The organism is Arthrobacter sp. JB02-1C (assembly GCF_057748045.1).
Genome location: NZ_CM173235.1, coordinates 225,398 through 281,786 on the forward strand (window position 1 = coordinate 225,398; position 56,389 = coordinate 281,786).

The following is a 56,389-nucleotide window of genomic DNA, read 5'->3' on the forward strand; positions in this document are numbered from 1 at the left end:
CCGCGTGGTGGAAGTCGTCGCTCCACTGCCCGGCAAGGCCGTAACCGTTCGCGTCGCGCGGGTAGAGCAGGCGCGGGTTGTTCAGGTCGGACTCCGCGATCAGGGTCGCGGGCCGGCCGGTCTCCGCCGCCACGGCATCGGCCAGGGCGCCGAAGTCCTCGAGCAGATGGACCGCACGCTCGTCCTTGAAGGCGTGCACCGCATCGAGCCGGAGCCCGTCCACGTGATAGTCGCGCAGCCACATCGCCGCGTTGTCCAGGATGTAGCGGCGGACGACGTCGGAGCCGGGCCCGTCCAGATTGACCGAGTCACCCCAGGTGTTGCCTTCGCCGGCCTTCAGGTAGGGCCCGTAGCGGGGCAGGTAGTTGCCGCTCGGACCGAGGTGGTTGTAGACGACGTCCTGGATGACGCCCAGGCCGGCGGCGTGGGCGGCGTCCACGAAGCGCTGATAGGCAGCGGGACCGCCATAGCCCTCGTGCACGGTGTACCAGAGGACGCCGTCGTAACCCCAGTTGTGGGTGCCGTTAAACCCGTTGACCGGCAGCAGTTCCACGAAGTCGACGCCGAGCCGGGCCAGGTAGTCGAGCTTCCCGATCGCCGCATCAAGGGTTCCCTCGGGCGTGAAGGTGCCCAGGTGCAGCTCATAGATCACGCCGCCCGCCAGCCCGCGCCCGGCCCAGCCGGCGTCCGCCCACTCATGGGCGCCGGGGTCAAAGGTGCGCGAGAGCGTGTGCACGCCCTCGGGCTGCCGGCGGGACCGCGGATCCGGCAGCGGCGTGCTGTCCCCGTCCAGGAGATAGCCGTAGTCGGTGTCCCCGGCAGCCGGGGCCTGCGGAGCGGTCCACCAGCCCGGTGCGCCGTCCCGCGCGGTGCGCGTCATCGGGTACGGCTGGCCGCCGGCGAGCAGGGTCACTTCCTGCGCGTCCGGCGCCCAGACGTCGAACCGTTCGGATCCGTGTGCGGCGAGTGTCATTGCCGTTCCCCCTGGGTCGGTTTTGGTCAGTACGGGTGTGTCAGGCGACGGGTGCCAGCAGGGCCACCGGGTAGTCCCGGAGGATCTCCGCCACGGCCGCGCTGCCCGGGCCGAAGGTAGCGCCGGTCAGCTCGTCCGTCATGGCGACGGGCAGGTCCACGGCGGTGTCCTGCCAGCCGCCGCTCCGCTCGAGGCCGCGCGGCAGCCGGGTCGCCAGGGTGATCGCCCCGGGTGATGCCGGAGCCCCCGCCCGGCGGTCAGCACCGCGGTCAAAGGCGAGCAGGTGCCCGGCCGCGGGGCCGGTCGCTGCCACCGGGGCGTAGCCGCCGAAGAGGTCGGGCCTGTCCCTGCGAAGCCGCAGCGCCCGGGAGGTCACCAGCAGTTTCGCCTCGTCCGCCCGGTACGACGCCGGCCGCTCACCGGCGTCGAGCCCGTCCAGGGCGGCGCGCCGCGCCGCGAAGTCGAACGGCCGCCGGTTGTCCGGGTCGGTCAGCGAACGGTCCCAGAACTCGGTGCCCTGGTAGACGTCCGGGACCCCGGGCATGGTGAGCTGGACGAGCTTGGCGCCCAGGGCGTTGACGGCGCCGTAGGGATCGAGCAGGGCCACCAGCGCGTCAAGCTCGGCGCGGACCGCCGGGTTGTCGAAGGCCGCGTCGACGGCGGCGGCCAGCTTTGCTTCGAAGTCCGGGTCCGGGTCGAGCCAGTCGGTCGAGTTACCGGCCTCTCGGGCGGCCTTCCGGGCGTACGACTGGAGGCGTTCCCGGCTGGCCGGCCACGCTCCGGCCACCGCTTGCCAGAGCAGGTTTGCCAGCGGCCCGTCCGGCAGCGGCGCGTGCCCCTGCAGCCGCCCGAGCGCCGCCGTCCACTCCGGAGCCGCTTCGGCGAGCACCGAGATCCGCGCCCTGGTGTCCTCGCTGCGCTTGGTGTCGTGGGTGCTGAGGGTCGTCATGGACAGCGGCAGCCGGGCCTGGCGGCGGCCCATCCGGGCGTGGAACTCCTCGACGGGCAGAGCGAATTCGGTCGGGTCGGCGCCGACTTCGGTCAGGGTTCCCAGCCGGGTGTACCGGAAAAATGCGGTGTCCTCGACGCCCTTGGCCATCACCATGCCGGAGGTCTGCTGGAAGCGGCGGCCCAGTTCCGCGTCGGCGCCGGGACCGGCGTGCAGCAGCAGCGGCAGCAGCACCGCCACGGCCGGTTCCAGCTCGGGGCGGCGGCGGCCCGCGAGCCCGCACGCTTCGCGCAGCACGGCCTCGCCCTCGGGCAGGTAGCTGCGGTAGACCGGGAACGCCGCGATGATCTCGGACAGGGCGTCGACGGCGGTCTGCTGGCTGAGCCCCGCGGTGTCCGGCACCAGCCGGCCGAGCCGGCGCATTTCCGAATGCAGGATCCCGTCGGTGATGCGGCGCTTGGTGTTCCGGATCATGTCCTCGTAGTCGGCGGGCTTGCCGCCGCGAAGTGAAGCGTCCAGCGCGTCCAGGCCGGACTGCCCGGCGGGGTCGATGAACACCCGGTCCACGTCTGCGAGCGCGTCGTAGCCGGTGGTGCCCTCGCAGGCGAAGGCCGCCGGGAGCTCTTCACCGGGCTCGAGGATCTTTTCGATCAGCAGGTAGGCCCCGCCGGTCACCTCGCGCAGCCGCGTCAGGTAGCCTGCCGGGTCGGCGAGGCCGTCCGGATGGTCGATCCGGAGCCCGTCGACTAGGCCTTCCCGGAACCAGCGGACAACTTCCTGGTGCGCTGCGTCGAAGACTTCCGGGACCTCGACCCGGATCCCGGCCAGGGTGTTGACGGCGAAGAACCGGCGGTAGTTCAGGTCGTTGTCGGCCCGCCGCCAGCCGATCAGCTCGTAGTGTTGCCGGTCGTGGACCTCGCGCGGGCTCTCCCCCGTCGGGTCACCGGCGGAGTAGCTGCCCTCGGCCAGCGGGAAACGGTGCTCGTAGTAGCGCAGTTCGCCGTCGCGGATCTCGAGGGCATCCAGGTCCGAGTCCTCTCCCAGCACCGGGATGCGGATCCGGCCCCCGCCGAAGTCCCAGTCGACGTCGAACGCCGGGGCGTAAGGGGACTGCCGGCCCTCCTTGAGCAGCGACCACCACCACGGGTTCTGGGCCGGTGTAGCCACACCGACATGGTTGGGCACGATGTCGACCAGGACGCCCATGCCGGCAGCCCGGGCCGCCGCGGACAGCGCCGCGAGCCCGGCAGGTCCGCCACGGTCCGGGTCGATCTCGGCGGGGTTGGTGACGTCGTAGCCGTGGTCCGAGCCCTGCTCTGCGGTGAGGATGGGCGAGAGGTAGACCCAGTCCACGCCAAGGTCCTTGAGGTAAGGGACCTTTTCGGCGGCGTCGAACAGGGTGAAGCCCGGCCGGATCTGCAAACGGTAGGTGGAGACCGGGGTCCTCATCCCTTCGTTGCCCTTTCCTCGCTTGCTTCCGCGGCCTTGGTCTGGGCTTCCACCATCTCCTCCTGGGCTTCCTCGTGCTCGGCCATGGAGGCCAGCGACGCTGCGGCGGAGTGGTCTACTTCTACTTCGGGGCCCGAATGTGCCCGCAGAACCACCATGGACTTGGCCGCCAGTGCCAGGACGGACCCGGCCTTGAGCGGTTCGTCTTTGTCAGCCTGGTCTGCGGTGTCCACCAGCAGATCCCAGAACGGCGAATACTCATCGTTGGGCAGGGCGAAGTCTACGTTATCGTCGTGGGCGTTGAACGCCAGCAGGAAGCTGTCGTCGGTGATCCGGCGCCCGCGGGAGTCCTGCTCCTGGATGCCCTCGCCGTTGTAGAACACGCCAATCGTCCGGCCGAAGCCGCTGTCCCAGTCCTCCGGCAACATTTCGCTGCCGTCGGTCTTGAGCCAGACGAGGTCGGGCAGCTTCTCGCCCTCGCCGCGGACGACTGGCCGGCCTTCGAAGAACCGGCTCCGGCGGAACGTGGGATGGTCGTGGCGGATCTTGTTGACGAAGGCCGTGAACTCGATGAGCGGCTGGTCCATGGCGTCCCAGTGCACCCAGCTCAGCTCGGAGTCCTGGCAGTAGGTGTTGTTGTTGCCCTGCTGGGTGCGCCCGAGCTCGTCACCGTGGAGCAGCATCGGCACGCCTTGGGAGAGGAGCAGCGTGGCAATGAAGTTCCGCTGCTGGCGGGCACGGAGGGTGAGGACCTTGTCGTCGTCGGTGTCGCCCTCCACGCCGCAGTTCCAGGAGCGGTTGTGGGATTCGCCGTCGTTGTTGCCTTCGCCGTTGGCCTCGTTGTGCTTCTCGTTGTACGAAACCAGGTCGCGCATGGTGAAGCCGTCGTGGGCCGTGACGAAGTTGATCGAGGCCACCGGCCGTCGGGCAGAGCTCTCGTACAGGTCCGCCGATCCGGTCAGGCGGGAAGCGAATTCGCCCAGCGTGGACGGTTCGCCGCGCCAGAAGTCGCGGACCGTGTCCCGGTACTTGCCGTTCCACTCGGTCCACTGCGGCGGGAAGTTGCCCACTTGGTAGCCGCCGGGACCGACGTCCCACGGCTCGGCGATCAGCTTCACCTGGGACACGATCGGGTCCTGCTGGATCAGTTCGAAGAAGGTGGAGAGCTTGTCGACGTCGTAGAACTCACGGGCCAGGGTGGAGGCAAGGTCGAAGCGGAAGCCGTCCACATGCATCTCGGTGACCCAGTACCGCAGGGAGTCCATCAGCAGCTGCAGGGAGTGCGGGTGCCGCACGTTGAGCGAATTGCCGGTGCCGGTGTAGTCCATGTAGTGCTTCAGGTCGCCGTCGACGAGGCGGTAGTAGGCCTGGTTGTCGATGCCTTTGAAGGACAGCGTGGGGCCCAGGTGGTTGCCTTCGGCGGTGTGGTTGTAGACGACGTCGAGGATGACTTCGATACCGGCCTTGTGCAGCTCCCGGACCATGGCCTTGAATTCCTGGACCTGGTGTCCTACGTCGCCGGAGGAGCTGTAGGTGTTCTGCGGCGCGAAGAAGCCGATCGTGTTGTAGCCCCAGTAGTTATTGAGGCCCTTCTCCACCAGGGTGCCGTCGTTGACGAACTGGTGCACCGGCATGAGCTCGATGGCGGTGACGCCCAGCTTCTTCAGGTGCTCGATGACCGCCGGGTGGGCCACGCCGGCGTAGGTGCCGCGCTGCTCTTCGGGGATCTCCGGGTGGAGCTCGGTCAGGCCCTTGACGTGCGCTTCGTAAATGACCGTGTGGTGGTAAGGGATCCGCAGCTGGCGGTCTCCGTCCCACTCGAAGAACGGGTTGATGACCACGCCGTGCATGGTGTGGGGCGCGGAGTCGGCGTCGTTGCGGGAGTCGGGGTCGCCGAAGTCGTAGGTGAAGAGTGCCGGGTCCCAGTCGATCTGGCCTTGGACAGCCTTGGCATACGGGTCCAGCAGGAGCTTGTTCGCGTTGAAGCGGTTGCCGCTCGCCGGATCGTACGGGCCGTGCACCCGGTAGCCGTACTTCTGGCCCGGCTGAATCTGCGGCAGGTAGCAGTGCCAGACGTAGCCGTCGACCTCGGTCAACTCAATCCGGGTCTCGCTCAGGTCGTCGGCCAGGAGGCAGAGCTCGACCCGCTCTGCCTGTTCGCTGAACAGGGCGAAATTGGTGCCGGTGCCGTCAAAGGTGGCTCCCAGCGGGTAAGCCGTACCGGGCCAGACTTCCATGTGTACTCCTCATGCGTGGCGAACTATCTCTAGATAGACTACTTGTAAGCAGGGTTAGTATTTGACCGGCCGCGGCACTCGGGGCCTTTGTTACCGCAGCGCCATGACCCCGGGCAGCTGTTCCGCTATGGCGGACGCCCGGAGCGGGCCGCCGCCGGAAGCGAGCGCTCCGGCCCGGCCATGCAGGCTTGCCGCCATCGCCGCGACGGCGGCCCAGCGGTCCGGACCGGCGATGCCGCGGCGGCTGAACGGCGCGGTCACGTCCGCCAGCTGGGCCAGCAAGGCGCCCAGGATCCCGGCCAGGACGTCCCCGCTCCCGGCGGTGGCCATCCAGGGGCTGGCCTCGGCCTGGCTGAACAGGGCCCCCGAGGGTGCGGCCACCAGGGTGGTGGCTCCCTTCAGCAGGACGGTGGCGCCGGTCAGGGCGGTCGCCTGCCGGACGGCAGCCAGCGTGGAGTCCTCCACACCGGAGCGCGGCGGCGCCTCGCCGTAGCGGCCCAGCAGCGTGGCCAGTTCACCGGCGTGCGGCGTCAGGATGGTGCTGGGCGCCAGCTGCCGGGGCAGGGCCGGGAGGGCGCCGGCGTCGGCCACGGTCGGCAGCCCGGCGTCCGCTGCCTCCCGGACCCGGTCCAGTTGTTCGTTCGCGCCCTCGTCAAGCCCGGAGCCGAGCAGCCAGGCCTGGACGTGGGCGTCCGCGACGCTGGTTCCGCAGACCACCTCCGGGCACGATTGCCGGACCAGGTCGGCCACGGCCGGGGGCCCAATGTAACGGACCATGCCGGCGCCCGCGGCGAGGGCACCGCGGCAGGCAAGCACAGCTGCGCCCGGGTAGCGCGTTGATCCGGCCACCACACCGAGGACGCCGCGTGAGTACTTTTGGGAGCGCCGGTCCGGGCGCGGCAGCAGCGCGGAAAGGTCGCCGGCCTCGAGCCGCCGCAGCTCCGGGTCACCCAGCGCGTCCTCGATCCCGATGGGGATGATCCGCAGCCGGCCGGTGAAGTCTGCACCGGGGTCGGCGAGGAGGCCGGTCTTGGCAGCGCCGAACGTCACCGTCACGTCCGCGGGCAGGATGGGTTCGTGCGCCTCGCCGGTGTCCGCATCGACGCCGCTGGGAAGGTCGCAGGCCACCACGAGTCCGGGACGGGCCTGTCGCAGCTCGTCGACCAGGAGTGCGGCGGCCCCGCGCAGCCCGCCGCTGGCGCCGGTTCCGAGCACAGCATCGATAACGACGTCGGCCCGGGCGGCGTCCGCGGCCAGTGCCTTGGCGTTGGCATCGGTCAGGTCCGCAGCCCGGCCGCCGGCGGCACGGAACGCCTGCAGCGCCCCGGGGTGCGCGGCCGCCGCGGTGAGGATCGCCGTCGTCCGGAGCCCGCGGCGGGCCAGCAGCGCCGCGGCGAAAAGCCCGTCGCCGCCGTTGTTGCCCTTACCGGCGAGTACCGTCACGCTGGAGCCGTAGGGCCGCAGCCCTCTCCCCTGCAGCTCGCGGATCACCGCGTGGGCGAGTCCATAGGCGGCCCGCTGCATGAGAACAGCGCCCAGACCGGCGTCCGCGGTTGATTCGAGGAGTTGTTGTTCGACTTCTCGGACGCGGGTCCCGGTGTAGGCGCTGATCATCAGGTCTAGCCTTCGGCGATCACCGTGGCGGTGGCGATGCCGCCGTCGTGACTGATCGACAGGTGCCAGCGCTTGACGCCCTTGGCGTGGGCCACGGCCAGCACCGTCCCCTTCACCTGCACGGTGGGGCCGTTTTGGTCCAGGCCGATCCAGCAGTCCTGCCAGTTCATCCCGGCGGGCGCGCCGAGCACCTTGGCCACCGCTTCCTTGGCGGCGAAGCGCGCCGCGAGCGAACGGGTGTTGAGTTCCCGCTCGGCCGGGACGAACAACCGGTCACGCAGCCCGGGGGTGCGCTCCAGCTGCCGGCCAAAACGTTCAATGTCCACGACGTCCACGCCGATGCCAACAATCATGGGGCTACTCTACGGTCACGCTCTTGGCCAGGTTCCGCGGCTGGTCCACGTCGTAGCCCTTGGCGCTGGCCAGAGCGAGCGCGAAGATCTGCAGCGGCACGGTGGACAGCAGCGGCGCCAGGAGCGTCGGCGTCGGCGGGATGTAGAAGACGTGCTCGGCGTAAGCCTTCACGGCTTCATCGCCTTCCTCGGCGATCACGATGGTCTTGGCACCGCGGGCGCGCACTTCCTGGATGTTGGAGACAACCTTGGCGTGCAGGGAGTCCCGGCCGCGCGGCGAGGGGACGATCACGAAGACCGGCTGGCCTTCTTCGATCAGCGCGATGGGGCCGTGCTTGAGCTCGCCGGCGGCAAAGCCCTCGGCGTGGATGTAGGCCAGTTCCTTGAGCTTGAGCGCGCCTTCCATGGCGACCGGGAAACCGACGTGGCGGCCCAGGAAAAGCACCGATTTGGCGTTCACCATCTGGGTCCCGAGGTCCTTGATCTCGCCCTCGTGGTCCAGGATCGTCTGGATCTTGGCCGGGACTTTTCCGAGGTCCGCGAGGACGTCCTTGATCTCGCCCTGGAACATGTTGCCCCGCAGCTGCGCCAGGTACAGGCCCAGCAGGTAGGCGGCGGTGATCTGGGCCAGGAAGGCCTTGGTGGAGGCCACGGCGATCTCGGGGCCGGCGTGCGTGTAGAGCACCGCGTCGGACTCGCGGGGAATGGTGGAGCCGTTGGTATTGCAGATGGACACCGTCTTGGCGCCCTGTTCCTTGGCGTAACGGACAGCCATCAGCGTGTCCATCGTCTCGCCGGACTGGGAGATGGACACCACCAGTGTGTTCTCGTCCACGATCGGGTCGCGGTAGCGGAACTCGTGCGAGAGCTCCACTTCGGTGGCAATCCGGCACCAGCGCTCGATCGCGTACTTGGCTACCTGCCCGGCGTAGGCCGAGGTGCCGCAGGCCAGCACGATGATCTTGTTGATGTGCTTGAGCAGTTCCGGGTCGATCCGCATCTCGTCAAGGGTCAGCTTGCCCTCAAGATCGGAGCGTCCCAGCAGGGTCTGGGCCACGGCGTCGGGCTGGTCGTGAATTTCCTTTTCCATAAAGGACGGGAAGCCGCCCTTTTCCGCGGAGGCCGGGTCCCAGTCGACGTGGTACTCCTTGCCCTGGGCGGGGGCACCGAAGAAGTCGGTGATCTCGACGGAGTCCGCGGTGATGCTCACGATCTGGTCCTGGCCCAGTTCCACGGCGCGGCGGGTGTAGTCGATGAAGCCGGAGACGTCGGAGCCGAGGAAGTTTTCGCCTTCGCCAAGGCCCACCACCAGCGGGGAGTTCCGGCGGGCGGCCACGACGACGTCGGGCTGGTCCGCGTGCACGGCCAGCAGGGTAAAGGCGCCTTCCAGCCGCTGGCAGGCGAGCTGCATGGCCCGGGTCAGGCCGCCGTTGGCGTTGTCGCCGCCGAGCTGGTTGCGGTAGATCTCGCCGAGCAGGGCAGCTGCCACCTCGGTGTCGGTTTCCGAGCTGAAGGTCACACCCGCGTTGAGGAGTTCCAGCTTGAGCTCGGCGAAGTTTTCAATGATGCCGTTGTGGATGAGGGCCAGTTTGCCGCCGTCGGCCAGGTGCGGGTGGGCGTTCTGGTCCGTCGGGCCGCCGTGCGTTGCCCAGCGGGTATGGCCGATCCCGGTCGTGGCGTCGGCCAGCGGGTTGGCCTCCAGTTCGGCGATCAGGTTGCCCAGTTTCCCCGACTTCTTGCGGGAGTCGATCGCGCCGTCTGCGACGACGGCGATGCCGGCGGAGTCATAGCCGCGGTACTCGAGGCGCCGCAGCCCTTCCAGGACGACGTCCAGGGCTTTGTGCTCAGCATTTACCCGACCATTCGAATGGCCTACATATCCAACGATTCCACACATGGAGATTAGCCTAGCGGGTTTACCGGCCCTCCGGCGTATGGAGATCCCGCCGCACCCCGCCGTTTAGGCTCCGCCCGGCTGTCCATTTCGCTCTCGGCTGGTCAAAGGGCAGAATCTCTAGCGTGACTGTGCAACGCAACGACGCGAACGGCGAGGGCGTCTCCCCGTTCGTGGAGCTGGACCGGCAGACCTGGTCCCGGCTCGCTGCCCAGATGGAGCAGCCCCTCAATGAAGAGGATGTGCTCCGCCTCCGCGGCCTGGGCGACCCCCTGGACATGAAGGAGGTCCGTGACGTCTACCTGCCATTGTCCCGGCTGTTGCACCTTTATGTCGAAGCCGCGTACCAGCTGCACGCAGCCACCACCACGTTCCTGGGCGAGAAGACGCGCCGGACCCCTTTCGTGATCGGCGTCGCGGGTTCGGTCGCGGTCGGCAAGTCGACCATCGCGCGTGTGCTTCGGGAGATGCTGCGCCGCTGGCCCGGTACCCCGAACGTGGAGCTCATCACCACGGACGGCTTCCTCTATCCCCTCGCTGAGCTCCAGCGCCGCCAGCTCGTGGACCGGAAGGGCTTCCCGGAGTCCTACGACCGGCGCGCCCTGCTCCGCTTCGTCAGCGAGGTCAAGGGCGGCGCCGAGGAAGTCACCGCGCCCTGGTATTCGCACGTCACCTATGACATCGTGCCCGGCCGGGAGATCGTGGTCCGCCGCCCGGACGTGCTGATCGTCGAAGGGCTCAACGTCCTGGCGCCGGCGCGGCCGCGCAGCGATGGGCGGCAGGGCTTGGCGGTGAGCGACTTCTTCGACTTTTCCATCTACGTGGATGCCAAGACCTCCTATATCGAGGAGTGGTACGTGGACCGCTTCCGCAAGCTCCGCAGCACTGCCTTCGCGCAGCCCGAGTCGTACTTCCACCGCTACGCGACGCTCTCCGACGATGAGGCAGAGCGGACCGCCCGCGACATCTGGAAGCGCATCAACGAACCGAACCTGGAAGACAATGTCCTCCCCACCCGGGGCCGCGCCCAGCTGGTGCTGACCAAGGACGCGGACCACTCCATCCGCCGCATGCTGCTGCGCAAGGTCTAGCACAGGTGTGCCAGGACGCTGGGCACCGGCCGGTGAGCCTCAGCCGGCGCAGCTTCGGACGGGCCGTCGCGGCCGGGGCGGGTCTCGCCGGGCTGGCTGCCGTGGCGGGCTGCAGTCCGCAGGGCCCGCCCGCCTCCGGCACCGGCACGGCCGCGCCAACGGGCGCCCCGGGTTCCAGCGCCGCATCCGCCGCCGCATCGGGCCAGCCCGGGACGACGCCGGCGCCCAGCACCCAGGCTGACCCGCCGGTTCCGCCGGCGGGCAGCTCCCCTGCGGCGGCGGCCCCGGGCCCGCAGTATTCCCTGACGGATCCGGCGAGCCGGTGGGTGGTGGTCAACAAGCACCGGCCGCTCAACCCCGCGGACTACGCGCCGGCGGACCTGGTGCAGCCCGCGGTGCAGCTGGCGGTCAGTGGGGAGGCGGCCCTGCTGAACCGCACGACGGCGGCAGCAGCGGAACAGATGTTTGCCGACGCGGCGGCGGCCGGCGTCGTCCTGGCGCTGGCGAGCGGTTACCGTTCCTACGCAACCCAGGCGGTGACGTACAACAGCTATGTGGACTCCCGGGGACGCGCGGAGGCGGACACCGCCTCGGCCCGGCCCGGGTACTCGGAGCACCAGACGGGCTGGTCCTTCGATATTGCCGACGGCGGGGGCGCCTGCAGCTTCCTGCCGTGTTTCGCGGAGCAACCGGCCGCGGTGTGGGCCCAGGCCAACGCCTACCGTTTCGGCTTCGTGGTCCGTTACCCCTGGATGCTCCACCCCATCACGGGCTACTACTTTGAGCCGTGGCACCTGCGGTTCGTCGGCCCCGAAGCCGCCGGCGACATGCACCGCCGCGGCATCGCCACCCTCGAAGAGTATTTCGGCCTCGAACCGGCCCCGGCGTACCCCTGACCGGCCGAAGCGTCAGTCGTTGACGAGGTCCAGGGCCAGTTCGGTCCGCACCACGCCCGCCAGGCTTTCGGCGACGTCCTGGGCGGTCTGCAGGTCGGCGGCTTCCACCATGACGCGTACCACGGGTTCGGTGCCGGATGGCCGCAGCAGCACGCGGCCGGTTTCACCCAGGAGTGTCTGCGCCTTGGCTACCGCGTCGGCGACCACGGCGTCGCCCTTGACCCGGCTGCGGTCGACGTCCTTGACGTTGATCAGCACCTGCGGGAGCTTGGTCATGACGTCGGCGAGTTCCTTGAGCGGACGTCCGGTGAGTGCCACCTGGGCGGCCAACTGCAGGCCGGTCAGCACGCCGTCCCCGGTGGTGGCGTACTCGGAGAAGATGACGTGGCCGGATTGTTCGCCGCCGAGGCTGAAGCCGCCTTCGCGCATGGCCTCCAGGACGTAGCGGTCGCCAACGCCGGTTTCCCGCAGCGTGATGCCCGCGTCCTGCAGGGCCAGCTTCAGCCCGAGGTTGCTCATCACCGTCGCCACCAGGACGTCGTCCTTGAGCTTGCCGGCATCCTTCAGCGCGAGCGCGAGGACTGCCATGATCTGATCGCCGTCGATCTCATTGCCTTCGTGGTCCACGGCAAGGCACCGGTCCGCGTCGCCGTCGTGGGCTATGCCCAGATCCGCGCCCTGGGCCACCACTGCGGCTTTGAGCGGTGACAGGTGGGTCGAGCCGACACCGTCGTTGATGTTGAGCCCGTCGGGTTCGGCCCCGATGATGATCACCTCGGCACCGGCGGTCTTGAACACCTGGGGTGAGCAACCGCTCGCCGCGCCGTGGGCGCAGTCGACCACGACCTTGAGGCCTTCGAGGCGGTGCGGGAGGGTGCCGAGCAGGTGCACGATATAGCGGTCTTCCGCGTCGGCGAAACGCTGGATGCGGCCAACGTCGCCGCCCACGGGACGGAAGGGCTCCATGCCAAGGCGCGCCTCGATGGCGTCTTCCACCTCGTCGGGCAGCTTTTGACCACCGCGGGCGAAGAACTTGATGCCGTTGTCGGGGGCGGGGTTGTGGGAGGCGGAGATCATGACACCGAAGTCGGCGTTGAGGTCCGCTACCAGATAGGCGGCGGCCGGCGTCGGCAGTACCCCGGCGTCGTAGACGTCGATCCCGGAACTGGAGAGCCCCGCTTCCACGGCGGCGGCCAGGAACTCGCCGCTGGCGCGCGGGTCACGGGCCACGACGGCGCGCGGCCGGCTGCTGCCCGGGTTGCGGTCGTGCCCCAGCACGACGGCGGCGGCCTGCGCCAACTGCAGCGCCAGCTCGGCGGTCAGCAGACCGTTAGCCAGGCCTCGGACACCATCTGTTCCAAATAATCTAGACATCGCGTCCCAGTTTAGCCGATGGCGTCCGCGGCCCCCGGCGGGCCGGCCCCTCGGCGGGCCATGAGCTGGCGCCTATCGGGCCCGCATCGGGCTTTACCGTAGCGCTTAAATGACGGAAACCCGCCCCGCAGAAGCGGGACGGGTTTCCGGGAAGCGCGGGTTAGCGCTTGGAGTACTGCTGAGCCTTGCGTGCCTTCTTGAGACCGGCCTTCTTACGCTCGATGATGCGAGCGTCGCGGCGCAGGTAGCCGGCCTTCTTCAGGGTGGCGCGGTTGTTCTCGACGTCGATCTCGTTCAGCGAGCGGGCGACGCCGAGGCGCAGTGCACCGGCCTGGCCGGAGATGCCGCCGCCGTGGATGCGGGCAATGACGTCGTAGGCGCCTTCGAGATCGAGGATCTTGAAGGGCTCGTTGACGTCCTGCTGGTGCAGCTTGTTCGGGAAGTAGTTCGCCAGGTCGCGGCCGTTGATGGTCCACTTGCCGGAGCCCGGCACAACGCGGACGCGTGCAATGGCTTCCTTGCGGCGGCCAACAGCTGCGCCGGCGACGGTCAGTGCCGGCCGTTCCTTCTTCGGCGCCGCTGCGTCCGCAGCACCGCTTTCCGAGGTGTAGCTGGTCAGGGTTTCCTCGGCCTCAACGGCTTCGGTGGTCTCTTCGTTCTGAGCCACGGTTCTCCTTGTATTAACTAAGTTGTTTGGTGGCCAGGACTACTGGGCGACCTGGGTGATTTCGAAAGTCTTGGGCTGCTGGGCGGCGTGCGGGTGCTCGGCACCGCGGTACACCTTCAGCTTGCCCAGCTGCTGGGCAGCGAGGGAGTTCTTCGGGAGCATGCCTTTGATGGCCTTCTCCACGGCGCGGACCGGGTTGGATTCCAGCAGCTCCGCGTAGTTGACGGAGGTCAGGCCGCCCGGGTAGCCGGAGTGGCGGTATGCGCGCTTCTGCTCCAGCTTGGCGCCGGTGAGGGCAACCTTTTCAGCGTTGATGATGATGACGAAGTCGCCCATGTCCATGTGGGACGCAAAGGTGGCCTTGTGCTTGCCGCGCAGCAGGATTGCGGTCTGGCTGGCGAGACGACCAAGGACAACGTCGGTGGCGTCAATGACGTGCCACTGGCGGTTGATATCGCCGGGCTTCGGGGTGTACGTACGCACGGTGTTTGCCTCGTTCTTGTTCTGGCGTTCTTGTTTTAGGCGTCACTCGGGGGTGCACCTACTATCTATGCGCTACCGGAACAGAGGTGAGGACTCCATGTAACCAGTCATCCAGTGGTCTCGAATGTGCCCGTTGAGTAGTTATCCTGCAACCGGATTCTCAGGCGGGCACGCATCATCGAGATAGGACACGCACAACGACTACCAAGAATAGCGGAAGCCGGGGCCGTGGGTCAAAATGGGGTGTCCGGGCGCCCGCGTCCCCGGGTGCCGGGCAATGCACCGACACGGTCTGGGTCAGTGCCATGGACGTCCCCAGCATCCGGGGCCTGCGGTCCGGACTGGAGATCCTGCGGCGCCTGGACCTCCTGCCGGAGAGCCGCCACGTGGTGCTGAACATGGCCGACGCCAAGTCCGGCCTCAGTGTCCAGGACGTCGAAGCGACCATCGGCGCCTCGGTGGACGTCAGCATTCCCCAGTCCAAGGCGGTCGCCTACTCCACGAACCGCGGCATCCCCGTGCTGCAGGACAGCCGCAAGGACCCCGCCGTCAAGGGCCTGCGGCAACTCGTCACGCGCTTCGACCCGGCCTGGCGTGCTACCGCGCAAAAGAAGCTGCACCGGCGGGTGGTGGTTTAGGTGAAGCTCTCCGAACGCCTTTCCGCCGCCGAAGCCGGGCAACAGGCCGCCGCCGCTCCGCCGTCGGCACCGGCCGCTCCACTCGGGACGCGGGCACAGCTGCACGAGACGGTGCCCGTTCCCGGCCGGCGCGAACCCACCCGCCTCGCGGCTGCCGCCGCACAGGCCCTTGCCGAGCCTCCCGAAACTGCCCGGGCGAAGGGACACCCGGTCGACGCCTTCGCCGCGCTCAAGGAACGCGCCGCTACCGCCCTGTTTGAACGGACGGGAGCGCGGTTCAGCGACTCTGCTATGAAGGAGGATGAGCTGCGCACCACGGCGCGCGATGAGCTGATCCGCATCATCGACGCCGAACAGGTGCCGTTGTCCAGTGAGGAGCGTACCCGGCTGGTCCGGGACGTCGCGGACGACGTTCTGGGTTACGGTCAGCTGCAGCGCCTGCTGGATGACCCGGCCGTCACCGAGATCATGGTGAACCGGATGGACCAGATCTACGTCGAGCGGAGGGGCAGCTGACCCTGACCGATTCGCGGGACGCCGTCGCCCGCCGGGAAGCTCTGGTGCTGATGGCCGGCACGGACCTTCCGCTGCGGGCCATCCGTGAACAGATCGCCTCCGCTGTAAACCTGATCGTACAGATTTCCCGGATGCGGGACGGCACCCGCCGCATCACCCACGTCACCGAGGTGCAGGGGATGGAAGGCGACATCGTCACCCTCCAGGACGCGTTCGTGTTCGACTACTCCGCCGGTGTGGACGCGACCGTCCGGTTCCTCGGCCGGCCGGTTGCTACCGGCATCCGGCCACGCTTCATCGACCGCTTCGAGGACCTGGGCATTTTCGTCTCGCCCAGCGTCTTCGCGACCCCGCTGGCCCCCGCCGGCACGGGGTGAGCACGCCATGACCCTGACACTCGGCGCAGCATTCCTGGCCGCCGCGCTCCTGCTGCTCGCTGTGGCTGTTTTGTCGCCGGGGCCGGCCCGTATTCCGCTGGATCGACGGCGGCCGGTCCAGGCATCCTCGGACTCCTCGCTCAGCCGGTTCGCCGGAACTGCGGTCACGCTGGCCGAAGGCTTCTTTGCCCGCCGGAAAGTCGGGTTGTCTAGCCGGGACGCGCTGGAACAAGCCTGCCTCCGGCTGGGCCAGGGCGACTTCTATGGGCTGCTGCTGTTCCTGCTGAGCCCGCTGGCGGGTCACCTTGTGCTCACGGTCCTGGCCGGCAAGTGCCGCGCCCGGTTCGACGAGCAGCTGGGCGACACCCTGCAGTTGCTGTCCGGCGGCCTCCGGGCCGGACACAGCATCCTGCGCGCCATCGATGCGGCGGGCAACGAATCGCAGAGTCCCACCGCGGAGGAGATGCGCAGGGTCATCACCGAGACCAGCCTAGGCCGGGACCTGCTGGCTTCGCTCAATGACACGGCCGAACGGATGCGCAACGAGGACTTTGTCTGGATCGCCCAGGCCATCCAGATAAACCGCGAGGTGGGCGGCAACCTTGCCGAGGTCCTGGACCAGGTGAACGAAACCATCCGCGAGCGCAGCGAAATCAAAGGCCACATCAAGTCCCTCGCCGCCGAGGGCAAGTTCTCGGCCTACATCCTGATGGCGATGCCGGTCGGGATCGTCCTGATGCTGATGCTCGCGATCCTGGGCCCGGCCGTCATCAACGCCATCACGACCTTCAGCGGCCAGTAAGCCCGCCCGATGACCACCCTGCAGCCCGTCCGGCAGCATCCCAAGCGGACCCACAAGGATAGCCGCAGGGTTTACGCAGAATGGCCCCGGAGCGTCCGGCAGGGGTCCGGGCAGCTAGTACCGTAGAGCCATGTCACTCTTAGCTGCCGGCCCCGAAGACGGAAATGCGGCCCCTTTGGTCGCAGCCGAAGCCCCTGGGGCAGGAGCCGGCCTGACAGAGCCGGCCCCGGTCGCCGCTACCGTCCCGGCCCCGTCCGGTGCCCTGGACGCTACCCCCGCCGAGGCCCCGTTGGTGGACCCGGCCGCACTTCAGGACCTGGGCGAGCAGCTGGACAGCGCGGCCGTCGCCCACGGCTTCGCCCGCGATTACGCCCGGATGTGGGACCGGCGCTATGCCGCGCTGGCCACAGCCCTGGACCGCGGGGACCAGTCCGCGGCGCTCGACGCCGTGCTAAGTCTCAAGACGTCATCGTCGATGGTCGGCGGTCTGCTGCTGGCCGAGCTCGCCGGCGAGCTCGAGGAACTCATCCGAGCCGGCCAGCTGCCGCAGGCCGCGTCCCGGCTGGGTGACGTCGCCGCCCGCGGCAACGCCACCGTGGATGAGCTGCAGTTCGCCGGCCTCGTCCTGGACGATTAGCTCCGGGCTGGAGCCAGACGGTAACCAACACCGCGGACCGTCTGAAGCCAGCGCGGCCGCAGCGGGTCCTCCCGCAGTTTCCGGCGCAGGTTGCCCATGTGGACTTCGACGGCGCGCTCATCAGATTCACTGATGTAGGCATCGGGCCGGTAGTACTCCCCGCGCACCACCCGCACCAGCTCGGCCTTGGACCTGACCGCCCCGGCACCCCGAAGGAGGGCGTGCAGCAGTTCAAACTCACTGCGCGTGAGGGCGAGCGGTTCGTCGTCCACCGCCACGGAACGCGTGTCCGGGTTCAGTGCCAGCCCGTTGTGGCGCATCACGTTGTCCGGAACCGCAGCCGCCGCGGCCGGGCCGCCGGCCTGCCCCGCGGCTCCCGGCGTATCGCGCCGCGGCCGGCGCATCATGGCTGCGACCCGGGCGCGCAGCTCGCGGGGGCGGAAAGGTTTGGTCAGGAAGTCGTCGGCGCCGGCGTGCAGGGCCGTCAACGTGTCGAGTTCGTCGGTCCGTGCGGTGAGCATCACTATGTACGCGTCACTGAATTGGCGGATCCGGCGCAGCACTTCAAAGCCGTCAATGTCGGGCAGGCCCACGTCCAGGGTGACCACGTTGGCGTCCCGCTGCCGGACAATGTCGACGCCTTCCCGGCCGTCGGCCGCCGAATGCACCTCGAAACCGGATTGCCGGAGCACCGCCTCCACCAGGTTCCGCACGTCGGCATCGTCCTCAACCACGACTGCCACCCCAAGGTCTGTCATGCCACCCCTCACATCCGTTTGATGCCTTGCCGACACCGGCCGAAGCGGCCGAGTGTTGGCATCTCCTGTCACCATACCTATCCGCGGCGCTGTTGACGGGCTTCGGCGCAGTAACACAGGCGACATTCATGCTGTTCGTGTCAAGTTAGTGTGACAGCCATGTAAACTCCAGATGCGAGGAAGGGGGCGCCTGTCTTGAGTGAACAGCGGCTGATGCCTGACGCGGGAGTGGACCGCGGCTTTGGTGCGCACCCTCTGCCTGCCCACGCCCTTGCCCCTTCCCGTGTGCGCGTGCTGGCCAGCCAGTTGCCCCTGACGCTGCTCCTGGCTGCCGGGGTATCGGCGGCACCGGCGGCCTGGGGCCTGCACCTTTCCAGCGGCTGGGGCCAGATTGCACTGGTGCTTCACGCCCTCATTTTCCTCGCCTCCGGACTGGTGCCCTGGCACCGGCTCGGGCGGTCGGCCTCGCTGCTGATCCCGGTGCTGGACCTGGCTGCCATCGGGCTAAGCCGGCTGGCCGCGGCGACGGAACTGCCGGGCCTCGGCGTCCTGTCGGTACTTCCCGTGGTCTGGATTTCCGCGTCCCGGCTTTCGCCCGCCGTCATCGTCCCGGTGAGCTTCCTTGGGCCGCTGCTGGCCGGCCTGCCCTGGTGCCTGACGGCCGACGCCGGCGTCCGCCCCGGGCGCCTGGCCTCGATGGTGCTCCTATCGCTGGTGACGCTGGCGGTTTCGCTGGCCATGCTGTTCGTCCGGGCGCAGGTCCGGCGCCAGCAGCGCAGGGTCGAGTACAAGGAGGCGGAGCTTCAGGAACTCCTGAGCGCCAGCCGGGAACGCGAGCGGCTGCTCAACGCCATCCTTGACACGGTGGACGTCGGCATAATCGCCGTTGACGCCGACGGCCGCCGCTTGCTGACCAACAGCTGGCAGGCCACGCTGGAGGACTCGGCTGCACCGGCCGGGAGCACCAGCCACCCGGATCCGCAGTCGGAAGAACAACTCCTGCTGACCGGCCGCGACCAGGTGACACCGCTGCCGCCCGGCCGGCGGCCGTTGCGGCGCGCCCTGGCCGGCGAGACCTTCGCAGATCATCTGGTGTGTTTCGGCGAGGCGCCGGGCAGCCGGGTCGTGTCCACCGCCGCCCGGCCGCTGAAGGACGACGACGGCGACTTCCGCGGCGCCGTCGTCGTCTACAACGAGGTGACCGAACTGGTCCGGGCGCTGGCGGCCAAGGAAGACGTCGTCGCGACCGTTTCACACGAGTTCCGGACCCCGCTCACGTCGATCATCGGCAACCTTGACCTGGTGCTGGTCGAGGAGCTGCCGCTGCTTGTCCAGCGCCGGATTGAAGTGGCGCAGCGCAACGCCGAGCGCCTGCTGGCCCTCGTCTCGGACCTGCTGATGTCAGCCAACTCCATGGTCCAGGTGCAGCCGCGGAAGACCGACCTTGCGGGCCTGGTGGAAGCCACCCTGGGCTCCGCGCAGGCGCACGCCCAACACGCGCGGGTTTCGTTGGCAATGGACGTCTGCGCTCCGCTGTGGGCGGACGTGGACCCGCTGCGGATCGGGCAGGCACTGGACAACCTCGTGTCCAACGCGATCAAATACTCGACGGCGGGCGGCGCCGTGACGGTGTCCGCCCGGGCCGAGGACGGCCGGGTCCTGCTGCAGGTGGAGGACAGCGGCATCGGCATGACGGCCGCTGATGCGGCGCAGATTTTCACCCGCTTCTTCCGCAGCCCGGCCGTGCGGGACGGGTCGATCCCCGGCGCCGGGCTGGGGCTGTCCATCACCAAGGCAATAGTTGAGGGCCACGGAGGAACCATCTCCTGCAGCACCTTGCCGGGCCACGGAACGACCTTCACGGTGGAGCTGCCCGCGGACGGAACGCTGCGGGCCTTCTGAGCCTTGCTGGCTCCGGCGGCCGGCTTACACCCGCCGCGCGCGCGTAAGTTCGGCCCGGGCCAGCAGGCCTGCGCCGGACGGATAGGCCACTTCTTCGAGGACCAGCGGGTGCGGGGCGGCCAGCACAGACCTGGCATCGCGCTGCCGGGCCAGCAGCCGCTCGTACAGCCACTCAGGTCGCTCAGCCCCGGCCCCCACGTAGAGCGCGGACCCCACCAGAGACCGCACCATGTTGTGGCAAAACGCATCAGCCTGAACGGTGGCCACAATGACGCCGTCCTCGCCGCGGGCGAATTCGAAACGTTGGAGTTCGCGGATGGTAGTTGACCCTTCCCGCGGCTTGCAGAAGGAACGGAAGTCCTGCAGGCCGAGCAGCCTGGCCGCCCCGTCGTTGAGCAGAAAGGTATCCAGCCGCTCCTTGTGCCAGAGCGTGGAGTACCGTCCCAGCGGGTCCCACAAGGCGGGGCCGTCCGCGATCCGGTAGCTGTACCGCCGCCAGAGGGCCGAGAAGCGGGCATCGAAGCCTTCCGGGGCCAGCGAAGCACGGTGAACCTCGATCGCGCCGCTCAGGCCGCCCAGGCCCCGGCTCAGGGCGCCGCGGAGCCGGCGCAGCAGGGCCACCGACGGGTCCAGTGCGGCGCCGCGGTTCAGGCCGCGCCATTCGTCCTCGCCGAGGTCCAGGTGGACGACCTGGCCGCGGGCATGCACGCCGGCGTCGGTGCGTCCCGCCACGGTCACCCGCACCTGGCGTCGGATCACCAGGGCGAGGGCCTCCTCAAGCACCCCCTGGACGGTGCGGAGCCCGGGTTGCACGGCCCAGCCGCTGAAGGGCCCGCCGTCGTAGGACAGATCCAGCCGGATACGCAGAAACCCGCCGCCCCCCAGGTCGGGCGCGGCGGGCTTGAGCTCGTTCATAGACTTAAGTCTATAAGAAGGTTTTAGCGAACTACTTCGCGTCCTTCTCAGAGTCGGCAGCAGCTTCCTCGGCGGCGGGAGCCTCTTCGGTCTCCGCTGCTTCGGTCTCGACGACGTCGGCCTCGGGAGCCTCTTCGGTCTCCACAGCTTCGGTCTCGGCCACCGGGGCGGCCTCAGCCTTCTCGGCGTCCTTCTTCTCGGCGTCGCGCTGCGCGGCCGAGGTAGCCTCGGCTACCACAGCCTGCTTTGCCGAAACCGGCTCGAGGACCAGTTCGATGACAGCCATGGGAGCGTTGTCGCCCTTGCGGTTGCCGATCTTGGTGATGCGGGTGTAGCCGCCGTTGCGGTTCTCCACTGCCTGGGCAATGTCGGTGAACAGCTCGTGGACGACGCCCTTGTTGCTGATCAGGCCGAGCACGCGGCGACGCGATGCCAGGTCGCCGCGCTTGGCGAAGGTCACCAGGCGTTCGGCGTAGGGCTTCAGTCGCTTGGCCTTGGTCACCGTGGTGGTGATCCGCTTGTGCTCGAACAGTGCAGCAGCCAGGTTCGCGAGCATGAGACGCTCGTGAGCCGGGCCGCCGCCGAGGCGCGGACCCTTAGTGGGGGTAGGCATAACTATTTCTCCTCATATGGAAGCCGGCGGGCCGTGCACGCTGCGGTGCGTCCGGCCTGCCGGCCAAGATCTGTTTTAGAGCTCGTCGTCGCTGAACGCGGCGTCGTCCTCTTCGATGGCTGCGGCACGGGCTGCAAGGTCGAAACCGGGAGGGGAGTCCTTGAGGGACAGACCCAGCTCGACGAGCTTTGCCTTGACCTCATCGATGGACTTCGCACCGAAGTTACGGATGTCCATCAGGTCAGCCTCGGAGCGGGCAACGAGTTCACCCACGCTGTGGATGCCCTCACGCTTGAGGCAGTTGTAGGAACGGACCGTGAGGTCCAGATCCTCGATCGGCAGTGCCATGTCTGCTGCCAGGGCAGCGTCCGTCGGCGACGGGCCAATCTCGATACCTTCAGCTGCGGTGTTCAGCTCGCGGGCCAGACCGAACAGTTCCACCAGGGTGGTACCGGCCGAAGCGACCGCGTCACGCGGTGCGATGGCCTGCTTGGTCTCGACGTCGACAATGAGCTTGTCGAAGTCGGTGCGCTGCTCAACACGGGTGGCTTCCACGCGGAAAGTAACCTTCAGCACCGGCGAGTAGATCGAGTCGACCGGGATGCGGCCGATCTCGGAGTCGCCGGACTTGTTCTGAGCTGCCGAAACGTAGCCACGGCCGCGCTCGATGGTCAGTTCGAGTTCGAACTTGCCCTTCGAGTTCAGCGTGGCGATGTGCAGATCCGGGTTGTGGAATTCGACGCCGGCCGGCGGAGCAATGTCCGCGGCGGTGACGACTCCCGGGCCCTGCTTGCGCAGGTATGCAACAACCGGCTCGTCGTGCTCGGAGGAGACCGACAGGTTCTTGATGTTCAGGATGATCTCGGTGACATCCTCCTTGACACCCGGAACCGTGGTGAACTCGTGCAGCACGCCATCGATCCGGATGCTGGTTACAGACGCACCGGGAATGGAAGAGAGCAGGGTACGGCGGAGGGAGTTTCCGAGGGTGTATCCGAAGCCCGGTTCCAGCGGTTCAATGATGAAACGCGAGCGGTTTTCGGAGACGACCTCTTCGGAGAGGGTGGGGCGCTGTGCAATGAGCACTTAGGTTTCCTTTCGGCGAGCATCCGCTATATGACGCAACACAGGTGGTGGAAAGATCGGTCTGAAGGCTTAACGCGGCTGGGCTTGCCCGGACCGGTGAGGGTCCGGGCAAGCTCCGGCAAAACCTTAGACGCGGCGGCGCTTCGGCGGGCGGCAGCCGTTGTGCGCGCTGGGGGTCACATCCTGGATGGATCCCACCTCGAGGCCAGCGGCCTGCAGCGAACGGATGGCGGTTTCGCGTCCGGAACCCGGTCCCTTGACGAACACGTCAACCTTGCGCATGCCGTGCTCCTGGGCACGCTTGGCGGCGGCTTCGGCGGCCATCTGGGCAGCGAACGGGGTGGACTTGCGGGAGCCCTTGAAGCCAACCTCACCGGAGGAAGCCCAGGAGATGACAGCACCGTTCGGATCCGTGATGGAAACGATGGTGTTGTTAAAAGTGCTCTTGATGTGCGCCTGGCCCAGCGCGATATTCTTCTTGTCCTTCTTACGCGGCTTGCGAACCGCGCCACGAGTCTTCGGGGGCATTTTTTCTCCTACAGAAAAGTTATTGGGGAAAGACCGTTAGCGAGGCCCACCTTGCGGGTTCCCTGGAATCGCGCCAGCGATTTAGGGAGCAAGTGGGGTCTAGCGGGTCTTCTTCTTGCCTGCGACGGTGCGCTTCGGACCCTTGCGGGTACGTGCGTTCGTCTTGGTGCGCTGTCCACGCACTGGCAGGCCCTTGCGGTGGCGGATACCTTCATAGCTGCCGATCTCAACCTTGCGGCGGATGTCAGCGGCTACTTCGCGGCGAAGGTCACCCTCAACCTTGTAGTTGCCCTCGATGTAGTCACGCAGCTGGACGAGCTCGGCGTCGGACAGGTCCTTGACCCGAATGTCCGCGCTGATGCCGGTGGCAGCCAGGGTTTCGTGTGCACGGGTCTTGCCCACGCCGTAGATGTAGGTAAGCGCAATTTCCAACCGCTTTTCGCGGGGAATGTCTACGCCAGCGAGACGAGCCATAGAGGCAGTGCTCCTTGTATAAGCCGGAGGTCGTAGGCAGTACACCCGCGCGTTCTGCGCGGCCCCAGCCTCCGACCGGGGGTTAGCTGTCCGGACTCGTTCCTGCTCAATGTCCCAGATCAGCTTGTGCTGCCTTTTATTTACTTGCGTGGGTTAGCAACCCAGGGATTCCCTGACGGGAATTAGCCCTGGCGCTGCTTGTGGCGCGGGTTCTCGCAGATCACCATGACCCGGCCATTACGGCGGATCACTTTGCACTTTTCGCAGATCTGCTTAACGCTCGGCTTGACCTTCATGGCGTTCCTTTGCGTGTTGCAGTTGGTCAGCTGGAGCGGCTCCTGGCTGATGCCCGGGCCGCCCAGTGTTTACTTGTAGCGGTAGACGATACGACCACGTGTCAGGTCGTAAGGGCTCAGCTCCACCACTACGCGGTCCTCAGGGAGAATCCTGATGTAGTGCTGACGCATCTTTCCAGAGATGTGTGCCAGAACGATGTGCTTGTTCGTCAGCTCAACGCGAAACATCGCATTGGGCAGCGCCTCAGTCACAACGCCCTCGATCTCAATGACCCCGTCCTTCTTGGCCATACCCTCCGCTAACTGTTGTTGCCACAGCCCCCTACGGCTCGCGCCGGAGACTGCTGTGGACGTTTTTGATTTCTTGGCTGCAGCCGACGGGCCACAAAAGGGCACACCGGGGCAGACAACCAACAGACAACACTACGGCATCGCGGGCTGAATGTTAAATCCAGCCATGCTAGCGCACTCCGTCCCCGTATGCACTAAAGCGCCCCGCCGGAGTCTCCACGGCGGCCGCAGCGGCGACGCCATCCAGGATGGCCAGCCGGACGACGTCGGCCGCCGCGCTCTGCAGGGAAATCAGGCTCAGCTGGCGGGCAGCCTCGGTACTGCGGTCCAGTGCGACGGCCCCGGTGGCGAGGCAGAAGACCGTGTCCCCATCCGCCAGGGTGTGGCTCGGGTTCAGGGCCCGCGCCAGGCCGGCATGGGCTGCAGACGCCGTCCGCTTGCACTCGGCTTTGTCCAGGATGGCGTTGGTCGCGACGACGACGAGGGTTGTGTTGAGCGCGGGAGGCGGTCCGGCTGGCGGCCCCGGCTCCGGATCCGGATCCGGCGCGGCTTCCGCCGCCGCGGGCGCAACCCTCGGCGTGCTCGCTCCTTCGTCGCTTAGACGCACGCTGCCGGGTTCCACCCGTGCCGGCGATGTGCCAAAGGGCAGTCCGAGTGCGTTGACTACCGCTATCGCTCCCACGACCACTCCGATGTCGAGCGTGATCGAGGCGGTGCCGATTCCGCCCTTGTAGGTGCCCCGGCCGATCAGCGCGCCGGTGCCGGCGCCGACGTTGCCGCGTTCGACGTCGTGCCCGTCCGCGCGCGAGGCGGCATCCGCGGCGGCCGCGTAGCCCATGGCGTCGTCGGGGCGGGCGGCGAAGTTTCCACCCCGGCCCAGGTCGAAAATGGCCGCCGCCGGCACGATCGGGACTACTCCCCCGGCAACGGCGAACCCACGGACGTTTTCCTCACACCAGCGCTGCGCGCCGTGGGCCGCGGCGAGCCCGAAGGCGCTGCCGCCGGTGAGGACGACGGCGTCGACGGCGGTGGTCAGCGTGGTGGGGTCGAGTGCGTCTGTCTCGTGCGTGCCCGGGCCGCCGCCGCGGACGTCGACACTTCCGACTGTGCCGGGCGGGGGCAGAACCACGGTAACGCCGCTGAGCCAGCCTTCGCCGGTCCTGTAACTATGGCCGACCCGGATCCCGGGCACGTCCGTGATTGCTGTCATGGGTCCATTGTGCGCCACGCGGGTGCGCCAATTGGTTTCCGCGGCTTCCCGGTCCGTATCCAGACGTTGTGGAATACTGCAACCAACAAGGGGGTAAACGGGCAGGGAAACCTTGCATAACAAAGCTCTGACAAGGCCTTGTGCAGGATTCCGGGCTTTACCGGTGTGGTGAAGTGATGTTGATCCTCCGCCCAATTGCCTGTCATTGGCAGGCCCGGATCCGTAAGAGACCACCCATGACACGACAACTCGCTGACAGTCCGGCGCCCACGGCCGCGGCTGTCGCCCCGGACCGGCGCAGGGCACGCTGGTCGGCCCGCAGCCGCCGGGATTTCCTCGTCTTCCTTGCCCTGGCCCTGCCGAACCTGGCCCTGATCGCGGTGTTCACCTACCTACCGCTGATCAACAACATGTATTACTCCACGCTGGACTGGACCTTGGGGTCCGCCTCGGCCACCGTGGTCGGCCTGGAGAACTACGTCACCTTCTTCACCAGCGCCGACGCCCCGAAAGTGCTGGGAACCACCGCCGTCTTCACGCTCATCACCGTCGGCGGCTCGATGCTGCTCGGCATGCTCGTGGCCCTCGCCCTGAACTCCAAAGTGCGGGGCACCACGTTTGCCAGGTCCGCGGTGTTCGCACCCTACGTACTGAGCGGCGTCGGCGTCGGGCTGGTGTGGCTGTTCATCTTCGATCCCGGATACGGGGTGCTTTCCTGGCTGCTCCGCGGGATCGGCCAGCAGAGCCCGCAATGGATTAACGACCCACAGCTGTCCCTGGTCATGGTCATCATCGTCTACGTCTGGAAAAACCTCGGCTACTGCGCCGTCGTGTACCTGGCGGGTCTCCAGTCGCTGCCCCAGGATGTCATGGAGGCCGCGGCGCTGGACGGCGCCAACGGATTCCGCCGCTTCTTCAGCATGTCGGTCCCGCTGCTCTCCCCCACGACGTTCTTCCTGCTGATCACCACCATGCTCAGTTCCCTGCAGGCCTTCGACCTGATCCGGATCATGACGCCGCTGGGCAACGGCACCAGCACGCTGATCTACGAGGCTTATCTTCAGGCCTTCGGCGCCTTCAACCGCGCGGGCTACTCGGCTTCCATCTCCGTGGTGCTGTTCGCCATCCTCCTGGTCATCACCGTGCTGCAGGTACGGTTCGTCGAGCGGAAGGTGCACTACTCATGAGCACGCTCTCCCCGGTCAGCCCCGATCCAGCCACGGCATCCGGAACCGCCCCCGCCCTGCCGGAACCGCAGCGGCGGCCCCGCCCGCTGTCCCGCGCCAACCTGGTGCAGACCATCGCCGGCGGCTACCTCCCGCTCATCCTCGCCACGCTCGTGGTGGTGCTTCCCCTGCTGTGGATGGTGCTGAGCTCCTTCAAACAGCCCGGCGAAATCATCACGATGGACCTGAAAATCCTGCCCGAAAGCGTCAACCTCGACAACTACCGGGCCGCCATGACCACAGTGCCGTTCGGCCGGTTCTTCCTGAACAGCCTGATCGTGACCAGTGTCGGCGCTACCGTGAAGGTGATTCTGGCCATCCTGACCGCCTACGCCCTGGTTTTTGTCCGCTTCCCCTTCAAGAACGCCATCTTCATCATCATCCTGGTCGCGTTGATGGTGCCGCCGCAGGTCTCCATCCTGCCCAACTACATCCTGATCGCCGGCATGGGCGGGAAGAACACCCTGTGGGGCATCATCCTCCCCGGTCTCGGCACGGCCTTTGGCACCTTCCTCTTGCGCCAGCACTTCATGACGCTGCCCGGCTCCATCCTGGAAGCGGCGGAGATCGACGGCGCCGGGCACTGGCGCCGGCTGTGGCAGGTGGTCGTTCCGGTCTCCGTTCCCTCCATCGCCACCGTTGCCCTGGTCACCGTGGTGAGCGAATGGAACGACTACATCTGGCCCCTCATCATCACTGACCGGCCCGAAACGATGACCCTTCCGGTCGGATTGACGCTGCTGCAGAACTCCGAAAGCAACGGCGCCGGCTGGGGCATCCTGATGGCCGGCGCCGTGCTGGTCATCCTCCCGATCCTGCTGGTCTTCGCCGCCCTGCAGCGCTACATCGTGGCAGGCCTGACGCAGGGAAGCGTCACCGGCTAAGCCTCCCCTTTACCGCACACACCATTCAGCATCACGAGTCATTACCCTTTGAGAGGATCCACCATGGCACCAAACTTTGACCGGCGACGTTTCCTGGGCCTGGCAGGCGCAGGCGCAGGCGCTGCGGCCTTGGCCGCATGCGGCGGCCCGTCCACCGGCGGCACCACCGCCGCGTCCGGCGCAGCCGACATCGACTTCAGCGGCGTCAAGCCGGCAGCATCCTTCGACTTCTGGACCAGCCACCCGGGCAAGTCTCAGGACGTGGAAAAAGCGGTCATCGAGAAGTTCCAGGCAAAGCACCCCGAGATCAAGGTCAACCTGGTGACCGCGGGCGCCAACTACGAGGAAATCGCGCAGAAATTCCAGACCTCGCAGGCGGCCAAGTCGGACCTGCCCGGCCTCGTCGTGCTGTCCGATGTGTGGTGGTTCCGCTACTACACCAACGGCAACATCGTCCCCCTGGACGGGCTGATCAAGCAGTTGGACATCAAGATGGACGATTTCCAGAAGTCGCTCGTCGCCGACTACAAGTACGCGGACAAACAGTGGGCGCTGCCCTACGGCCGTTCCACCCCGCTTTTCTACTACAACAAGGACCACTTCAAGGCGGCCGGCCTGCCGGACCGCGCGCCGAAAACCTGGCAGGAATTCGGCGAGTGGGCGCCCAAGCTGAAAGCCACCTCCGGCGCACAGTACGCCTACATCTACCCCGCCCTGGCCGGCTACGCCGGCTGGACGCTGCAGAACAACCTCTGGGGCTGGGGCGGCAGCTGGTCCAACGGCTGGGACATCACCTGTGACTCCACCGAGTCCGTGGCAGCCCTGCAGTGGGCGCAGGACTCCATCTACAAGGACAAGTGGGCCGGTGTCTCGTCGAAAGAAGCCGCCGACGATTTCGCCGCCGGCATCACCTCCACCACCATCTCCTCCACCGGTTCGCTGCTGGGCGTGCTGAAGTCGGCCAAGTTCAACGTCGGCGTAGGGTTCCTCCCCGGCGGCCCGAAGAACGAAAGCGGCGTCTGCCCTACCGGCGGCGCCGGACTGGGCATCCCGAGCGGGGTCAGCAAGGAAGTCCAGCTCGCTGCCGCGACGTTCCTGAAGTTTATGACCGAACCGGAGAGCACCGCGGAATTCTCCGCTGCCACCGGCTACATGCCTACCCGGCTGTCCGCTGACATGGGCGCGGTGCTGGCGAAGACGCCGCAGATCAAGACCGCCATGGACCAGCTTGCAGTGACCCGGGTGCAGGACAACGCCCGGGTGTTCCTGCCGGGCGCGGACCAGGAAATGGCCAAGTCCGCGGCGAAGATCCTCACGCAGCAAGGCGACGTCAAGGCAACCATGACCGAGCTGAAGACCACGCTCGAGGGCATCTACACCAAGGACGTGAAGCCCAAGCTCAAGAGCTGACGCTCCGCTCCCTGCCTGGTGATACGACGAATCGATGGCGACGCTGGTATCCCAGCGTCGCCAGGGATTCGTCGTATCACGCGAGGTTATGCGCGTCGTGCGCGCCGCTGGGTCGCGTCGACTCAGGGAATCGGGACGGGCACGACGCCGAGGGGAGCCAGCTTTGCTGCTCCCCCGTCGGGCGCGGACAGCACCCAGATGCCCTTTTCGTGCACCGCCACGGAGTGCTCCCACTGGCAGGCCCGCTTGCCGTCGGTGGTGATGACCGTCCAGTCATCGTCGAGCACGGCGGTCTCGATGCTGCCGCGGACCAGCATCGGTTCGATCGCCAGGCACAGGCCCGGACGGATTTTCGGCCCGCGGTGGCTCGTCCGGTAGTTCAGCACGTCCGGGGCCATGTGCATCTCGGAGCCGATCCCGTGGCCCACGTAGTCCTCCAGGATGCCCAGCGGCTTGCCGGGCACCGAGGAAACGTAGTCGTCCACGGCGTTGCCGATGTCGCCCACGAACTTGCCGGTCGCCAGCGCGGCGATGCCGTGCCACATGGCCGCCTCCGTGACGTCGGAGAGCCGCTGGTCTTCCGGATCGGCTGTTCCGACAATCACGGTCCGTGCCGAGTCGGAGTGCCAGCCCTCGACGATCGCTCCGCCGTCGATTGAAATGATGTCGCCGTCGGCCAGGACGCGGTCGCCCGGGATTCCATGCACCACTTCTTCGTTCACCGAGGTGCAGATGGTGGCCGGGAAGCCGTAGTAGCCCAGGAAGTTCGATTTCGCGCCGGCGTCCTGCAGCACCCCGGCGAACACGGCGTCCAGGTCGCGGGTGGTGGCCCCCGGAACGGCGGCCGCTACGGCGGCGTCGAGGGCGCGGCTAAGGACCAGCCCTGCGTCGCGCATGGTGCGCATCTGGGCGTTCGTTTTGTACTCAATGCGGGTCTGGCCGAATGCCATCCTCAGCGTCCTTTCGGTGGGGCTGCCCGGCCCGGGCGGGGTCTGGGCGGATAAATGCCTGAGGCCCCTCCCGGCACTGCGGGAGGAGCCTCAGATGGTGCACGGGCCTAGGCGGACTGCGCCGCTTTGATGGCTTGCATGACCCGGTCGGTGACCTCGTCGATGCCACCGATCCCGTCGACCCGGGTGAGGATGCCGCGCTCGGCATACTTCGCGACCACGGCCTCGGTCTGGCCGTGGTACAAATCCAGCCGGTGGCGGATCACGGCTTCGTTGTCATCGCTGCGGCCCGTCTCCCGGGCGCGGCCCAGCAGCCGCTTGACGAGTTCCTCGTCGTCGGCGGTGAGCTGCAGGACGACGTCGAGCTTCTGCTCTCCGTCGGCGAGGATCGCGTCCAGGTAGTCGACCTGCGCGGTGGTGCGGGGGTAGCCGTCGAGCAGGAAGCCCGGCTCGACGTCGTCCTCGGTGAGGCGGTCACGGACCATCTTGTTGGTCACGCTGTCCGGGACGAAGTCGCCGGCATCCATGTACTTCTTGGCTTCGATGCCGAGCGGCGTCTCACCCTTGACATTGGCCCGGAAGATATCACCGGTGGAGATCGCCACGACGCCGAGGCGCTCCGAAATGCGTTCCGCCTGTGTCCCTTTGCCCGAACCGGGAGGTCCGATAATCAACATTCTCGTCATCGCAAAAGCCCTTCGTAGTGACGCTGCTGTAGCTGCGCATCAATCTGCTTGACGGTCTCCAAACCTACGCCCACCATGATCAGGATCGAGGTGCCACCGAACGGGAAGTTCTGGTTGGCGTTGATCAGGACCAAGGCGATCAGCGGGATCAGGGCAACGAGGCCCAGGTAGACCGCGCCGGGGAGGGTGATCCGGGACAGCACGTACTGCAGGTAGTCTGCGGTCGGCTTGCCGGCACGGATACCCGGAATGAAGCCACCGTACTTCTTCATGTTGTCAGAAACTTCCTCGGGGTTGAAAGTTATCGCGACATAGAAGTACGTGAAGAAGACGATCATGGCGAAGTAGAGGGCCATGTAGATGGGGTGGTCGCCGCGGGTCAGGTTGTTGTTGATCCACTCCACCCAGGGGGCCATCGACTCCCCCGGCTTGGGCTGGTTGAACTGCGCGATCAGGCCCGGCAGGTACAGCATCGAGGAGGCAAAGATGACGGGCACGACGCCGGCCATGTTCACCTTGATGGGGATGTAGGTGCTGGTGCCGCCCACGGTGCGGCGGCCAATCATGCGCTTGGCATACTGCACCGGAATGCGGCGCTGGGACTGCTCGACGAAGACCACCAGCGCGACGGTCAGCAGCCCGATGACGAGCACCATGAAGAACGTGCCCGGGCCCTGGGCCTTCCAGATCGCTCCCAGCGAGGCGGGGAACCCGGCGGCGATGGAGGTGAAGATGAGCAAGGACATACCGTTGCCCACGCCCTTTTCCGTGACCAGTTCGCCCATCCACATGATCAGGCCGGTGCCGGCCGTCAGGGTGATGACGATCAGGATGGTGGTGACAATACTGGCGTCCGGAATGATCGGCAGCTGGCAGTTGGGCAGCAGCTGTCCGGAACGCGCCAGCGACACCAGCGTCGTGGCGTTGAGCAGACCGAGGGCGATGGTGAGGTACCGGGTGTACTGGGTCAGCTTGGACTGGCCCGAGGCGCCCTCTTCGTAAAGCTGCTGGAACCGGGGAATGACCACCCGGAGCAGCTGCACGATGATGCTGGACGTGATGTACGGCATGATCCCGAGCGCGAAGATGGAGACCTGCAGCAGGGCACCGCCGCTGAACAGGTTGACGAGCTGGTAGATCCCGCCCGTGGTCTGACCATTCTGCAAGCATTGCTGGACATTCTGGTAGCTCACCCCAGGCGAGGGGATGAACGCACCCAAGCGGAAGATGGTGATGATTGCCAGCGTGAACAACAACTTGCGTCGCAGATCAGGCGTGCGAAAGGCCCGGCCAAATGCGCTAAGCAAGCGTCCTCCTGAGGGATAAGTAATGTCTTGTGAGCCAGGTCAGATAAACCCAACAACCGAGTCTAACGGGTGGATGCGCCCGGCGAACAATTCGGCGCCGGGAAAATGAAAAAACTCCCGGCACCGGGGCCTGAGCCCACGGTGCCGGGAGTTTCACAACGAGGCAACTGCCCCACCGGCTCCCTAGAGCGCGGTGGTGCTTCCGCCCGCTGCAGCAATCTTTTCTGCGGCGCTGGCCGAGAATGCGTGGACGGTGACGTCAACCTTGACGGTGATGTCGCCGGTGCCCAGCACCTTGACGGGCTGGTTCTTGCGAACGGCACCCTTTTCGACCAGGTTCTCCACGGTGACTGCGCCACCTTCCGGGAACAGCTCGTTGAGCTTGTCCAGGTTTACCACCTGGTACTCAACCCGGAACGGGTTCTTGAAGCCGCGCAGCTTCGGCAGGCGCATGTGCAGCGGCAGCTGGCCGCCGGCAAAGCCAGCCTTGATCTGGTAGCGGGCCTTCGTACCCTTGGTACCGCGGCCAGCGGTCTTACCCTTGGAACCTTCACCACGACCGACGCGGGTCTTGGTGGTCTTGGCACCCGGGGCGGGACGCAGGTGGTGCACCTTCAGTGCGTTCTGCTTCTCAGCAGCGGCGCCCTGTGCCTTCTCGGCGGTGTTCTTCTCTGCCATTTACTTCGCCTCCTCTACCTGTACCAGGTGCGGAACCGTGTTGAGCATGCCAACGGTCACGGCGTCGGCGGTGCGGACAACAGTGTGCCCGATCCGCTTCAGACCGAGGGACCGCAGGGTATCGCGCTGGTTCTGCTTGCCGCCAATGACGGACTTGATCTGAGTGATCTCCAACGTGGCGTCGGAGGGAATCAGGTTCTTAGCCATGACTCAGACACCTGCCTTCTGGTTCATGAGGGCCTTCACCAGTGCCGGCGGGGCGATCTCATCGAGCGGGAGGCCGCGGCGTGCTGCCACTGCTGCCGGCTCTTCGAGGCGCTTCAGCGCATCAACGGTCGCGTGAACGATGTTGATGGCGTTCGAGGAACCGAGCGACTTGGAGAGGATGTCGTGGATACCGACGCACTCCAGTACTGCACGGACCGGACCGCCGGCGATAACACCGGTACCGGCGGAAGCCGGACGCAGCATGACAACGCCTGCGGCGGCTTCACCCTGAACACGGTGCGGGATGGTGCCGCCGACGCGGGGAACGCGGAAGAAGGACTTCTTGGCCTCTTCAACGCCCTTCGCGATGGCTGCGGGAACTTCCTTCGCCTTGCCGTAGCCGACGCCGACCATACCGTTGCCGTCACCGACGACGACGAGGGCGGTGAAGCTGAAGCGACGACCACCCTTGACGACCTTGGAAACACGGTTGATGGTTACGACGCGCTCTACGAACTGGTTTTTCTCGGCTTCGCGGCCGCCGTCGCGGCCACCACGGCCACCACGGTCGCCACGGCCCTGGCCGCGGTCGCCACGCTCGCCACGACGGGCACCGCCGCGGCGGTCGTCAGTGGTAGCAGGCGCAGCGGTTCCGGTTGCCGGAGCAGCTACAGCTTCAGTCACCTGAATGTCCTTTTCGTTATTTTCGGTCACAGTGCAAGCCCACCTTCACGTGCGCCGTCGGCGACGGCGGCGATCCGGCCGTGGTACTTGTTACCACCGCGGTCGAAGACAACAGCTTCGATGCCGGCAGCCTTGGCACGCTCGGCGACGAGCTCGCCAACGCGTTTGGCCTTGGCGGTCTTGTCACCCTCGAATGCACGAAGGTCGGCTTCCAGGGTGGACGCGCTCGCCACGGTCAGGCCCTTGGTGTCATCGACAACCTGGACGAATACGTGGCGGGCCGAACGGTTGACGACCAGACGCGGGCGTACAGCCGTACCGGAAATGCGCTTGCGGATACGAAGCTGGCGGCGGCTGCGCTGGGCAGACTTGCTCTTGTTCGAACGCTTCTTGTTAATTGCGATGGCCATGGTTACTTACCAGCCTTTCCGACCTTGCGGCGGATGACTTCGCCGGCGTAGCGGATGCCCTTGCCCTTATAGGGGTCCGGCTTCCGCAGCTTGCGAATGTTGGCAGCAACCTCGCCGACCTGCTGCTTGGAAATACCTGAAACAGAGAGCTTGGTCGGGGTCTCAACTGCAAAGGTGATGCCGTTCGGAGCCGAGACGTTGACCGGGTGGCTGTAGCCCAGAGCGAACTCCAGGTCAGAACCCTTGGCCTGGACGCGGTAACCGGTACCGACAATCTCAAGCTTCTTCTCGTAGCCTGCGGTAACGCCCTGGATCATGTTGGCGATCAGGGTGCGGGTCAGGCCATGCAGCGAACGGGAGGCGCGCTCGTCGTTCGGGCGGGCGACAGTCAGGGTGCCATCTTCCAGGGAGACCTCGATCGGGCTGGCCACAGTGTGGCTCAGCTCGCCTTTGGAACCCTTGACGCTGACGACAGAGCCGTCAACCTTGACCTCAACGCCGGCAGGAACGGTGATGGGGAGACGTCCAATACGTGACATTATTCTCTTCCTTTCCCGTTACCAGACGTAAGCGAGGACTTCGCCGCCCACGCCCTTCTTGCCGGCCTGCTTGTCAGTCAGGAGGCCGGAAGAGGTGGACAGGATTGCGACACCCAGGCCACCGAGCACGTGCGGCAGGTTGGTGGACTTCGCGTAAACGCGGAGACCCGGCTTGGAAATACGACGAACGCCAGCGATGGAACGCTCGCGGTTCGGACCGAACTTGAGCTCGAGGGTCAGCTTCTTGCCGACCTCCGCGTCTTCTTCCTTCCAGGAGGCGATGTAGCCTTCTGCCTTCAGGATGTCAGCAACGCGTGCCTTGAGCTTGCTGTAAGGCATAGACACGGATTCGTGGTATGCCGAGTTTGCATTGCGCAGACGCGTGAGCATATCTGCGACAGGATCTGTCATGGTCATGGTGGGCTCTTGCCCTTCCTCATAACGGTTTCCGCCGCCGTGGTTCAATACCCGGCGGCCGGACCTTTTACGTAGCTAGATTAATCTTCGGTCTTGAACGGGAAGCCAAGCGCCTTGAGCAGCGCACGGCCTTCGTCGTCGGTCTTGGCAGTGGTCACGACGGTGATGTCCATGCCGCGGACGCGGTCGATGGAATCCTGGTCGATCTCGTGGAACATAACCTGCTCGGTCAGACCGAAGGTGTAGTTGCCGTTGCCGTCGAACTGCTTGCCGCTGAGGCCCCGGAAGTCGCGGATACGCGGCAGAGCCAGCGTGACCAGACGGTCCAGGAATTCCCACATGCGGTCGCCACGCAGGGTTGCGTGGGCACCGATCGGCATGCCTTCGCGCAGCTTGAACTGTGCGATCGACTTGCGGGCCTTGGTTACCTGCGGCTTCTGGCCGGTGATCAGGGTCAGATCGCGGACAGCGCCGTCGATCAGCTTGGAGTCCTTAGCGGCATCTCCAACACCCATGTTCACAACGACCTTCACCAGGCGGGGAACCTGGTTGACGTTCTGGTACTTGAATTCCTCAGTCAGCGAGTTCTTGATGGAATCGGCGTACTTGGTCTTCAGACGAGGAACGATCTTGCTTGCCGGAGTCTCGAGAGTCTCAGTCATTAGATGTCCTTCCCTGAGCTCTTGGCCACGCGGACGCGCACTTCACGCTTCACGCCATCGCGCTCAACGGTCTCGGTGCGGAAACCGACGCGGGTGGGCTTCTTGGTGGAGGGGTCAACCAGGGCCACGTTGGAGATGTGGATCGAAGCCTCGACGACCTCGATGCCACCGGTCTTGGTGCCGCGCTGCGACTGACCGACCTTGGTGTGCTTGGTTACGCGGTTAATGCCTTCGACCAACACGCGGTTGGTTTCGGGGAAGACGCGCAGAACCTTGCCCTGCTTGCCCTTGTCGCCGCCGCGCTCAGCCTTGGCGCCAGTGATGACCTGAACGAGGTCACCCTTTTTGATCTTAGCCATGGACTAGAGCACCTCCGGAGCCAGAGAAACGATCTTCATGAACTTCTTGTCACGAAGTTCGCGACCAACCGGTCCGAAGATACGGGTACCGCGGGGGTCCCCGTCGTTCTTCAGGATGACGGCTGCGTTCTCGTCAAACTTGATGTAGGAACCATCCGCACGGCGGCGTTCCTTCTTGGTACGGACGATGACCGCCTTAACGACGTCGCCCTTCTTTACGTTGCCGCCCGGAATTGCGTCCTTGACGGTAGCGACGATCACGTCGCCAATGCCTGCGTAGCGACGGCCAGAGCCACCGAGAACGCGAATGGTAAGGATTTCCTTAGCACCCGTGTTGTCGGCAACCTTGAGTCGCGACTCCTGCTGAATCACTATTTACTCCTTGCGTCGCGCCGGTTCTCAGACCGAAAATCTTCCTACGGAATGAGCCTTGCGGAACGGTTGATCGGGGTGTCTCTTGACCTGCCTGGATTTTGCCAGACCAGGCCTAAACGCCCGTGCCAACAACAGTTGCATCCCGGCCGCGCGAGGCGCGAGGGGGCACTATGCCGTGGCACGATTGTTTACGAGGTTGACGATGACGCACGAACGGCGCCATACAAACTCAAAATCTTAGCACGATTCCGCCGGATCCCCATATCACACCCTTCCGGGGAAACGAGGAAACCCCCGCTCCCAGGAGGGAACGGGGGTTTCGGCACAACCGCCGCCGACGCGGAGTTGCTGGTGTTACTTGGCCTTCTCGAGGATCTCCACCAGACGCCACCGCTTGGTAGCGGACAGCGGGCGGGTCTCCGCGAGGAGAACGAGGTCGCCGATGCCGGCGGTGTTCTCTTCGTCGTGAGCCTTGATTTTCGTGTTGCGGCGGATGACCTTGCCGTAGAGGGCGTGCTTCACGCGGTCTTCGACCTGGACAACAATGGTCTTTTCCATCTTGTCCGAGACGACGTAGCCGCGCTTCGTCTTACGGTAACCGCGCTCGTCAGCCTTGGCTGCGCCGGAAACAGTTTCCGTCACGTTCTCGTCCTTTTCACTCACTTGGCATCCTCCTCGGTTTCAACCGTTTCAGCCTTGTCAGCCTTCTTGGTTGCAGCCTTCTTGGACTTCTTTTCTTCCTTGGCTTCCACAACCGGTGCGGCAACCTCGGCACGAATGCCCAGCTCGCGCTCACGGAGAACGGTGTAGATGCGTGCGATGTCCTTCTTGACCGCGCGCAGACGACCGTGGTTCTCCAGCTGGCCGGTGGCGGACTGGAAACGCAGGTTGAACAGCTCTTCCTTGGACTTGCGGAGTTCTTCAACGAGACGCTCGTTGTCGAAACCGTCCAGCTGTGCGGGTGCGAGATCCTTCGACCCTACTGCCATTTCTACTCACCACCTTCGCGACGCACAATGCGTGCCTTCAACGGCAGCTTGTGGATTGCCAGGCGCAGGGCCTCGCGAGCTACCTCTTCACTGACACCGGAGAGTTCGAAGAGAACCCGGCCCGGCTTGACGTTTGAGATCCACCATTCCGGAGAACCCTTACCGGAACCCATGCGGGTTTCGGCCGGCTTCTTCGTCAGCGGGCGGTCCGGGTAGATGTTGATCCAGACCTTTCCGCCACGCTTGATGTGGCGGGTCATCGCGATACGGGCAGATTCGATCTGACGGTTGGTGACGTAGGCCGGGCTCAGAGCCTGGATACCCCACTCACCGAACGAGACCTCGGTGCCGCCCGTGGCAGCGCCGGAACGACCCGGGTGGTGCTGCTTACGGTGCTTGACTCGACGTGGGATAAGCATTTAAGCCTGTCCTCCTTCTACTGCAGCACGTGCAGCCTCAACTGCCGGAGCTTCGGCGGCCGGAGCTGCCTCCGCTGCCGGACGGTCGTTACGACGACGACGGTCACCACGGTCGGCGCCACCCGGGCGTCCCGGACGATCGCCGGCGCGGCCGCGGGACGGAGCAGCAGCTGCCTGCTGGGCCAGTTCCTTGGCGGTGACGTCACCCTTGTAGATCCAGACCTTCACGCCGATGCGGCCGAAGGTGGTCTTGGCCTCGTAGAAGCCGTAGTCGATGTTCGCGCGCAGGGTGTGCAGGGGCACACGGCCTTCGCGGTAGAACTCCGAGCGGGACATTTCTGCGCCGCCCAGTCGACCGGAGCAAGCGATCCGGATGCCCTTGGCACCGGCGCGCTGCGCGGACTGCATGGCCTTCTTCATCGCACGGCGGAAGGCCACGCGGGAAGTCAGCTGCTCGGCAACACCCTGGGCAACAAGCTGGGCTTCCTGCTCGGGGTTCTTGACCTCGAGGATGTTCAGCTGGACCTGCTTGCCGGTGAGCTTTTCGAGCTCGCCGCGGATACGGTCTGCCTCGGCGCCGCGGCGGCCGATCACGATGCCCGGACGTGCCGTGTGGATATCCACGCGGACGCGGTCGCGGGTGCGCTCGATCTCAACCTTGGCGATGCCGGCGCGCTCCATGCCCGTGGACATGAGCTGGCGGATGCGGATGTCTTCGCGAACGAAGTCCTTGTACCGCTGGCCGGCCTTGGTGCTGTCGGCAAACCAGTGCGATACGTGATCGGTGGTGATGCCGAGTCGGAACCCGTGCGGGTTAACTTTCTGTCCCACTTAGCGAGCCTCCTCTTTCTCCGGGGTAGCGACTACCACGGTGATGTGGCTCGTGCGCTTCTTGATCTGAAATGCACGACCCTGGGCGCGCGGCTGGAACCGCTTCATGGTCGGGCCTTCATCAACAAACGCTTCGCTGATGATGAGGTCACCTTCGTCAAACGCCACGCCGTCGCGGTCCGCGAGGACCCGGGCGTTGGAGATTGCCGACTGAACTACCTTGAATACCGGCTCAGAAGCTGCCTGCGGGGCAAACTTCAGAATTGCCAGAGCCTCGTTCGCTTGCTTACCACGAACAAGGTTGACGACGCGCCGGGCCTTCATAGGCGTTACGCGGATGTGACGCGCAATTGCCTTGGCTTCCATTGCTTTCCTTCTCTCGTCTTTGACGTAGGTGCAGGCGCCTAGCGGCGCTTGCCCTTACGGTCGTCCTTGACATGGCCGCGGAAAGTCCGCGTGGGAGCGAATTCGCCGAGCTTGTGCCCGACCATCGACTCGGTGACAAACACCGGAATGTGCTTGCGTCCGTCGTGCACGGCGATCGTGTGCCCGAGCATGTCGGGGATGATCATCGAACGGCGAGACCAGGTCTTAATGACGTTCTTGGTGCCCTTTTCGTTTTCCCTGTCCACCTTCACAAAGAGGTGCTGGTCAACGAAAGGACCTTTTTTCAGGCTGCGTGGCATGTGTCCAGGCTCCTATCGCTTGTTCTTGCCAGTACGACGGCGACGAACAATAAGCTTGTCGCTCTCTTTGTTGGGACGGCGGGTGCGGCCTTCGCGCTTGCCGTTGGGGTTGACGGGGTGACGTCCACCGGACGTCTTACCCTCGCCACCACCGTGCGGGTGGTCGACCGGGTTCATGGCGACACCACGGACGGTCGGGCGGACGCCCTTCCAGCGCATACGGCCGGCCTTGCCCCAGTTGATGTTCGACTGCTCGGCGTTGCCGACCTCGCCGACGGTTGCGCGGCAGCGCACGTCAACGTTGCGGATTTCGCCGGAAGGCAGACGCAGCTGGGCGAATCGGCCTTCCTTTGCGACGAGCTGGATCGATGCGCCGGCGGAGCGGCCCATCTTGGCGCCGCCACCCGGGCGCAGTTCGACTGCGTGGATTACGGTACCGACCGGGATGTTGCGCAGCGGAAGGTTGTTGCCGGGCTTGATGTCAGCCTCGGCACCCGCTTCCACGGTGTCACCCTGGACCAGCTTGTTCGGCGCGATGATGTAACGCTTGGTGCCATCAACGTAGTGCAGGAGCGCGATGCGAGCCGTGCGGTTCGGATCGTACTCGATTTCGGCAACGCGGGCGTTGACGCCGTCTTTGTCGTGGCGACGGAAGTCGATCAGACGGTACTGGCGCTTGTGGCCACCACCCTTGTGACGGGTCGTGATCTTACCGGTGTTGTTACGGCCACCCTTTTTCGGGAGGGGACGTACCAACGACTTTTCCGGCGTCGACCGCGTGATCTCGGTGAAGTCCGCTACGCTCGAGCCGCGACGGCCCGGGGTAGTCGGCTTGTATTTACGGATTCCCATGATTTATTTCCTCGTTAAAGTGGTCTCCGCTACGAGAGCGGACCGCCGAAGATGTCGATAGTGCCTTCTTTGAGGCTCACAATGGCACGCTTGGTGCTCTTGCGGGTGCCCCATCCGAATTTGGTCCGCTTGCGCTTACCGGCACGGTTGATGGTGTTGATCGATTCGACCTTGACGGAGAAAATCTTCTCCACGGCCAGCTTGATCTCGGTCTTGTTGGCGCGGGGGTCCACCAGGAAGGTGTACTTGCCCTCGTCGATCAGGCCGTAGCTCTTTTCCGAGACGACGGGTGCAAGCACGACGTCGCGCGGGTCTTTGATGGTGGCTGCACTCACTTGGCATCCTCCTCGTTCTTTGCAGCCTTGTCAGCAACGAATGCTTCGTAGGCAGCCTTGGTGAAGACTACGTCGTCGGAAACGAGCACGTCGTACGTGTTCAGCTGGTCTGCGTACAGAACGTGAACATCCTGGAGGTTGCGCACGGAGAGTGCAGCAACATCGTTCGCGCGGTCGATGACAACGAGCAGGTTCTTGCGCTCGGAGACGCCACGCAGCGTAGCCAGTGCTTCGCGGGAGGACGGCTTGGTGCCGGCAACCAGTTCAGCAACGACGTGGATGCGGCCGTTACGGGCGCGGTCGGAGAGTGCGCCGCGCAGGGCAGCAGCAATCATCTTCTTGGGGGTCCGCTGGCTGTAGTCACGCGGCGTCGGGCCGTGGACGATGCCACCACCGGTCATGTGAGGAGCACGGATGGAACCCTGACGGGCGCGGCCGGTGCCCTTCTGCTTGAACGGCTTGCGACCGGCACCGGAAACCTCGGCGCGGGTCTTGGTCTTGTGGGTACCCTGGCGTGCAGCAGCGAGCTGTGCAACGACGACCTGGTGCAGCAGCGGCACGTTGGTCTGTACGTCGAAGATCTCTGCAGGCAGGTCAACCTTGACAGTGCTAGTCATTGAACTAGGCTCCCTTCACGGCGGTGCGTACGAGTACGACCTGGCCGCGGGCGCCGGGGACGGCACCCTTGATCAGGAGCAGCGACTTCTCGACGTCAACCGCGTGGACCGTGAGGTTCAGCGTGGTGTGACGAACGGCGCCCATGCGGCCGGCCATTTTCATGCCCTTGAAGACGCGGCTCGGGGTGGATGCGCCACCGATTGAACCGGGCTTACGGTGGTTCTTGTGGGCACCGTGGGAGGCTCCAACGCCGTGGAAGCCGTGACGCTTCATAACACCGGCGAAGCCCTTACCCTTGGTGGTGCCAACGACGTCGATCTTCTGGCCGGCTTCGAAGAGCTCTACGGAGAGCTCCTGGCCCAGCTCGTAAGAGTCAGCATCTGCAGTGCGCAGTTCTACGACGTGGCGGCGAGGCGTGACGCCTGCCTTTTCAAAGTGACCAGCCAGCGGCTTGGTGACCTTGCGGGGGTCGATCTGGCCGTAGCCGATCTGAACGGCGACGTAGCCATCAGTCTCTGCGTTGCGCAGCTGAGTGATGACGTTTGAGTCAGCCTGGACCACAGTGACGGGGATGAGCTTGTTGTTCTCGTCCCAGACCTGGGTCATGCCGAGCTTCGTGCCCAGCAGGCCCTTTACGTTACGGGTTGCGGTCATAGTCTCTCAGCACCTCCCTACAGCTTGATTTCGATGTTCACGTCGGCCGGCAGGTCGAGACGCATGAGCGAATCAACAGCCTTGGGCGTGGGATCGATGATGTCGATAAGACGCTTGTGCGTGCGCATTTCAAAGTGCTCGCGGCTGTCCTTGTACTTGTGCGGAGAGCGGATTACGCAGTAAACGTTCTTCTCCGTCGGCAGCGGCACGGGGCCAACTACAGTTGCGCCTGCGCGCGTGACCGTCTCAACGATCTTCCGTGCTGAAACGTCAATGACCTCGTGGTCGTATGACTTCAGCCGGATGCGGATTTTTTGTCCCGCCATGTCGCCTGACTCTCTTTCAGTCTGTGCTTCCCCTGGTTAGGGCTGCCCTGTTCACTTACCTGTTGTGCGGCTGCCGAAGCATTTGAAGTCGTAACTACCACCCGCCGCACAAGCTGAATCCGAAGTGATCCGGGTTCCTCAACCTGCCGGCGCAAACCGACCCCCGCGGTCGGGCGTGTCGCGCTTTCCGCGCGTACTCGTCCGCAATTCCTTGGGATGTGGGTTATGTTTGGGCTCTTACTTGGACCCTGACACCCGGCATTATCCGGATCGGGACACGAAAGAGCGCTTGAACAACTCATCTAGTATGCCGGAATTAATCGGCAGAAGCGAATCAGCCCCTCCCGCCGGCCGCGAGGGGGCCCGCGCGGGTCATTGCCTTGCGCAATGGCCGATACGAAGATAGGGGAATGACCCTGCAGGACGTTCCGGCAGTCCGAACCCTTGCGGCGATGCTGCGCCCCGGCTTCCTGCTGGGCGTCGCGTCCGCCGCCTTCCAGATTGAAGGCGCCCTTACGGCCGGCGGCCGCGGACCATCGGGTTGGGATGCCTTTGCCGAAAGGCCGGGGAGCATCCTCGACGGCCACTCCCCCGCCATTGCCTGCGACCACTACCACCGGTTTGACGACGACGTCAGGCTGATGCAGGACCTTGGCATCGACTCCTACCGTTTCTCGATTTCCTGGCCGCGGATCCAGCCCGATGGCACCGGCGCGTTCAACCCTGAAGGGCTCGACTTTTACGACCGGCTGATCGACCGGCTCCTCGAGGCAGGGATCGCCCCGATGGCGACCCTCTATCACTGGGACACTCCGCTGCCGCTTGAACAGCAGGGCGGCTGGATGAACCGGGCGACGGCGGAACGGTTCGCCGCCTACAGCGCCGCGGCCGGTGCCCGCTTCGGCGACCGGGTGGCCCAGTGGGTCACGCTGAACGAACCGGCTTCGGTAACTCTCAACGGCTATGCCCTGGGGGTGCACGCGCCGGGAAAGGACCTGCTCTTCGATGCCCTGCCCTCGGTCCACCACCAGCTCCTCGCCCACGGCCTCGCGGTCCAGGCGCTCCGGGCGGCGGGGGTGACGGGCGGGGTGGGAGTCACGAACCTGCACTCCCCGGTGCGGCCGGCCACCGGCTCGCTGACCGACCGCCTGCTGGCCAGGGTGTTCGACCTTGCCCTGAACCGTATCTACGCTGATCCGATCCTGCTGGGCCGGTATCCCCGGCCACCGCTGCTGGCACGGCCCTGGTTCCGGGCGATGGGAAAAATCGCCGAGGCGGACCTGCAAACCATCCACCAGCCGCTGGATTTCTACGGTGTCAACTACTACTACCCCGTGAAGGTGGCCACCGGGCGCGGGCCCGCCGACAGCCCGGTGGGCTCTGCCGACGCCATGGTCCGGCTGCCCTTTCATCTGGCGGCCTTCCCGGAATATGAGACCACGGGCTTCGGCTGGCCGGTCGCCCCCGGCCACCTGGGTCCGCTGCTCCGCGAACTGAAGGACCGCTACGGCGCTGCCCTGCCGCCGCTGTACATCACCGAGAGCGGCGCCAGTTTCCCGGAACCGGACCACGTGAGCGGCCCGATTCCGGATACGGGCAGAATCAGCTATCTCGCCCACCACCTCGGCCAGGCGCTGGCGGCCACCGCCCCCGGCGGCATCGCGGACGACGTCGAGCTGCTGGGCTACTACGTCTGGACCCTGATGGACAACTTCGAATGGGCGGCCGGCTACTCCCAGCGGTTCGGCCTGGTCCACGTCGACTTCGAAACCCAGGAGCGGACCCCGAAGCAATCCTTCTACTGGTACCAGGCGCTCAGCCGGGCCAGACGGTCCTGACCCGGGCCGGCGGCTGGCACTACTGGTTCTTGTTCGCCCGGTTGATCCGCCTGGCACGCTCTATTTCATGCCGGAAATGCTTTTTCGCCCATCCGCCGGCCGCTACCACGGCGACGATGAGCAGGAGGATGATGATCCACTCCATGCCGGACTCCTTTCTGTTCCTGCCACGGTAGCAGGGAGTTAAAAGGAACAGCCCCGCTGCTGTGCAGCGGGGCTGTTCCTCACCTCTCGGGGGCCGGCGTGCGGCCGACGATCGGCGGTTCAAGCAGGGATCAGCAAGTGGTTACTTGATGATCTTGGTAACGCGTCCCGAACCAACGGTGCGGCCGCCTTCGCGGATAGCGAAGCCGAGGCCCTCTTCCATGGCGATCGGCTGGATCAGCGCGACGGTCATTTCGGTGTTGTCACCGGGCATGACCATTTCCGTGCCTTCCGGCAGGGTGATAACGCCGGTCACGTCCGTGGTGCGGAAGTAGAACTGCGGGCGGTAGTTGGAGTAGAACGGGTTGTGACGTCCGCCTTCGTCCTTGGAGAGGATGTAGACGTTGGCCTCGAAGTCGGTGTGCGGGGTGATGGAACCCGGCTTGACGACAACCTGGCCACGCTCGACATCGTCGCGCTTCAGACCGCGGAGCAGCAGGCCACAGTTCTCGCCGGCCCATGCTTCGTCGAGCTGCTTGTGGAACATCTCGATACCGGTAACCGTGGTCTTCTGGACCGGGCGGATGCCGACGATCTCGACCTCGGAGTTGATGGCGAGGGTTCCACGCTCGGCGCGGCCGGTAACAACGGTGCCGCGGCCGGTGATCGTGAAGACGTCTTCGATCGGCATCAGGAAGGGCTTGTCACGGTCGCGTACCGGGTCCGGAACGGACTCGTCGACGGCTTCCATGAGGTCCTCGACGGACTTGACCCATTCCGGGTCGCCTTCCAGGGCCTTCAGGCCGGAAACGCGAACCACCGGGGCGTTGTCGCCGTCGAAGCCCTGCGAGCTGAGCAGCTCACGAACTTCCATTTCGACCAGGTCGAGGAGTTCCTCGTCGTCAACCATGTCAGCCTTGTTCAGCGCGACCAGCAGGTAGGGAACGCCAACCTGGCGGGCGAGCAGAACGTGCTCACGGGTCTGGGCCATCGGGCCGTCGGTTGCAGCAACCACGAGGATCGCGCCGTCCATCTGGGCAGCACCGGTGATCATGTTCTTGATGTAGTCAGCGTGACCGGGGGCGTCTACGTGGGCGTAGTGGCGCTTCTCGGTCTGGTACTCAACGTGGGAGATGTTGATGGTAATGCCGCGCTGACGCTCTTCGGGAGCAGAGTCAATCGACGCGAAGTCACGCTTCTCGTTGAGAGCAGGGTACTTGTCGTACAGCACCTTGGAAATGGCGGCCGTCAGCGTCGTCTTACCGTGGTCAACGTGACCAATGGTACCGATGTTAACGTGCGGCTTAGTCCGCTCGAACTTTGCCTTTGCCACAGGTTCCTCCTAGAACGTTTTCAAATGACTTGCCCTTCGCCCGCGCTTGTCGCGGCCGAAACTTCAGCAAGTCTACTTGGGGGGCTTTGGATTGGTGAAATTGCAGATTCAGGAACTAATACTAGTGCCTAGCGCCTGTTCGTGTTGGCGGCCGGAGTCCGGCCGCCAACACCAGGTGAATCCCCTTTGGAGGAAACGCACCCGAGTTTTTGTCGCTGCTGCGGCAGTCCTGGGGACTACTCGCCGCGGCTCTTCTGGATGATCTCGTCGGCGACTGCCTTCGGGACCTCCGCGTAGCTGTTGAAGGTCATGGAGTACACAGCGCGACCCTGGGTCTTGGAACGCAGGTCACCGATGTAGCCGAACATGCCGGACAGCGGAACGTGCGCGCGGATGACCTTGACGCCCTGGGCGTCCTCCATGGACTGCATCTGGCCACGGCGGGAGTTGATGTCACCGATAACTTCACCCATGTATTCCTCAGGGGTGCGGACCTCGACATCCATCAGCGGTTCGAGCAGGACAGGGTTCGCCTTGCGTGCGGCTTCCTTGAAAGCCATACGGCCGGCGATCTTGAACGCCATTTCCGAGGAGTCAACATCGTGGTACGCGCCATCGATCAGCGTGGCCTTGATGCCGACAACCGGGTAACCGGCCAGGACGCCGTCGTTCAGCGCATCCTGGATACCAGCGTCGACCGACGGGATGTACTCGCGCGGAACGCGGCCACCGGTGACCTTGTTCTCGAACGCGTACATCTCACCTTCGGAAGTGTCCAAAGGTTCGATCGCGATCTGGATCTTGGCGAACTGGCCCGAACCACCGGTCTGCTTCTTGTGCGTGTAGTCATGACGCTCCACAGCACGCTTGATGGTTTCGCGGTAGGCGACCTGGGGCTTGCCCACGTTCGCTTCGACCTTGAACTCGCGGCGCATGCGGTCCACCAGGATATCCAGGTGGAGCTCGCCCATGCCGGCGATGATGGTCTGGCCGGTGTCTTCGTTGAGGGAAACCTGGAAGGTCGGGTCCTCAGCGGAGAGCTTCTGGATGGCGGTGGAGAGCTTCTCCTGGTCACCCTTGGTGTTCGGCTCGATCGCGACCGAGATCACGGGCTCCGGGAAGCTCATGGACTCGAGGACAATCTGGTTCGCCGAATCGCACAGGGTGTCACCGGTCGTCGTGTCCTTCAGGCCGATCGCTGCATAGATGTGGCCCGCGGTAGCGCCGTCGACCGGCATTTCCTTGTTGGCGTGCATCTGGAACAGCTTGCCGATGCGCTCCTTCTTGCCCTTGGTGGAGTTGACCACCTGGGCGCCTGCTTCCACGTGACCGGAGTACACGCGGATGAAGGTGAGCTGGCCGAAGAACGGGTGTGCCGCAATCTTGAAGGCCAGGGCGGAGAACGGCTCGTCAGCCGAAGGCTTACGGGTCAGTTCCTTCTCTTCGTCGCGCGGGTCGTGACCGACCATCGGCGGGACGTCGAGCGGGTTCGGCAGGTAGTCCACGACCGCGTCGAGCATCGGCTGCACGCCGCGGTTCTTGAACGCCGAGCCGCAGAACACCGGGTAGAGCTCGGAGTTGATCGTCATCTTGCGGATGCCGGCCTTGAGCTCGTCGACCGAGATCTCTTCGCCCTCGAGGTACTTCTCCATCAGCTCTTCGGAGGACTCGGCCACGGTCTCAACCAGGTTGGCGCGGTACTCTTCGGCCTTTTCCTTGAGGTCAGCCGGGATCTCCTGGATCACGTACTTGGCGCCCATGGTGACGTCACCCTTGGAGTCGCCGGGCCAGACCAGCGACCGCATGTACAGCAGGTCGACAACGCCAATGAAGTCGTTCTCGGCGCCGATCGGCAGCTGCATGACGAGCGGCTTGGCACCGAGACGGCTGACGATGGTGTCGACGGTGAAGTAGAAGTCGGCCCCGAGCTTGTCCATCTTGTTGACGAAGCAGATGCGCGGCACGTTGTACTTGTCGGCCTGGCGCCAGACAGTCTCCGACTGCGGCTCCACGCCTTCCTTGCCGTCGAACACGGCGACGGCACCGTCGAGGACGCGCAGGGAGCGCTCAACCTCAACCGTGAAGTCCACGTGGCCGGGGGTGTCAATGATGTTGATCTGGTTGTTTTCCCAGAAGCAGGTCACGGCGGCAGACGTGATGGTGATGCCGCGTTCCTTTTCCTGTTCCATCCAGTCGGTGGTCGACGCGCCGTCGTGCGTTTCGCCGATCTTGTGGTTCACACCCGTGTAGAACAGGATGCGCTCGGTAGTAGTGGTCTTGCCGGCATCAATGTGGGCCATGATGCCGATATTGCGGACCTTGCTAAGGTCGGTAAGCACGTCCTGTGCCACGGGGTCTCCCTTTCGGATGGACTGCACGATCGCCGCCGGCTCGGTGGAGCCGGCGGCGTCCGGGAAGTATTACCAGCGGTAGTGTGCGAAGGCCTTGTTGGACTCGGCCATCTTGTGGGTGTCTTCGCGGCGCTTCACAGCGGCGCCAAGACCGTTCGAAGCATCCAGGATTTCGTTCCGGAGACGCTCGGTCATGGTCTTCTCGCGGCGGGCCTTGGAGTAGCCGACGAGCCAGCGCAGGGCCAGCGCCGTGGCGCGGCCCGGCTTGACCTCGACCGGAACCTGGTAGGTGGCGCCGCCGACGCGGCGGGACTTGACCTCAAGGCTGGGCTTGATGTTGTCCATGGCCTTCTTGAGGGCGGCAACGGGATCGCCGCCGGACTTTTCCTGAGCACCGGCAAGGGCACCGTAAACGATGCGCTCTGCGGTGGACTTCTTGCCGTCGACGAGGACCTTGTTGATCAGCTGCGTGACCAGCGGGGAGCCGTAGACGGGATCAATGACTAGCGGCCGCTTGGGGGCCGGACCCTTGCGAGGCATATTACTTCTTCTCCATCTTTGCGCCGTAGCGGCTGCGTGCCTGCTTACGGTTCTTCACACCCTGGGTATCGAGGGCGCCACGGACGATCTTGTAACGGACACCGGGAAGGTCCTTCACACGGCCGCCACGGACGAGCACAATGGAGTGCTCCTGCAGGTTGTGGCCAACACCGGGGATGTAAGCGGTGACTTCAACGCCACCGTTCAGGCGTACACGTGCAACCTTACGCAGAGCCGAGTTCGGCTTCTTCGGGGTGGTCGTGTAGACGCGGGTGCAGACACCGCGGCGCATGGGGCTGCCGTTAAGCGCGGGGGCCTTGGTGTTCTTCACCTTCGGCGTGCGGCCCTTGCGGACCAGCTGGTTAATCGTAGGCACTCTCGTGTTCTCCGTTTTATCCGGAACGGCCGTTGGCGGCCGCTCTCTTGTCGCTGCGCCCCGCCGCTCGAGCTTTGAAGTGTTCTCCAGAGCAGCTGAGGCGAAGCCTTAATAGTCGGACCGCACGCAGGAGCTCCGGACTTCTATCCCGAACTGCCCCTAGGCATGCGAAAATGTGGCATACGTTGCACAAGAACCCTGCAAACCGGAAACGTCGTCCTGATCCAGCCCGTCAGCTCTGTGCTGACCAACTGCGACCGGCGCCCTCATCCACTGCCACAATAACAATTACTCACAAGTCTACCACGCCGGCTCCCCCGCCCTTAATCGGCGCGGAACCCGGCCTCCCGTCGTCGCCCCTTAAACAGCAACGCGGGGTCACTTTGAGCCCAATCCAAGATGCGGATTGGGCCGTAAGTGACCCCGCGTTGCTGTTAGCGGTTAGCGGAAGTCGCTGCCCAGGTCGTAGTCATCCAGCGGGATGGCGTGGAACTCAGGAGCTCCGTCGCCGCCCAGGGAATCGTAGGAGAAGTCGCTGAACGCGCTCGGGCCGGTGAACAGGTTGGCCTTTGCTTCTTCAGTCGGTTCCACCGTGACCTCGGTGTAGCGCGGGAGACCCGTGCCGGCCGGGATGAGCTTACCGATGATGACGTTCTCCTTGAGGCCCAGCAGCGGGTCGCTCTTGCCTTCCATGGCCGCCTGCGTCAGGACGCGGGTGGTTTCCTGGAAGGAAGCAGCGGACAGCCAGGACTCGGTCGCCAGCGAGGCCTTGGTGATGCCCATGAGCTCGGGACGGCCGGAGGCCGGCGTCTTACCCTCGGACACCACGCGGCGGTTGGCATCTTCGAACCGGCTGCGCTCGGCGAGCTCGCCGGGCAGCAGATCCGATTCGCCGGACTCGATGACCGTGACGCGGCGCAGCATCTGGCGGACGATAACCTCGACGTGCTTGTCGTGGATACCGATGCCCTGGCTGCGGTACACGCCCTGGACTTCGTCCACCAGGAACTTCTGCGCAGCACGGGGGCCCATGATGCGCAGCACCTGCTTGGGGTCGACCGGACCGTTGATGAGCTTCTGGCCGACGCTGACGTGGTCGCCGTCTTCGATCAGGAGACGTGAACGGCGCAGCACCGGGTAGGCGATCTCTTCGGACCCGTCATCCGGGGTGATGACCAGGCGCATCTGGCGCTCGGACTCTTCGATGGTGATGCGTCCGGCTGCTTCCGCAATCGGCGCGACACCCTTCGGAGTACGGGCTTCGAAAAGCTCCTGGATACGGGGCAGACCCTGGGTGATGTCGTCGCCACCGCCGGCGGAGACAGCACCACCGGTGTGGAACGTACGCATGGTCAGCTGGGTGCCCGGCTCACCGATGGACTGTGCGGCGATGATGCCGACAGCCTCGCCGATGTCCACGGTCTTGCCGGTGGCCAGCGAACGGCCGTAGCACAGGGCGCAGGTACCGACGCTGGACTCACAGGTGAGTACCGAACGGACCTTGACCTCGGTGATGCCGGCTGCGAACAGTTCGGCAATGACCACGTCGCCGCAGTCGGTGCCGGCCGCTGCCAGGACCTTGCCCTTGGCGTCGACGACGTCGACGGCGAGGGTCCGGGCGTAGGCGCTGTTCTCGACGTTCTCGTCAAGAACCAGCTCGCCGTTGGAGTCGGCAACCGCGATCGGGGTGACGAGGCCGCGCTCGGTGCCGCAGTCCTCTTCCCGGACGATAACGTCCTGCGAAACGTCCACCAGGCGCCGGGTCAGGTAACCCGAGTTGGCGGTACGCAGGGCGGTGTCGGCCAGACCCTTGCGGGCACCGTGCGTGGCGATGAAGTATTCCAGCACCGACAGGCCCTCGCGGTAGGAGGACTTGATCGGGCGCGGGATGATTTCACCCTTCGGGTTGGCCACCAGGCCACGGATACCCGCGATCTGACGGACCTGCATCCAGTTACCACGGGCACCGGAGGACACCATGCGGTTGATGGTGTTCATCGGGGACAGGTTGTCGCGCATCGCCTGGGCGATTTCGTTGGTTGCCTTGTTCCAGATCTCGATGAGTTCCTGGCGGCGCTCGTCGTCGTCGATCAGGCCCTTGTCGTACTGGCCCTGGATCTTCGCTGCCATGGTCTCGTAACCGGCGAGGATCTCAGGCTTGTTCGCCGGGACCTCGATGTCGGAGATGGCCACCGTGACGCCCGAGCGGGTCGCCCAGTAGAAACCGGCGTCCTTCAGGTTGTCCAGGGTTGCCGCCGTGACGACCTTCGGGTAGCGCTCCGCGAGGTCGTTGACGATCCGGGACAGTTCGCCCTTGTCGGCAACGGCTTCGACCCACGGGTAGTCCGCGGGCAGCGTCTGGTTGAAGACAACCTGGCCCAGGGAGGTCTCGACCAGTGCGGTCTGACCCGGCTCCCAGCCCTCGGGAGCTTCCCAGCCGGCGTAAGGCACGAAGTCCTCAAGCCGGATCTTGACCTTGGAGTTCAGGTGCAGCTCACGCAGGTCGTAGGCCATGATGGCTTCCGCAACCGAGGAGAAGATCCGGCCTTCGCCAGCTGAACCGACACGCTTGGTGGTCAGGTGGTAAAGACCGATGATCATGTCCTGCGAAGGCAGCGTCACCGGGCGGCCGTCGGACGGCTTCAGGATGTTGTTCGAGGACAGCATCAGGATCCGGGCTTCGGCCTGGGCTTCGGGGCTCAGCGGCAGGTGCACTGCCATCTGGTCACCGTCGAAGTCGGCGTTGAAGGCGCCGCAAACCAGCGGGTGCAGCTGGATGGCCTTGCCTTCGACCAGCTGCGGCTCGAACGCCTGGATGCCGAGACGGTGCAGGGTAGGTGCACGGTTCAGCAGCACCGGGTGCTCGGTGATGATCTCTTCGAGCACGTCCCAGACCTGCGGGCGGTAGCGCTCAACCATCCGCTTGGCCGACTTGATGTTCTGGGCGTGGTTGAGGTCAACCAGGCGCTTCATCACGAACGGCTTGAAGAGTTCCAGGGCCATCTGCTTGGGCAGGCCGCACTGGTGCAGCTTCAGCTGCGGGCCGACGACGATCACGGAACGGCCGGAGTAGTCAACGCGCTTACCCAGCAGGTTCTGGCGGAAACGACCCTGCTTGCCCTTGAGCATGTCGCTCAGGGACTTCAGCGGGCGGTTGCCCGGTCCGGTGACCGGACGGCCGCGGCGGCCGTTGTCGAACAGGCTGTCAACGGCTTCCTGAAGCATGCGCTTCTCGTTGTTGACGATGATCTCCGGCGCGCCGAGGTCCAGCAGGCGCTTGAGGCGGTTGTTCCGGTTGATCACGCGGCGGTAGAGGTCGTTCAGGTCGGAAGTCGCGAAGCGGCCGCCGTCCAGCTGGACCATCGGGCGCAGTTCCGGCGGGATGACCGGGACGGCGTCCAGCACCATGCCGAGCGGGCTGTTGTTGGTGGTCAGGAACGCGTTGACCACCTTCAGCCGCTTCAGGGCGCGGGTCTTGCGCTGGCCCTTGCCGTTGGCGATGATGTCGCGCAGCAGGTCGGACTCGGCCTGCATGTCGAAGGTTTCCAGGCGCTTCTTGATCGCTTCGGCGCCCATGGAGCCCTCGAAGTACATGCCGTACCGGTCGCGCAGCTCGCGGTAGAGGCCCTCGTCACCTTCGAGGTCGGCGACCTTGAGGTTCTTGAAGCGGTCCCAGACCTGCTCAAGGCGCTCGATTTCGGCGTCTGCACGCTTGCGGACGTTCGCCATCTGGCGATCGGCGGAGTCGCGGGCCTTCTTCTTGTCCGCAGCCTTGGCACCCTCGCCTTCGAGACGGGCAAGCTCGTTCTCGAGGTCGCGGGCGATCGTGGCGATGTCCGAGTCCCGGTTGTCGATCAGCTGCTTCTTCTCGACGTCGTGCTCAACCTGGAGGTTGGGCAGTTCTTCGTGACGGGCGTCAGCGTCAACGCTGGTGATCATGTAGGCGGCGAAGTAGATGACCTTCTCAAGGTCCTTCGGCGCCAGGTCGAGGAGGTAGCCCAGACGGGAGGGCACACCCTTGAAGTACCAGATGTGCGTGACCGGGGCGGCCAGCTCGATGTGGCCCATGCGCTCACGGCGCACCTTTGCACGGGTGACCTCAACGCCGCACCGCTCGCAGATGATGCCCTTGAAGCGCACGCGCTTGTACTTGCCGCAGTAGCATTCCCAGTCGCGGGACGGGCCGAAGATCTTCTCGCAGAAGAGGCCGTCCTTCTCGGGCTTGAGCGTGCGGTAGTTGATGGTTTCCGGCTTCTTAACCTCGCCGTAAGACCAGCCACGGATGTCTTCCGCGGTGGCGAGGCCGATCTGCATGAGGCCGAAGGAGGATTCGCTGGACATATGGTCCCTGTTCTCTCTTGTTCTCTAAATTCTGAAGTCTTGGGTTACGGGAAGAGGGAGGTGAAGTCCGACGGCGGGCGGTGGCCCGCCGTCGAACATCGCCTGCTAGACCTCTTCTACGGAACTGGGCTCTGCACGAGACAGATCGATGCCCAGTTCTTCCGCAGCCGTGAAGACTGCGTCATCAGAGTCACGCATTTCAATTGTGGTTCCGTCCGTGGAGAGGACTTCCACGTTCAGGCACAGCGACTGCATTTCCTTGATCAAGACCTTGAAGGACTCGGGAACGCCCGGCTCCGGGATGTTCTCGCCCTTGACGATGGCTTCGTAGACCTTCACGCGACCGTGGATGTCATCCGACTTGATCGTGAGGAGTTCCTGGAGCGTGTAAGCGGCGCCGTAGGCTTCGAGCGCCCAGACTTCCATCTCACCGAAGCGCTGGCCACCGAACTGTGCCTTACCACCCAGCGGCTGCTGCGTGATCATGGAGTACGGGCCGGTGGAGCGTGCGTGGATCTTGTCGTCCACCAGGTGGTGGAGCTTCAGGATGTACATGTAGCCGACCGAGATCGGATCCGGGAACGGTTCGCCGGAGCGGCCGTCGAACAGGCGGGTCTTGCCCGTGGAGTTGATCAGGCGCTCGCCATCGCGGGTGAGGTTGGTGGAGTCGAGCAGGCCCGTGATTTCCTCTTCACGCGCGCCGTCGAAGACCGGCGTCGCGACAGTGGTCGAGCCACTTTCGCGCGGCAGGTTCGGCAGCTGCTTGACCCACTCGGGCTCGCCCTCGATCTTCCAGCCGGTCTTGGCCACCCAGCCGAGGTGCGTTTCCAGCACCTGGCCGACGTTCATACGGCCCGGAACACCCAGCGGGTTCAGGACGATATCAACGGGGGTACCGTCGGCAAGGAAGGGCATGTCCTCGATCGGCAGGATCTTGGAGATAACACCCTTGTTGCCGTGACGGCCGGCGAGCTTGTCGCCGTCGGTGATCTTGCGCTTGGCAGCCACGTACACGCGCACCAGCTGGTTGACGCCCGGGGGCAGCTCGTCGTCGTTGTCGCGGTCGAAGACGCGGACACCGATGACGGTGCCGGACTCGCCGTGCGGCACCTTCAGGGAGGTGTCGCGCACTTCGCGGGACTTCTCACCAAAGATGGCGCGCAGCAGGCGCTCTTCCGGGGTCAGCTCGGTCTCGCCCTTGGGGGTGACCTTGCCGACCAGGATGTCGCCGGCCTCAACCTCGGCACCAATGTGGATGATGCCGCGCTCGTCCAGGCCTGCCAGGACTTCCTCGGACACGTTCGGGATGTCACGGGTGATTTCCTCGGCACCAAGCTTGGTGTCGCGGGCATCGATCTCGTGCTCCTCGATGTGGATGGAGGACAGGACGTCCTCGGCCACGATCCGCTGGGACAGGATGATGGCGTCCTCGAAGTTGTGGCCTTCCCATGACATGAATGCCACGAGCAGGTTCTTGCCGAGGGCCAGTTCGCCCTGGTCCGTTGCCGGGCCGTCGGCGATGATGCCGCCGACTTCGAGGCGCTGGCCTTCGTTCACCAGGACACGGTGGTTGTAGCAGTTGCCCTGGTTGGAGCGTGCGAACTTGTTGATCCGGTAGTTCGTTTCCGTGCCGTCGTCGTTGAGCATGATGACGAGTTCGGCGGAAACCTCGGTGACGACGCCGGCCTTCTTCGCGATGACAACGTCACCGGCGTCGACGGCTGCGGCGCGTTCCATACCGGTACCGACGAACGGCGCCTCGGAACGGACCAGCGGCACGGCCTGGCGCTGCATGTTCGCACCCATGAGGGCACGGTTGGCATCGTCATGCTCGAGGAACGGGATCAGGGCGGTCGCCACGGACACCATCTGGCGCGGGGAGACGTCCATGAACTCGACGTCGGCGGCGGGAACCAGCACGGGCTCGCCTCCACCGCCGCGGGCACGGACCAGCACGGTCTCTTCGGCGAACTTCTTGTTCTCGTCCAGCGGCGCGTTGGCCTGGGCGATCAGGACGTCGATCTCGTCGTCGGCCGTCAGGTACTGGACGTCGTCGGAAACGACGCCGTCCTTGACCAGGCGGTACGGGGTCTCGATGAAACCGAACGGGTTGATCCGGCCGTAGGACGCCAGCGAACCGATCAGGCCGATGTTCGGGCCTTCAGGAGTTTCGATCGGGCACATCCGTCCGTAGTGGGACGGGTGCACGTCGCGGACTTCCATGCCGGCACGGTCACGGGACAGACCGCCAGGGCCAAGCGCGGACAGGCGGCGCTTGTGGGTCAGGCCCGAGAGCGGGTTGTTCTGGTCCATGAACTGCGAGAGCTGGGACGTTCCGAAGAACTCCTTGATCGCGGCAACCACGGGGCGGATGTTGATCAGGGTCTGCGGCGTGATGGCCTCGACGTCCTGGGTGGTCATCCGCTCGCGGACGACGCGCTCCATCCGGGACAGGCCGGTGCGGACCTGGTTCTCGATGAGTTCGCCGACGGCGCGGATGCGGCGGTTGCCGAAGTGGTCGATGTCGTCGATTTCGACGCGCAGCTCGTGGTCCTGGCCGTCACGCTTGCCCATGAGGGTCTTCTCACCGGCGTGCAGGGCTACCAGGAACTTGATCATGGCAACGATGTCTTCAACGTGCAGCACCGAGGCTTGCTTGTCGCCAAGGGAGCGGTCGATGCCGAGCTTGCGGTTGATCTTGTAACGGCCAACCTTGGCCAGATCGTAGCGCTTGGAGTTGAAGTACAGGTTGTCCAGCAGGGACTGGGCAGCCTCAACCGTGGGCGGCTCGCCCGGGCGCAGCTTCCGGTAGATGTCCAGCAAGGCATCTTCGCGGGTTTCGGTCGCGTCCTTCTCCAGCGTTGCGCGCATGGAGTCGTACTGGCCGAACTCTTCGAGGATCTGGCCTTCGGTCCAGCCGAGGGCCTTCAGCAGCACCGTGACGGACTGCTTGCGCTTGCGGTCGAGGCGGACGCCGACCTGGTCGCGCTTGTCGATTTCGAGTTCGAACCAGGCGCCACGCGACGGGATGATCTTCGCGGTGAAGATGTCCTTGTCACTGGTCTTGTCCGCGGTGCGCTCGAAGTAGGCGCCCGGGGACCGGACCAGCTGGGACACGACGACACGCTCGGTGCCGTTAACGACGAAGGTGCCCTTCTCGGTCATCAGCGGGAAGTCACCCATGAACACGGTCTGCTGCTTGATTTCGCCCGTGTTGTTGTTCATGAACTCGGCCTTGACGTACAGCGGAGCGGAATACGTTGCGTCCCGGTCCTTGCACTCGGCCATGGTGTATTTGGGATCAGCGAACTCCGGCTCGGAGAAGCTCAGGGACATGGTGCCCTGGAAGTCCTCGATCGGGGAGATCTCTTCGAAGATGTCAGACAGGCCGGAGGTGGTGGCGACACTGAGGTCGCCTTCCTCCGCGGCTTTCGCGACGCGTGCCTGCCAGCGTTCGTTTCCGACCAGCCAGTCGAAGCTGTCCGTTTGCAGGGCAAGCAGATTCGGAACGTCAAGCGGTTCGTGAATCTTTGCGAAGGAGAGCCGGCGGGTTGCACCGTCGGTGCTGTCGGCATTGATAGCGGTAGCGTTGTTTACATTAGAGGTGCTCGAGGCGACCAAGAGGGATCCTTCCACAGACCTTCAGGCGTTTTCAGATCTCCCCCGTTATGCAGTCTGCGAAGTGACTCCGCAGTGCTACCAGTCCGGTTCCGCTATATGACCCGGGACCCATGCCGCCCATGCTGGTGCACGTTGTAGACGGCACATTGATGGAGCAGCTGTCAGGCTAAGCCCACCGCTATATGAAGGCTGAAGGTAAACAGGGAAGACGCAAATATCAACAATACGGGAAAGCAACCCTCTTGTCTACCCCACTTCCGCGGTTATTGCAAGCACCGGGCCTCCGCCTGCGCGGATCCGGTGGCACGCCGGAATGGG

57 protein-coding genes and 2 pseudogenes (1 of these 59 only partly in view) are annotated in these 56,389 nt (G+C 65.3%); 11 read left to right on the top strand and 48 right to left on the bottom strand.

Translation table 11 applies throughout. From position 1 onward, the window contains the following. The 6 genes from treZ to glmS all read right to left on the bottom strand — a co-directional run. On the bottom strand, positions 1-973 hold the 5' portion of the coding sequence (gene treZ / locus AC3ANP_RS01035; protein WP_488331536.1) for a malto-oligosyltrehalose trehalohydrolase. The gene continues 803 nt to the left of window position 1, outside the view; only the first 973 of its 1,776 coding nucleotides appear in the window; the start codon lies at positions 971-973; its stop codon lies beyond the left edge, outside the window. A 40-nt stretch (positions 974-1,013) separates the two neighbouring features. Further along, the gene (gene treY, locus AC3ANP_RS01040; RefSeq protein ID WP_488331537.1) at positions 1,014-3,371 is read right to left on the bottom strand and encodes a malto-oligosyltrehalose synthase; all 2,358 of its coding nucleotides are present in this window, start codon (positions 3,369-3,371) and stop codon (positions 1,014-1,016) included. Then, positions 3,368-5,608, bottom strand: coding sequence for a glycogen debranching protein GlgX (gene glgX, locus AC3ANP_RS01045; RefSeq protein ID WP_488331538.1), 2,241 nt, complete (start codon positions 5,606-5,608; stop codon positions 3,368-3,370). The genes treY and glgX overlap by 4 nt, the downstream gene beginning before the upstream one ends. A 90-nt stretch (positions 5,609-5,698) precedes the next feature. Continuing rightward, positions 5,699-7,222 carry an NAD(P)H-hydrate epimerase gene (locus tag AC3ANP_RS01050; RefSeq protein ID WP_488331539.1) on the bottom strand — a complete coding sequence of 508 codons (1,524 nt, stop codon included), beginning with the start codon at positions 7,220-7,222 and terminating at the stop codon, positions 5,699-5,701. Positions 7,223-7,227: 5 nt separating this feature from the next. Then, complete coding sequence (locus tag AC3ANP_RS01055) at positions 7,228-7,575, bottom strand: holo-ACP synthase (RefSeq protein WP_488331540.1); 348 nt, start codon at positions 7,573-7,575, stop codon at positions 7,228-7,230. Positions 7,576-7,579: 4 nt separating this feature from the next. After that, positions 7,580-9,472, bottom strand: coding sequence for a glutamine--fructose-6-phosphate transaminase (isomerizing) (gene glmS, locus AC3ANP_RS01060; protein WP_488331541.1), 1,893 nt, complete (start codon positions 9,470-9,472; stop codon positions 7,580-7,582). Between the two features lie 113 nt (positions 9,473-9,585). Here glmS and coaA point away from each other — a divergent pair, with 113 nt between their 5' ends. Together coaA and AC3ANP_RS01070 are read left to right on the top strand one after the other, a co-directional pair. Then, the gene (gene coaA / locus AC3ANP_RS01065) at positions 9,586-10,560 is read left to right on the top strand and encodes a type I pantothenate kinase (protein WP_488333118.1); all 975 of its coding nucleotides are present in this window, start codon (positions 9,586-9,588) and stop codon (positions 10,558-10,560) included. A gap of 5 nt (positions 10,561-10,565) precedes the next feature. Then, positions 10,566-11,456 (top strand): M15 family metallopeptidase, encoded by an 891-nt coding sequence (locus AC3ANP_RS01070; RefSeq protein ID WP_488331542.1) that lies wholly within the window; start codon positions 10,566-10,568, stop codon positions 11,454-11,456. 12 nt (positions 11,457-11,468) lie between these two features. Here the strand turns inward: AC3ANP_RS01070 and glmM are convergent, their stop codons facing one another. From glmM to rplM, 3 genes are all read right to left on the bottom strand, one after another. Beyond that, entirely contained in the window at positions 11,469-12,830 is a 1,362-nt protein-coding gene (glmM, locus tag AC3ANP_RS01075; protein WP_488331543.1) for a phosphoglucosamine mutase, read from the bottom strand. Positions 12,831-12,990: 160 nt separating this feature from the next. Beyond that, on the bottom strand, positions 12,991-13,497 hold the full coding sequence (gene rpsI / locus AC3ANP_RS01080; RefSeq protein WP_488331544.1) for a 30S ribosomal protein S9: 507 nt from the start codon (positions 13,495-13,497) through the stop codon (positions 12,991-12,993). 39 nt (positions 13,498-13,536) lie between these two features. Continuing rightward, positions 13,537-13,980 (bottom strand): 50S ribosomal protein L13, encoded by a 444-nt coding sequence (gene rplM, locus AC3ANP_RS01085; RefSeq protein WP_015937805.1) that lies wholly within the window; start codon positions 13,978-13,980, stop codon positions 13,537-13,539. A gap of 275 nt (positions 13,981-14,255) precedes the next feature. Here rplM and AC3ANP_RS01090 point away from each other — a divergent pair. From AC3ANP_RS01090 to AC3ANP_RS01105, 4 genes and pseudogenes are all read left to right on the top strand, one after another. After that, positions 14,256-14,618, top strand: a pseudogene (locus tag AC3ANP_RS01090) (CpaE/TadZ family protein); the annotation flags it as partial. A gap of 99 nt (positions 14,619-14,717) precedes the next feature. Beyond that, positions 14,718-15,511: pseudogene (locus tag AC3ANP_RS01095) on the top strand (hypothetical protein). Positions 15,512-15,518: 7 nt separating this feature from the next. Continuing rightward, positions 15,519-16,313 carry a type II secretion system F family protein gene (locus AC3ANP_RS01100; RefSeq protein ID WP_488331545.1) on the top strand — a complete coding sequence of 265 codons (795 nt, stop codon included), beginning with the start codon at positions 15,519-15,521 and terminating at the stop codon, positions 16,311-16,313. A 130-nt stretch (positions 16,314-16,443) separates the two neighbouring features. Continuing rightward, complete coding sequence (locus AC3ANP_RS01105) at positions 16,444-16,950, top strand: Hpt domain-containing protein (protein WP_488331546.1); 507 nt, start codon at positions 16,444-16,446, stop codon at positions 16,948-16,950. On the opposite strand, the gene AC3ANP_RS01110 is transcribed toward AC3ANP_RS01105, so the two are convergent. Continuing rightward, positions 16,947-17,708 carry a response regulator transcription factor gene (locus AC3ANP_RS01110; RefSeq protein WP_488331547.1) on the bottom strand — a complete coding sequence of 254 codons (762 nt, stop codon included), beginning with the start codon at positions 17,706-17,708 and terminating at the stop codon, positions 16,947-16,949. The genes AC3ANP_RS01105 and AC3ANP_RS01110 overlap by 4 nt on opposite strands. A 195-nt stretch (positions 17,709-17,903) precedes the next feature. Between AC3ANP_RS01110 and AC3ANP_RS01115 the strand changes: the two genes are divergently transcribed. Then, a complete protein-coding gene (locus AC3ANP_RS01115; protein ID WP_488331548.1) occupies positions 17,904-19,610 on the top strand; it encodes a sensor histidine kinase in 1,707 nt (568 codons plus the stop codon). Between the two features lie 24 nt (positions 19,611-19,634). Here AC3ANP_RS01115 and AC3ANP_RS01120 read toward each other — a convergent pair whose 3' ends face one another. The 8 genes from AC3ANP_RS01120 to AC3ANP_RS01155 all read right to left on the bottom strand — a co-directional run bounded on the left by AC3ANP_RS01120 (position 19,635) and on the right by AC3ANP_RS01155 (position 25,023). Further along, positions 19,635-20,525, bottom strand: a complete 891-nt coding sequence (locus AC3ANP_RS01120; protein ID WP_488331549.1) for a tRNA pseudouridine synthase A — start codon at positions 20,523-20,525, stop codon at positions 19,635-19,637. A gap of 31 nt (positions 20,526-20,556) precedes the next feature. Continuing rightward, positions 20,557-21,138: a 50S ribosomal protein L17 gene (gene rplQ, locus AC3ANP_RS01125; RefSeq protein ID WP_488331550.1), complete on the bottom strand. Its 582-nt coding sequence runs from the start codon at positions 21,136-21,138 to the stop codon at positions 20,557-20,559. Between the two features lie 75 nt (positions 21,139-21,213). Continuing rightward, positions 21,214-22,224, bottom strand: coding sequence for a DNA-directed RNA polymerase subunit alpha (locus AC3ANP_RS01130; RefSeq protein WP_488331551.1), 1,011 nt, complete (start codon positions 22,222-22,224; stop codon positions 21,214-21,216). Positions 22,225-22,350: 126 nt separating this feature from the next. Beyond that, complete coding sequence (gene rpsK, locus AC3ANP_RS01135) at positions 22,351-22,752, bottom strand: 30S ribosomal protein S11 (protein ID WP_018773682.1); 402 nt, start codon at positions 22,750-22,752, stop codon at positions 22,351-22,353. Between the two features lie 99 nt (positions 22,753-22,851). After that, positions 22,852-23,226, bottom strand: a complete 375-nt coding sequence (gene rpsM, locus AC3ANP_RS01140; RefSeq protein ID WP_488331552.1) for a 30S ribosomal protein S13 — start codon at positions 23,224-23,226, stop codon at positions 22,852-22,854. Between the two features lie 182 nt (positions 23,227-23,408). Further along, the gene (rpmJ, locus tag AC3ANP_RS01145) at positions 23,409-23,522 is read right to left on the bottom strand and encodes a 50S ribosomal protein L36 (protein ID WP_009358722.1); all 114 of its coding nucleotides are present in this window, start codon (positions 23,520-23,522) and stop codon (positions 23,409-23,411) included. 69 nt (positions 23,523-23,591) lie between these two features. Then, positions 23,592-23,813 carry a translation initiation factor IF-1 gene (infA, locus tag AC3ANP_RS01150; protein ID WP_009358723.1) on the bottom strand — a complete coding sequence of 74 codons (222 nt, stop codon included), beginning with the start codon at positions 23,811-23,813 and terminating at the stop codon, positions 23,592-23,594. A 169-nt stretch (positions 23,814-23,982) separates the two neighbouring features. Further along, positions 23,983-25,023 carry a P1 family peptidase gene (locus tag AC3ANP_RS01155; RefSeq protein WP_488331553.1) on the bottom strand — a complete coding sequence of 347 codons (1,041 nt, stop codon included), beginning with the start codon at positions 25,021-25,023 and terminating at the stop codon, positions 23,983-23,985. Between the two features lie 236 nt (positions 25,024-25,259). Here AC3ANP_RS01155 and AC3ANP_RS01160 point away from each other — a divergent pair, with 236 nt between their 5' ends. From AC3ANP_RS01160 to AC3ANP_RS01170, 3 genes are all read left to right on the top strand, one after another. Continuing rightward, positions 25,260-26,210 (top strand): carbohydrate ABC transporter permease, encoded by a 951-nt coding sequence (locus AC3ANP_RS01160; protein WP_488331554.1) that lies wholly within the window; start codon positions 25,260-25,262, stop codon positions 26,208-26,210. Further along, positions 26,207-27,133 carry a carbohydrate ABC transporter permease gene (locus AC3ANP_RS01165; protein ID WP_488331555.1) on the top strand — a complete coding sequence of 309 codons (927 nt, stop codon included), beginning with the start codon at positions 26,207-26,209 and terminating at the stop codon, positions 27,131-27,133. Before AC3ANP_RS01160 ends, AC3ANP_RS01165 begins: the two co-directional genes overlap by 4 nt. Before the next feature lie 63 nt (positions 27,134-27,196). Further along, on the top strand, positions 27,197-28,543 hold the full coding sequence (locus tag AC3ANP_RS01170; protein WP_488331556.1) for an ABC transporter substrate-binding protein: 1,347 nt from the start codon (positions 27,197-27,199) through the stop codon (positions 28,541-28,543). A gap of 122 nt (positions 28,544-28,665) precedes the next feature. Here the strand turns inward: AC3ANP_RS01170 and map are convergent, their stop codons facing one another. The 23 genes from map to rpsJ form a co-directional block, all read right to left on the bottom strand. Next, positions 28,666-29,493 carry a type I methionyl aminopeptidase gene (map, locus tag AC3ANP_RS01175; RefSeq protein WP_488331557.1) on the bottom strand — a complete coding sequence of 276 codons (828 nt, stop codon included), beginning with the start codon at positions 29,491-29,493 and terminating at the stop codon, positions 28,666-28,668. A 107-nt stretch (positions 29,494-29,600) separates the two neighbouring features. Next, positions 29,601-30,170: an adenylate kinase gene (locus tag AC3ANP_RS01180; RefSeq protein ID WP_488333119.1), complete on the bottom strand. Its 570-nt coding sequence runs from the start codon at positions 30,168-30,170 to the stop codon at positions 29,601-29,603. A gap of 5 nt (positions 30,171-30,175) precedes the next feature. Next, entirely contained in the window at positions 30,176-31,486 is a 1,311-nt protein-coding gene (gene secY / locus AC3ANP_RS01185; protein WP_488331558.1) for a preprotein translocase subunit SecY, read from the bottom strand. Between the two features lie 183 nt (positions 31,487-31,669). Beyond that, complete coding sequence (gene rplO, locus AC3ANP_RS01190) at positions 31,670-32,164, bottom strand: 50S ribosomal protein L15 (RefSeq protein WP_488331559.1); 495 nt, start codon at positions 32,162-32,164, stop codon at positions 31,670-31,672. Further along, on the bottom strand, positions 32,165-32,371 hold the full coding sequence (rpmD, locus tag AC3ANP_RS01195; RefSeq protein WP_488331560.1) for a 50S ribosomal protein L30: 207 nt from the start codon (positions 32,369-32,371) through the stop codon (positions 32,165-32,167). 3 nt (positions 32,372-32,374) lie between these two features. Further along, positions 32,375-33,055 carry a 30S ribosomal protein S5 gene (gene rpsE, locus AC3ANP_RS01200; protein WP_488331561.1) on the bottom strand — a complete coding sequence of 227 codons (681 nt, stop codon included), beginning with the start codon at positions 33,053-33,055 and terminating at the stop codon, positions 32,375-32,377. A 26-nt stretch (positions 33,056-33,081) separates the two neighbouring features. Then, positions 33,082-33,465, bottom strand: coding sequence for a 50S ribosomal protein L18 (rplR, locus tag AC3ANP_RS01205; protein WP_488331562.1), 384 nt, complete (start codon positions 33,463-33,465; stop codon positions 33,082-33,084). A 2-nt stretch (positions 33,466-33,467) separates the two neighbouring features. After that, positions 33,468-34,004 carry a 50S ribosomal protein L6 gene (gene rplF / locus AC3ANP_RS01210; RefSeq protein WP_011692797.1) on the bottom strand — a complete coding sequence of 179 codons (537 nt, stop codon included), beginning with the start codon at positions 34,002-34,004 and terminating at the stop codon, positions 33,468-33,470. A gap of 18 nt (positions 34,005-34,022) precedes the next feature. Beyond that, on the bottom strand, positions 34,023-34,421 hold the full coding sequence (rpsH, locus tag AC3ANP_RS01215; RefSeq protein ID WP_024366123.1) for a 30S ribosomal protein S8: 399 nt from the start codon (positions 34,419-34,421) through the stop codon (positions 34,023-34,025). Positions 34,422-34,501: 80 nt separating this feature from the next. Beyond that, a complete protein-coding gene (rplE, locus tag AC3ANP_RS01220; RefSeq protein WP_091563108.1) occupies positions 34,502-35,083 on the bottom strand; it encodes a 50S ribosomal protein L5 in 582 nt (193 codons plus the stop codon). Beyond that, positions 35,083-35,442, bottom strand: a complete 360-nt coding sequence (gene rplX, locus AC3ANP_RS01225; RefSeq protein ID WP_024366125.1) for a 50S ribosomal protein L24 — start codon at positions 35,440-35,442, stop codon at positions 35,083-35,085. Before rplX ends, rplE begins: the two co-directional genes overlap by 1 nt. Positions 35,443-35,445: 3 nt before the next feature. Next, positions 35,446-35,814: a 50S ribosomal protein L14 gene (gene rplN, locus AC3ANP_RS01230; RefSeq protein ID WP_003803789.1), complete on the bottom strand. Its 369-nt coding sequence runs from the start codon at positions 35,812-35,814 to the stop codon at positions 35,446-35,448. 357 nt (positions 35,815-36,171) lie between these two features. Then, positions 36,172-36,480: a 30S ribosomal protein S17 gene (rpsQ, locus tag AC3ANP_RS01235; RefSeq protein WP_011692801.1), complete on the bottom strand. Its 309-nt coding sequence runs from the start codon at positions 36,478-36,480 to the stop codon at positions 36,172-36,174. Then, positions 36,477-36,806 (bottom strand): 50S ribosomal protein L29, encoded by a 330-nt coding sequence (gene rpmC, locus AC3ANP_RS01240; protein WP_056737810.1) that lies wholly within the window; start codon positions 36,804-36,806, stop codon positions 36,477-36,479. The genes rpsQ and rpmC overlap by 4 nt, the downstream gene beginning before the upstream one ends. A 2-nt stretch (positions 36,807-36,808) precedes the next feature. Then, positions 36,809-37,225, bottom strand: a complete 417-nt coding sequence (rplP, locus tag AC3ANP_RS01245; RefSeq protein WP_354233920.1) for a 50S ribosomal protein L16 — start codon at positions 37,223-37,225, stop codon at positions 36,809-36,811. Continuing rightward, positions 37,226-38,056, bottom strand: a complete 831-nt coding sequence (rpsC, locus tag AC3ANP_RS01250; RefSeq protein ID WP_488331563.1) for a 30S ribosomal protein S3 — start codon at positions 38,054-38,056, stop codon at positions 37,226-37,228. Continuing rightward, on the bottom strand, positions 38,057-38,422 hold the full coding sequence (gene rplV, locus AC3ANP_RS01255) for a 50S ribosomal protein L22 (RefSeq protein ID WP_003803798.1): 366 nt from the start codon (positions 38,420-38,422) through the stop codon (positions 38,057-38,059). 38 nt (positions 38,423-38,460) lie between these two features. Further along, positions 38,461-38,742, bottom strand: a complete 282-nt coding sequence (gene rpsS, locus AC3ANP_RS01260) for a 30S ribosomal protein S19 (protein ID WP_011692805.1) — start codon at positions 38,740-38,742, stop codon at positions 38,461-38,463. A 12-nt stretch (positions 38,743-38,754) separates the two neighbouring features. Continuing rightward, positions 38,755-39,594, bottom strand: a complete 840-nt coding sequence (gene rplB / locus AC3ANP_RS01265; RefSeq protein WP_488331564.1) for a 50S ribosomal protein L2 — start codon at positions 39,592-39,594, stop codon at positions 38,755-38,757. A 29-nt stretch (positions 39,595-39,623) separates the two neighbouring features. Then, complete coding sequence (gene rplW / locus AC3ANP_RS01270; RefSeq protein WP_488331565.1) at positions 39,624-39,929, bottom strand: 50S ribosomal protein L23; 306 nt, start codon at positions 39,927-39,929, stop codon at positions 39,624-39,626. Beyond that, positions 39,926-40,546 carry a 50S ribosomal protein L4 gene (rplD, locus tag AC3ANP_RS01275; protein WP_138768569.1) on the bottom strand — a complete coding sequence of 207 codons (621 nt, stop codon included), beginning with the start codon at positions 40,544-40,546 and terminating at the stop codon, positions 39,926-39,928. The genes rplW and rplD overlap by 4 nt, the downstream gene beginning before the upstream one ends. A 4-nt stretch (positions 40,547-40,550) precedes the next feature. Then, positions 40,551-41,201: a 50S ribosomal protein L3 gene (gene rplC, locus AC3ANP_RS01280; protein WP_003803812.1), complete on the bottom strand. Its 651-nt coding sequence runs from the start codon at positions 41,199-41,201 to the stop codon at positions 40,551-40,553. 17 nt (positions 41,202-41,218) lie between these two features. Beyond that, on the bottom strand, positions 41,219-41,527 hold the full coding sequence (gene rpsJ, locus AC3ANP_RS01285; protein ID WP_003803825.1) for a 30S ribosomal protein S10: 309 nt from the start codon (positions 41,525-41,527) through the stop codon (positions 41,219-41,221). Positions 41,528-41,937: 410 nt separating this feature from the next. On the opposite strand from rpsJ, the gene AC3ANP_RS01290 reads away from it, so the two are divergent. Further along, positions 41,938-43,365: a GH1 family beta-glucosidase gene (locus tag AC3ANP_RS01290; RefSeq protein ID WP_488331566.1), complete on the top strand. Its 1,428-nt coding sequence runs from the start codon at positions 41,938-41,940 to the stop codon at positions 43,363-43,365. 19 nt (positions 43,366-43,384) lie between these two features. Here AC3ANP_RS01290 and AC3ANP_RS01295 read toward each other — a convergent pair whose 3' ends face one another. The 7 genes from AC3ANP_RS01295 to rpoB all read right to left on the bottom strand — a co-directional run bounded on the left by AC3ANP_RS01295 (position 43,385) and on the right by rpoB (position 56,071). Continuing rightward, the gene (locus AC3ANP_RS01295) at positions 43,385-43,510 is read right to left on the bottom strand and encodes a hypothetical protein (protein WP_488331567.1); all 126 of its coding nucleotides are present in this window, start codon (positions 43,508-43,510) and stop codon (positions 43,385-43,387) included. 141 nt (positions 43,511-43,651) lie between these two features. Beyond that, a complete protein-coding gene (gene tuf, locus AC3ANP_RS01300; RefSeq protein WP_488331568.1) occupies positions 43,652-44,842 on the bottom strand; it encodes an elongation factor Tu in 1,191 nt (396 codons plus the stop codon). Positions 44,843-45,078: 236 nt separating this feature from the next. Then, on the bottom strand, positions 45,079-47,193 hold the full coding sequence (gene fusA / locus AC3ANP_RS01305; protein WP_488331569.1) for an elongation factor G: 2,115 nt from the start codon (positions 47,191-47,193) through the stop codon (positions 45,079-45,081). A gap of 69 nt (positions 47,194-47,262) precedes the next feature. Continuing rightward, entirely contained in the window at positions 47,263-47,733 is a 471-nt protein-coding gene (gene rpsG, locus AC3ANP_RS01310) for a 30S ribosomal protein S7 (RefSeq protein ID WP_124091059.1), read from the bottom strand. Position 47,734: 1 nt separating this feature from the next. Further along, positions 47,735-48,109 (bottom strand): 30S ribosomal protein S12, encoded by a 375-nt coding sequence (rpsL, locus tag AC3ANP_RS01315; RefSeq protein WP_488331570.1) that lies wholly within the window; start codon positions 48,107-48,109, stop codon positions 47,735-47,737. A gap of 441 nt (positions 48,110-48,550) precedes the next feature. Then, the gene (locus tag AC3ANP_RS01320; RefSeq protein WP_488331571.1) at positions 48,551-52,450 is read right to left on the bottom strand and encodes a DNA-directed RNA polymerase subunit beta'; all 3,900 of its coding nucleotides are present in this window, start codon (positions 52,448-52,450) and stop codon (positions 48,551-48,553) included. Positions 52,451-52,555: 105 nt separating this feature from the next. Then, complete coding sequence (gene rpoB, locus AC3ANP_RS01325) at positions 52,556-56,071, bottom strand: DNA-directed RNA polymerase subunit beta (RefSeq protein ID WP_488331572.1); 3,516 nt, start codon at positions 56,069-56,071, stop codon at positions 52,556-52,558. Positions 56,072-56,389 lie beyond the last annotated feature (318 nt).

Coding starts and splice junctions, on each gene's coding strand:
- treY (WP_488331537.1), bottom strand. CDS start 3,371: ATGAGGACCCCGGTCTCCACCTACCGTTTGCAGATCCGGCCGGGCTTC.
- glgX (WP_488331538.1), bottom strand. CDS start 5,608: ATGGAAGTCTGGCCCGGTACGGCTTACCCGCTGGGAGCCACCTTTGAC.
- AC3ANP_RS01050 (WP_488331539.1), bottom strand. CDS start 7,222: ATGATCAGCGCCTACACCGGGACCCGCGTCCGAGAAGTCGAACAACAA.
- AC3ANP_RS01055 (WP_488331540.1), bottom strand. CDS start 7,575: ATGATTGTTGGCATCGGCGTGGACGTCGTGGACATTGAACGTTTTGGC.
- glmS (WP_488331541.1), bottom strand. CDS start 9,472: ATGTGTGGAATCGTTGGATATGTAGGCCATTCGAATGGTCGGGTAAAT.
- glmM (WP_488331543.1), bottom strand. CDS start 12,830: ATGTCTAGATTATTTGGAACAGATGGTGTCCGAGGCCTGGCTAACGGT.
- AC3ANP_RS01100 (WP_488331545.1), top strand. CDS start 15,519: ATGACCCTGACACTCGGCGCAGCATTCCTGGCCGCCGCGCTCCTGCTG.
- AC3ANP_RS01105 (WP_488331546.1), top strand. CDS start 16,444: ATGTCACTCTTAGCTGCCGGCCCCGAAGACGGAAATGCGGCCCCTTTG.
- AC3ANP_RS01110 (WP_488331547.1), bottom strand. CDS start 17,708: ATGACAGACCTTGGGGTGGCAGTCGTGGTTGAGGACGATGCCGACGTG.
- AC3ANP_RS01120 (WP_488331549.1), bottom strand. CDS start 20,525: ATGAACGAGCTCAAGCCCGCCGCGCCCGACCTGGGGGGCGGCGGGTTT.
- rplQ (WP_488331550.1), bottom strand. CDS start 21,138: ATGCCTACCCCCACTAAGGGTCCGCGCCTCGGCGGCGGCCCGGCTCAC.
- rpsK (WP_018773682.1), bottom strand. CDS start 22,752: ATGCCCCCGAAGACTCGTGGCGCGGTTCGCAAGCCGCGTAAGAAGGAC.
- rpsM (WP_488331552.1), bottom strand. CDS start 23,226: ATGGCTCGTCTCGCTGGCGTAGACATTCCCCGCGAAAAGCGGTTGGAA.
- rpmJ (WP_009358722.1), bottom strand. CDS start 23,522: ATGAAGGTCAAGCCGAGCGTTAAGCAGATCTGCGAAAAGTGCAAAGTG.
- infA (WP_009358723.1), bottom strand. CDS start 23,813: ATGGCCAAGAAGGACGGGGTCATTGAGATCGAGGGCGTTGTGACTGAG.
- AC3ANP_RS01155 (WP_488331553.1), bottom strand. CDS start 25,023: ATGACAGCAATCACGGACGTGCCCGGGATCCGGGTCGGCCATAGTTAC.
- AC3ANP_RS01160 (WP_488331554.1), top strand. CDS start 25,260: ATGACACGACAACTCGCTGACAGTCCGGCGCCCACGGCCGCGGCTGTC.
- AC3ANP_RS01165 (WP_488331555.1), top strand. CDS start 26,207: ATGAGCACGCTCTCCCCGGTCAGCCCCGATCCAGCCACGGCATCCGGA.
- AC3ANP_RS01170 (WP_488331556.1), top strand. CDS start 27,197: ATGGCACCAAACTTTGACCGGCGACGTTTCCTGGGCCTGGCAGGCGCA.
- map (WP_488331557.1), bottom strand. CDS start 29,493: ATGGCATTCGGCCAGACCCGCATTGAGTACAAAACGAACGCCCAGATG.
- AC3ANP_RS01180 (WP_488333119.1), bottom strand. CDS start 30,170: ATGTTGATTATCGGACCTCCCGGTTCGGGCAAAGGGACACAGGCGGAA.
- rplO (WP_488331559.1), bottom strand. CDS start 32,164: ATGGCAGAGAAGAACACCGCCGAGAAGGCACAGGGCGCCGCTGCTGAG.
- rpmD (WP_488331560.1), bottom strand. CDS start 32,371: ATGGCTAAGAACCTGATTCCCTCCGACGCCACGTTGGAGATCACTCAG.
- rplR (WP_488331562.1), bottom strand. CDS start 33,465: ATGGCCATCGCAATTAACAAGAAGCGTTCGAACAAGAGCAAGTCTGCC.
- rplF (WP_011692797.1), bottom strand. CDS start 34,004: ATGTCACGTATTGGACGTCTCCCCATCACCGTTCCTGCCGGCGTTGAG.
- rpsH (WP_024366123.1), bottom strand. CDS start 34,421: ATGACCATGACAGATCCTGTCGCAGATATGCTCACGCGTCTGCGCAAT.
- rplE (WP_091563108.1), bottom strand. CDS start 35,083: ATGACTGAGACTCTCGAGACTCCGGCAAGCAAGATCGTTCCTCGTCTG.
- rplX (WP_024366125.1), bottom strand. CDS start 35,442: ATGGCTAAGATCAAAAAGGGTGACCTCGTTCAGGTCATCACTGGCGCC.
- rpmC (WP_056737810.1), bottom strand. CDS start 36,806: ATGGCAGTAGGGTCGAAGGATCTCGCACCCGCACAGCTGGACGGTTTC.
- rplP (WP_354233920.1), bottom strand. CDS start 37,225: ATGCTTATCCCACGTCGAGTCAAGCACCGTAAGCAGCACCACCCGGGT.
- rplV (WP_003803798.1), bottom strand. CDS start 38,422: ATGGAAGCCAAGGCAATTGCGCGTCACATCCGCGTAACGCCTATGAAG.
- rpsS (WP_011692805.1), bottom strand. CDS start 38,742: ATGCCACGCAGCCTGAAAAAAGGTCCTTTCGTTGACCAGCACCTCTTT.
- rplB (WP_488331564.1), bottom strand. CDS start 39,594: ATGGGAATCCGTAAATACAAGCCGACTACCCCGGGCCGTCGCGGCTCG.
- rplD (WP_138768569.1), bottom strand. CDS start 40,546: ATGACTAGCACTGTCAAGGTTGACCTGCCTGCAGAGATCTTCGACGTA.
- rplC (WP_003803812.1), bottom strand. CDS start 41,201: ATGACCGCAACCCGTAACGTAAAGGGCCTGCTGGGCACGAAGCTCGGC.
- rpsJ (WP_003803825.1), bottom strand. CDS start 41,527: ATGGCGGGACAAAAAATCCGCATCCGGCTGAAGTCATACGACCACGAG.
- AC3ANP_RS01290 (WP_488331566.1), top strand. CDS start 41,938: ATGACCCTGCAGGACGTTCCGGCAGTCCGAACCCTTGCGGCGATGCTG.
- AC3ANP_RS01295 (WP_488331567.1), bottom strand. CDS start 43,510: ATGGAGTGGATCATCATCCTCCTGCTCATCGTCGCCGTGGTAGCGGCC.
- rpsG (WP_124091059.1), bottom strand. CDS start 47,733: ATGCCTCGCAAGGGTCCGGCCCCCAAGCGGCCGCTAGTCATTGATCCC.
- AC3ANP_RS01320 (WP_488331571.1), bottom strand. CDS start 52,450: ATGTCCAGCGAATCCTCCTTCGGCCTCATGCAGATCGGCCTCGCCACC.